Raw genomic sequence first — 53,558 nt, 5'->3', positions numbered from 1 at the left:
CATAGCTCAATACATGGGGGCTACTCGCCCCCAAACCCCTCGGTGTTTTCAGGTATAGATTATTAAGCCTGAAACCCCCTCAGATTTTTGCACTTCTATTGAGAACTTGCCATTCCATTAAGTATTTTTTTCGTATGAAAGCCTTGCCGTATCAATTCTTTTTTGTATATTTGTAGCCCCAAAATGAAAGATGGGATATTATTAATCTAAAAAATTAAAGGAATGACAAAAGAAGAATTGATGCATAGAGCTATTGAGCTCTCAAAGAATAGCGTGAAGACGGGTGGCGGACCTTTTGGTGCTGTGATTGCCAAGGACGGTATCATCATCGCTGAGGCTTCCAACAGCGTAACCATCGACCTCGACCCTACTGCACATGCCGAGGTGAACTGTGTGCGCCAGGCTTGTTTCAAGCTGAAGACCTTCAATCTGGAGGGCTGCGAGATTTATACCTCCTGTGAGCCATGCCCGATGTGTCTGGGTGCTATCTATTGGGCACATCTCGACCGTATCTATTATGCCAACGACAGAAAGGATGCAGCCAAGATAGGTTTCGATGATGAGTTTATCTACGAGGAGATAGACCGCAAGATAGAAGACCGCCATAAGCCGATGATTGCCCTGATGCGCGATGAGGCGCTGGGCGCTTTCCGCATGTGGGAGGAAAATACAGAAAAGACAGAGTATTAATGAGATAAGATAAAAAGGGAAGGTTGCACAGAATATGGACAGCAGCCTTCCTTTTTTCGTAGATTCTTCTTGTATTCTATCATGCCGGATAGAGAAAAATGGAGAAAAGGAACAATTTCTCAGATTTTCTTTGTAATTTTGTCGCCAAATTCAGAAAGCCCCTGAATTCTTGATGAAGGAAATTCTCTAATTATTATAACGACAATGGAACAGTCAATAGAAACTCTCTACAAATTAGACGGCAGAGTGCCCGTTGGTAAAGCACTCCCATTTGGTCTTCAGCATGTATTGGCAATGTTTGTCAGCAACATTGCACCAATCATGATTCTTGCCGGTGCGATAGGATTGGACAGTTCGGTGAGCGCCGTGCTTATCCAGAACTGTATGGTCATCGCCGGTATCGGTACCTTGGTGCAGCTTTATCCGGTATGGCGTATCGGTTCCCGTCTGCCTATCGTAATGGGTATCTCCTTCACCTTCCTTTCGCTCGCCATCGCCATTGCCGGTGCTCATGGTATGGGTACCTTGGTAGGCGCAGTTATCATCGGCGGTCTGGTAGAAGGAACACTCGGACTTTTCGCCAAGTACTGGATCAAGCTCATTCCGCCTGTAGTAGCCGCTACCGTGGTAACAGCCATCGGTTTCTCGCTGCTTCCTGTAGGTGCCAACTCTTTTGCGGGTGGTCAGGGTGCTGCTGATTTCGGTAGCATGAACAACTGGGTTGTGGGTTCTGTCACTTTGCTGGCTTGTCTGCTTTGTCAGATTTTCGCCAAGGGTTTCTTGCGTTCTCTCTCTGTATTGGTAGGACTGCTGGTAGGTTATGTTCTGGCTCTGTTTATGGGAATGATAGATTTCAGTGGACTTTCAGGTCTCTCTATCGTAGCTTTGCCAAAGCTTCTTCCATTTACACCTGAGTTTAATATTGGTGCTATTCTCTCAGTTGTAGCTGTATATCTGGTTTCTGCCACAGAGACGATTGGTGATACTTCTGCGCTCTGCAACAGTGCGTTGAAGCGTGATCCTAAAACCAAGGAGATGGGTGCGGCAGTCTGCTGCGATGGTTTCGTAAGTTCGGTTTCCGGTCTTTTCGGTTGTACTCCTATCACTTCTTTCAGTCAGAACGTAGGGTTGGCTGCTATGTCGGGAGTAGTGAACCGCTTTACTATTGCCATGGGTGCCATCATCATGATTATCGGTGGTATCTTCCCAGCTATCGGTTATGTACTTACTACGATTCCTCAGGCTGTATTGGGCGGCTGTACTATCATGATGTTCGGTAGCATCCTCTTTGCCGGTTTCGGCATGATGGCGCGTACCGGCTTCTCTCAGCGCAACATGGTCATCGTGAGTCTTTCTCTCAGCGTAGGTCTCGGATTCACATCTGCAACAGGTATGTTCAATATCTTCCCGGAGATTGTGCGCACCGTTTTCGCAGATAACTGTGTGGCAGTAGTCTTCCTGCTCGCCGTGATTCTGAACCTCGTATTGCCAAAGAATATGGATAAGGCATAAGAATCAAAGATATTTATATATAAAAAAAGTGCAACTCACAAGTAAGAAAGTGAGTTGCACCTTTTTTATTGGTAATTATTAATTGTACATTATCAATTATAAATTAAATCACTGTCCTCCCAGTCTTTCGAAGAAGGTGATGATTTCTTCGAAGGTCTTGAATTCATCACTGCCATATTCTATGGTTGTACCCATGAAACTGTCGCATGGGCGAGGGTCGATGAAGTAGTCGCCGTAGAGCAGGTTCTTCTGGTTGCAGAAGATGATGTGGTTATAGGCTGGGGTAGAGAGATATTCCTCTACCCAGGTCTGCACCTTCGCCATATATTCATGGTCGTTGGTTGGCGCTGGGGCTACGATATATACGTTGTAATGCTCTATCAGCATCTCGTAAGCCTTGTGCATCGAACTGGTTGCCTTCATGTAACTGTCGTGCAGGGCATCGAAGTCGATGTATACGATAGGGCGCTCCTTTCCGTTCTGCTTGTCGTCTATCCAGCGGATTACCGGACAGAGATAGTGGAATGCAACCTTGTCGATAAGTCGGTGCTCGCCATGGAATGGGATGGCTTGCGGATAGTGCTCATGGAAGAGGTCGAAGGTGTGGACCACCGGATCTGCATCGCCGAAGAGACCATATACACGCTCCTGTTCCTCGGGAGTGATATCCTGGAAGCATCGCTCGGTGAAGTCGCGGTATTCCTTGATAAGACCTTTGGTAACCATCAGTTCGTTCACTCCATCCTTTCTCGGGTTCTGGAATTCCTGCTTGCCGGTCATGCTGCTCATCGTATTGCCCATCTCGAAAGCTGGGTTTACGAGGATGCGGTCGAATCCTTTCAGCAGCTCGGTGTACATTCCGCCCATCGAAGTACCGATGATGAGGTCGGGTTGTTCTGTCTCTGCCATCTTCTGCAGCATCTCTATGGCTTCTTCAGGATGTACCGGAATGTCCTCAGCTACGAGAGTGGCGTTAGGCATCAGCTCCTGCAACATCTTCACGGTGCCGCTCTGAGCAGAAGAGAGGAAACCGTGAACATACATGATTTTCTTGCCCGACATGAGGTCGGGGAATTGCTTGATATATGGATTCATAATCTTATAATTTTTATTGGGGGTAACTCCTTAACTTCTTTCACTCCCAGTTATTTTCGCTGCAAAATTACGGTAAATTGCAGACAAAACAAAATTATTGGGCGATAAACTTCCTTGTTTGCGAAAAAAGTAGTAATTTTGCACCCAATAACCATATTAAAGTTCAAGTCATAATGGATTTACTGAAAGAAAGAATAATGCAGGAGGGCCGCTGCTTTCCTGGTGGAATCTTAAAAGTAGATAGCTTCGTAAATCATCAGATGGACCCTATCCTGATGATGGACCTGGCTAAGGAATTCGTGCGCCTTTTCAAGGACATCAAGTACAACAAGATTGTTACTATCGAGGCTTCGGGCATCGCTCCAGCTATCATGGTGGGTTATCTGACCAATCTTCCTGTTGTCTTCATCAAGAAAAAGCAGCCTAAGACCATGGAAGGAATGATTACCTCAGTGGTTCACTCTTTTACCAAGGATCGTGACTATACGGTTTGCGTGAGCAACAGCTACCTGACTCCAGACGATCATGTTATCTTCATCGATGACTTCCTCGCCAACGGTAACGCTTCCAAGGGTGTGATGGACCTTTGCGAGAAGGCTGGCGCCAAGATCGAGGCGATGGGTTTCATCATCGAGAAGGCTTTCCAGCATGGTGGTGACTTCCTGCGCAAGGAGGGAATCCGTTATGAGGCTCTCGCTACTGTAGAGAGCCTGGATGATTGCAAGATTGTCTTGAAGTAAGAGAATCGGCTGAAATCAAGCATCTTTTTTTATCCTATGATATTCATTCAGATATGAAGATAAGATTTTGTTTATTGAACGCCTTGCTTTGTATGGCATTGTCTTCTATGTCAGTGCCTGCAAAGCGAGGCGTTTGGCGTTTGATGACTTTGACTGATGGAACTGAGGTTCGTGTACAGTTAGTGGGCGATGAATTCATGCATTATTATGTTTCGGAAGACGGAACCAAGTATGTCATGGATGCAACAACAGGACAGGGAAATCGATTGGATTCTACTGCGTCCTTGTCTCGCGTGAAGAAAGCGGCAGCCCGTCGTGCAAAGGTTCAATCTCGACAGAAACTTCATCTTCAAAAGGCGAAAGCAAAACAGAATAGTTTCCGAGGAACTAGGAAGGGACTTGTCATTTTAGCCGAATTCTCCGATCGTAAGTTCCAGAGTGGGCATGATCTGACATTGTATAAGCAGATAGTCAATGGCGATAATTACAAGGAAAATGGCTTCCGTGGCAGTGTGAAGGATTATTTCTGTACCCAAAGTATGGGACAGTTCGAACTGAATTTCGACGTGGTTGGTATCTGTCCTCTGCAGAATGCCACTGCTTATTATGGCGCGAATAGTTCTGACGGTGAAGATTTGCGTGCGGGTGCAATGATTGCTGAGGCTTGCCTTTGGGCGAAGCAGCAGGGAGTTGACTTCTCCAAGTATGATTGGGATAATGATGGCGAAGTGGAACAGGTCTTTGTTCTCTATGCCGGTAAAGGCGAAGCCAATGGTGGTGCAGCTTCTACCATTTGGCCTCACATGTATGCTTTGTCATTGTCAGATTATGGCAAAGTGTTGCAGTTTGATGGGCTTAAGGTGGATACTTACGCCTGCAGCTGTGAATTGAATGGTCTGAACAAACTCGATGGAATCGGTACTTTCTGCCATGAATTCTCTCACTGTCTGGATTTGCCCGATCTTTATGACACCAGTTATACCAGATGGTTTGGATTGGGTGAATTTGACCTGATGGATAGTGGCAGTTACAATGGAGACGGAAAATGGCCTGCTGGGTATTCGGCTTATGAGAAAGCAAGCTGTGGTTGGATTACTCTTCATGACTTGACGGATATAGAAGAGGAGACAAAGGTGGCTGATGTCATGGCGATGAGTCTAGGAGGAGATGCTTATATCATCAGAAACAAGGCACATGAAGACGAGTGTTACATCATTGAAAACCGACAGAAGTCAGGATGGGATACAGAACTTCCTGGAGCGGGAGTCATGATTACTCATGTAGATTATGATGCTGATGTCTGGTATTATAATGTACTGAACTCGAATAGTGAATATTATGACGAAGCCAATCAGAAATTTGTGAATGACCATCCTCGTCTTACCATCTTCAGAGCAGGCAAGTCGACCTATTTGGATGGTTCGGCAAGTGATCTCTATCCTTATCTGTCTAATAGTAGTCTTACGGCTACATCCCAACCGGCTTCCACCTTATATAATAAGAATGCTGACGGTTCTAAGTATATGCATCTTGACATCAAGAATATCGCCATTGCAAGTGATGGTTCGGCATCGTTTACGGTGAGTAAGGCAGAGCGCTCTGGCGATCAGAAGCCTGATACACCGGTACAGCCTTCAGGCTCTACTTTATTATATGAATCGTTTGACAAGTGTCATGGTACAGGTGGAAACGATAACCTGTGGAAAGGTAGTATTTCTGGAACTCAAGTGTTGGATGAGGACTTGGATAATGGTGGATGGACCAGTACAGGAACTGTTTACGAAGCCAACGGCTGCGTAAGACTCGGAAAATCTGGAGTTGCCGGAAATATCACCACGCCAACTTTTTCGGTGAAAGGTTCTGCGATACTTTCATTCAAAGCTGCGGCATGGGATGAAAAAAGTGAAGCCACCAAGTTGTATCTGGAGATAACCGATGTGAATAATGGCGCAAGGCAGATGGCGGTTATCCGCAAGTCTGAACTGTCTAAGTATTCAGTACCTCTCAAGAAGGGCGAATGGACTCAGTTGGGGGCTTCTGTTTACGCAACGGGTGAGGTGAAGGTTAGCTTTACTGCCGATAAGGGCCGTTTCTTCCTGGATGAAGTAAAGGTAACAGACAATACTGTGGATGGCATAGCAGGGGTGACGATGCCTCAACTGTCTGACATTGAAGCCTATTATACTCCGGATGGAATCAGATTCTCAAAGCCTCAGCAGGGTGTGAACATTATTCGACAGAAAGATGGGCGGGTAAGGAAAGTGATGATTTATTAGGGTAGAATCTGGTATGGTTATAATGCGTAAGAAATGTGTAGAGGTATTTTGTGCTATTACACTTTTCTTACGCTTTTTTATATAAAATGATGGGATTGTTTGGGTATTTCAATAAAAATATTTAATTTTGCACTCAGTTTATATAGACGAAAGAGAAATTTTATTTTTATATTATTTTAATAACAAAACAAACATGACAAGAAGATTACTATTACTTGTATGTGCGGTGCTGTGTTTAGGCAGCAACGTTCGTATCAGTGCGCAGTCTACATCTTCTACTACACAATCTGCAGAGTCTAACTTTGTAGAGGGCGTTGTGCGTGTCAAACTTCAGCGTGAGATAGCCGACCGTATGATTGCGGCTAAGCTTCCGTTGTCGGTAAAAGGCACCAACAAGAAGTATGTTCAGACTGGCGTGACCCCGCTCGATAGGGTCAATCAGAAAGTAAAGGCAGTCTCCATGACCCGTGTTTTCCCTTATGCCGGTAAGGATGAGGCTAAGCACAAGGCAGCAGGACTGGATCTTTGGTATGATGTCCATTATGAGGCATCAGGTATGAAATTGGCCCAGGCAAGAAACCTGTTCCGTTCTGCTGAAGGCGTATCTTACGCACAGCGTATTCCTCTTTACAAGCCTATTGGCGGTGAGCGTTTTCTGGAGATTTCTCCAGCTGCTGTAGCCAAGGCTGCCAAGGCTGCTTCTACCATGCCTTTCAATGATCCATTGCTCAACGATCAGTGGCATTACAACAACGATGGTCATATCGCAGGAACCAAGGTGGGTGCTGATGCCAATGTGTTCAAGGCTTGGGAAACTGGTGTTACCGGTTCTAAGGATGTTGTGGTTGCTATCATTGATGGTGGCTTCCAGGTAGATCACCCAGACCTGAAGGACAATGTGTGGATCAACACAGCCGAGTTGAACGGTAAGCCTGGTGTTGATGATGATGGTGATGGCTATGTAGATGATATCTACGGCTATAACTTTGTTATCAATTCAAGCGATATCAACGCCCACTCTCATGGTACTCACGTAGCAGGTACCGTAGGTGCCACCAATAACAATGGTATTGGTGTCTGCGGTGTTGCCGGTGGTAGCGACGGTAAGGGTGGTGTCAAGATGATGGTTTGCCAGGTATTTGATAGCCGTGCCAGCAGTTCTGCAGTAGCTGATTTCGGTGCTGCCATTGTTTATGCAGCCGATCGCGGTGCAAGCATTGCCCAGTGTTCTTGGGGTGCCGGTGTTGCTGACGAAGAGGATAAGTCGGTTACCGAAGCTGTTGATTACTTCACCAAGAATGGTGGTGGCGACAAGATGAACGGAGGTCTCTGTATCTTTGCTTCCGGTAACAATGGTGAGGAAGGCAACTATTATCCAGGTTGTCTTGACAAGGTTGTGGCTGTTGGTTCTATGGCTCCTGACGGAAGCGTGGCTTATTATTCCAACCGTGGCAAGTGGGTTGATGTGACAGCCCCTGGTGGTTTGGAAGACAATGGTCAGCAGTATGGCGTATTGAGTACCTTGCCTAACAGTACCTATGGTTACAACGAGGGAACCTCTATGGCGTGTCCTCATGTATCTGGTATTGCAGCCTTGATTCTTTCCAAGTATGGTAATAAGCAGTTCTCTAATGAGACTCTCCGAACATTGCTTACCACTTCTGTAAACGACCTTTATACTCAGAATCCCGAGTACGAGGGCTTGATGGGTTCCGGTTATATTGATGCTTACAAGGCTTTGCAGGGCAAGGAGGGTAGTGTGCCTGAGGCTGTTGCCGACTTCACTGTTACTGCATCTCACGACAATGCTCTCATCGAATGGACGATTCCTGAGACCGAAGAGAAGAGCATCGACCATCATGTGATTTATTATAGCACAGAGGCTTTCTCTGCTACAGACGACTTGAATAAGTTGAGCTCTGCTACTGTAGATACCAAGTTCAAGTATTCTGGCGACAAGATGTCTTATGAGGTAGAAGGCTTGAAGGCTTCTACTAAGTATTATTTTGCAATTGTGGCTTACAACCGTTGGGGTAAGGCTTCTGCCGTTTCTCCCATCAAGGAGGCTACCACCAATTCAGGTCCTAAGGTTCAGGTAGACCAGAAGAACCTTTCTATGACCGTAGATGCCACCAAGGCTTCCACTGCCGAGGCTTCTTTCAATGTAAAGAATGCCGGTGAGGGCGTGCTGAAATATCAGCTTACTACTGCTACGACCCGAGCTACTATGTCTACCAGCGGTCGTGTCAAGAATCCAAACCCAGGTCAGGTCCTGCCTTTCAGCGGTACAGTCAGCCCAACACTTGTGAAGCGCAAAGCTGTGGCTACTTCCAACTATCAGGCAAAGGATTGGCCAGACACTTTGACCTATTCCAACCAGTTGTACAGCTATATCGGTGAAACTGATACCAAGCTGCCAAATGCTTTGGCTCAGTATTTCTATGTAGATAAGGCAACTTATCCTAATGGTTTCAACCTGACAGATCTTCACTTCCAGGGACAGAACGGACAGAATCCTGTGATTGAGATTTACGACGGTTCACGTACTATCTCTACTGCAAGTTTGATTCAGAAGGTTAATTATGATTTCTGGGCATACAACTATCCTATCACCCTGAAAGAGCAGATTCACTTTGCTCCAGGTTCAAGCTTCTGGGTAGTGGCTAAGTTCCCTGCAGGCGCCAAGAACCCATTGGGTACAGGCAAGACTACCAGAACCGATGTTGCCCAGTACAGCTTCTATAGCTCTGATAACGGTACAACCTGGACTCAGTTGAGTGAGGTCCTCAAGGGCACCAGCTTCGAGGCTGTAGCTAATCAGCTCACATGGGCAGTACAGGCCATCAGCAAGAACCCAGACTGGAGTCAGGTACTCAACCCTGAGCCTATCAGCGGTGAGGTTCGTCCTAACGAAAGCCAGAAGGTTACTCTGAAGAATGATGGTCAGAAACTGGTGAATGGTACTTATAAGTTCAATATCCATGTCAAGAGCAATGAGGCTGTTGATTCCAAGCAGCAGGTTGCTTTAGCTATGACCGTGAAGGGCTATAAGCCAGAATTGCACAGTCAGCAGCTGGTTGACTTCGGTGACTTGCTGGTTGGTCAGACCAAGACCATTGATGTAGAGTTGACCAATAGCGGTTATGGTGTGTTCGCTGGTAAATATGGTATGCTCCAGGCTTCACAGAACGAAGTGAAGTCTTCATCCGATCAGTTCAACGTGTCAAAGGGTGCCAAGAATATTGCAGCCCGCTCTACCGGTACGTTGCCTGTGACGTTCGCTCCTACCAAGGAGGGCAACTTCAGCAGTACCATCACCCTGACCGATAAGAATGGTAATCAGCATTCATTCCTGGTTCGTGGTGTCGCTTCAGTTCCTGCCAAGCAGACTGTAACTCCTGATGTTTACGAAGCAGGCGACCTGAAGGTAGGCGGTGAGGATAAGACTGCTACTATCACTATCAAGAACACCGGTAACTATCCTTTGCAGTATGTCTTCCCTAAGTTCTCTTCCGAGAAGATAGTAGGTTCTACTGCCAAGGTACATAAGTTTGGTTATACTACCATCTCTAACGTAGCCGGTGACGAATCATTCAAGTACGAGGCTGCTCCAGAGTTGGCTGATGAGAAGGACATCACCTCGCAGTTTACCAATAATAATTGGCAGTCTGGTCCTATCAAGGTAGGCTTCAAGTTCCCATTCTATGGTAAGGATTATGATGAAATTTACGTATCTTCTTATGGTGGTGTCTCTATGCAGCAGATGGATGGTCGTATCTCTTGTATGGTTCCTACTGGCGATTGTGTACAGGGATTGGGCTATATTTCTGCTTATACCAACTCAGGCTGGATGGACATGGGTGCCAACAGTAAGATTACTTATGGTCATAAGAATGGTAAGTTCTATGTCAAGTTCAAGGATGTGGTGACTCCTGCAACCAATGGTGGTGGCGAAACAACTACTATCAGTTTCCACATGGCTCTTTGCCCTGACGGAAGTGTAGAGGTTTACTACGATGATTATAATCCAGCAGGCGTATTCGGTTCTGGTGGTCATAACTTCGTAGGTGTCAGCGATATTGCTGCTTCCGACCCTTGTATATTTGTTGATGCCAACAAGGTACAGGAGGATAACGATGGTCTGAATGCTCCTTATTATGATATCCAGACAGGCAGCGCCATCAAGATTGTGGCTCCTGCCAAGTCTATGATCAAGAGCCTGTCAAGCACTGATGGCTATGTCGGCAATGGTGAAAGCAAGGAAATCAAGGTAACATTGGCAGCCAACGATGATTTGGTGGCAGGACCTCTGACCAACTATCTCACCGTTATCACCAACGACCCAATCAACCCAAGTGCATCTGTCAAGTTGACTGCCAACATCGTTGGCGACAACCTGAAGGCTGAGGCTGCTCTCGATTCTACCAGCGTAGATTTCGGTAAGGTATTCCGTACTTCAGCCCAGCAGCGCACCGTCTTGTTGAGCAACAACGGTAAGGATGTTCTCAACGTGACAAGCGTATCTGTCAAGAACGGCAAGTTTACTCTCGCAGAAGAAATGAAAGCTGCATTCTCTGTTCCTGCAGGTCAGGGCAAGGATATCGTAGTAACATTGCCTACTGCCGAGAAGGGTACTGTCGAAGATGTTCTCGTTATCACCTATCAGGATGGTACAACCAAGGAAATCCCATTGAAGGCTGAGGTGATTGGTAATCCTACCTGGAAGAGTAATCCCGAGAGCCTGAAGGTTGAAACTCCTTATGGTACCAACGTAGAAAAGACAATCCAGGTAACCAACGAGGGCGATGAGAACCTTACGTTCTCTGCTGAGCCTGCTTCTTGGTATACAGCTTCCGACCTGGAGGCTAACGGTAACTCTACTGTAGACTATGTGTTCAAGTCTAAGCTCGATGGCTTCGATGTACCTTACAATTGGGTAGACATCACCAACGACTATACCGAGCACATGCCTTATGCATACTATATTAATAAGACAGACTTCAAGAAGGTAGAACTTCCATTCGAGTTCCCATTCTATGGCAAGAAGTATAAGAGCATGTATATCTACAATACAGGTTTCGTATCTTTCGATGCTCCGGTAGAGGATTACAAGCAGTTCCCTGAGCCACCAGCCAGTCTGCCAACAACAGAAACCTTCTATACCAACATCATCTGCCCATTCTGGGGTAATCACTCTATGAACACTCCATCTTCTGATGGTGTATATTACAAGGCTAAGGATGATGAGGTCATTGTAAGCTATAAGAATTATGGCAATACGATGATGCTGGGTATGAACTTTGAGGTGATTCTCCGCAAGGACGGTTCCTTCAAGTTCCAGTACCATGTAGATCCTGATGGATTCCAGTTGGGTGTATTCGGACTCTGTGGTATCATGGATCATACCGGTACCCGCGGTATTACTCCTGCTGATATGTATATCACCGACGGCAATACCGTCGAGTTTACACCTTATAAGAACTATGTAGTGGCTCCAGGTGAGCAGGTTGAAATGCCGGTTGAGTTGAAGGCTGACCAGTTGGCTGATACTTACGACTGTGAGTTGAACGTTACCACCAACGATCCTTCTCGTGCAAGCGTTAAGATTCCTGTTACGCTGAATATCACTGGTGAGGCTCAGGCTGAGTTCCCAGAGGTAATCAATGTTGAGCAGCCTGTAGATGAATACGCAATGAATCCTTCATACTATGAATTCTATGTAGTCAACAAGGGAACCAAGGCATTCACTATCACAAACGTTGCTTCTGAGATGTTTGTTGCTGCCGATCCTGATGATCCATGGGCTATGCCAGAGGCTTCACTTGAGGTTTATACTTCAGCAAACAACAGTGGCGGTGACGGCGGTATCGACCCAGGTCCTTTGGCTCTCTCTGATGATGCTACAGCCAAGGCATGGATTCCATACCAGAGCGGCAAGATGGCACCTATCGTAGTAGGAACCGACACCGTGAAGTTCAGAATCACTCCTTATAATGTTTATGAGGTTCATGCTAAGGATTATCCTCTCGTATTCACTGTAGAGGGCTTGGAAAATACCGAGTACAACTCTACCATAAAGTTGAATATCACAGAGGCTCCAGTCATGGCCTTCGACCCAGAGGAGTTGCACATTGAGAATGTGGCTTCTGACTATAAGGGCACTTCTACCGTTAATCTGATGAATGATGGCAAGTATAAGCTTATTTACTCATTGAGTCTCGATCCATCTGGTCGTGATGCAGGCAATGAGTATGAGGACGGCAACGATCCTGCTCCTTCCTATAACGTCATCTCTTATCCTTCTGAGGATGTTGCCAAGAATTTCGTGGCTACCTGTGTAGAGAAGATTTCCGGCAAGAAGGGCATGGTGAAGGCTCTTGGCTTGAAGAAGGTGAAGGACGATCAGAAGTTCATCTACGACTTGCCTTCAGATTATGAGGGCAATGCGCTCTATTATCCGGTACTCAACCCTGTAGCCAATGCTCAGGCTGCCCTGATGGGTACGGGTGCTTCTGCTCTGGATGAGAACTTCTATGCAGCAACTCGCTATGAGGCTCCTGCTGAAGGTTTCAATCTTACTCATCTCTATTTCGTCGGTACTGTAGGCGACTTGGAGAATGTAGACATCGAGGCTTCTGTTATTCTGGGCAATGATGTTACTGCTACCGAGAAGACCATCGGTCATGGCAAGATTCATATTGTCAAGGAAGAACCTCTTGAGGATGGCAGCTACCGGGGTGCTGCACGTATGTTGGAGTTTGACAACCCTATCTACATCAACCCTGCTGATACCTTCTATGTCGTATTGAAGTATCCTGCCGGCTACAAGTCATCAGCCATGATGGCAACCAAGGATGGCGACATGGAGCCCAATCGCTACATGGCACACCTGAAGTCTTTGGGTGGCTGGGTTGACATCGAGGCTCTCTACGACAATGCTTACAGCTATGGTGCCTTCGGTTTCTTCATGACTTGTATCGAGAAGGAGAAGGGTGAGCCATGGATTAAGTTGCTCAACGAGAAGAAGGAAGGCGAGATTGCTCCAGGCAAGGCTATTCCTGTACAGTTTGAGGTGAATGCCAAGAGTGCTTATTTTGCCAAGAACAATAAGGCTACTCTCGTAGTGAAGAGCAATGATCCATACAACAAGCTCTACAACTATCACATCTATCTCAATAAGAATGCTGCTCCTGTCATCACCGCTCCTGAAGGTGAGACTACTGTTCCTGAGGATTCCAAGGCGATGGTTCCTGTAACTGTTGCTGATGCCGAGGGTGAGGCTTTCACTGTAAGCTTGAACGATGCTGACGGTATCGCATCTGTTGAGAGCTATGAGAATGAGGACGGTACCCAGGACGGTATTTCTGAAAGCAATGGTACTTATACTGTTGAGGCTGGCGGCAGCTTGAAGCTCAATGTGGCTCTTGCTCCTGATTATGGTACTGCTGGCAAGCATACCTTCACCGTTAATGCCAAGGACGAGTCTGGCAATGTAAGCTCAGCTGTTGTCAACTATAATGTTGAACATACCAACCGTGCACCTAAGTATGTGGGTCCTGCCGACTTAGCCCTTAAGGGTGGTGAGACATCAGCCCAGTACTACTTTGCTGATTTCTTCGAGGATGCTGATGGCGATGTCATGACCTTCTCTGCTCAGATTGCCGATCCTTCATTGGCTGCTCTCTATCAGTCGGAGAATGGTATCATCATTGCTGCTAAGCAGGTTTCCGGTTCAACCAACATCAATGTTGTGGCTACTGATGCCAATGGTGCTTCTACTACTGGTGTCATAGCCTTGACTGTTGATGCTGCAACAGGTATCAACAATGTTGTGGCTGATGCCTCTAAGGGCGATGTTACTGTAAATGGAGATGCAGAGAACGGTAATTTGAATGTTACTATCGATGCTGATGCCGACAAGGTTGTTCTCTCAGTTTATAGCAATGCCGGTCAGCTGATGGCTCAGAAGACCTTGCAGAATGTTCATGCTGGCGATAAGGCTAGCGTAGCTTTGGGTAAGGTTGCTGCGGGTGTATATCACCTTGTAGCTAATGTAGATGGCAAGACCTCAGCAGTGAAGTTTGTCGCTAAGTAATGTAGATTTCGGTATCTTGCTTCCCGCTTTGGTAAGCATGATACTTATCCATAAAAAAGAGGAATCGTGATAATGATTATTCACGATTCCTCTTTTTCCTTTTTTACGATGTTCTTCTATGATGTTTCTTTTTCACGATGATGTCTTTATTTTACGATGTCTGCTGCATAGATTCCCATCGCCTTATAGCCTGTTGGGTTAGGATGGAGCCAGTCGTTGCTGGCGTATTCCCGCTTCATTCTTCTGTCATCATTCGGGTCTTGCAGGAGCTTGGCAAAGTCGAGAATTCCGTCTACGTTTCTTGCCTGACTGCGAATCCAGTCGTTTACATAGAGTCGGGCAGCTTCGTGGAAGTGGGTATAATATCCTGCGCCCTTGAATGGGGTGATGGTGCCGAGATAAACTTTCATCTTCCGGGCTTTCGCCTTCTTCACCATTCCCTGTATGCTCTCAATAATCTGGCGTGCCACCGTTTCGCTGTTTCCGCTTCTGGCTGCACCGATGTCGTTGATGCCTTCAAAGATAATCACCTTCTTCACGCCGTTCTGCATCAGGATATCCCGGTCGAAGCGCTCCTTGGCGAGGGCACCGAAGCCACCCGGAACGGTTATGCGGTTGTTGCCGATGCCCAGGTTCAGCACACCCTGATTGGTTATCTTATGCTTCAGCTGCAGCATCTCCGACATCACGTCGGGCCATCGGTTCTGAGCATTGTCGGTAGAGCATTTGCCGTCGGTGATGGAATTTCCGAGGATGGCGATGGCACTCATGTTGTTGCTCATCGTATAGACATCGATGCCGCTGATGTTGTACCAATGGTTCTCTCTGAAAGCCTTCTCAAAGTTGGAGTGGGCATTGGTTACTCCCTTCATGATGTAGGAGGTGGTGCGGGAACCCATGTGAACGGTCGGCACTTCGGGAGCCGAGGTATAATTGATGGTGATGGCTACACGCTCCAGATTTCTGAGATTGAACTTCAGGGCATCGCTCACAATCTGCTTGCCGGCAGGGATGACGGTCTTGTAGCTGTTGCCGAACTTGAAGTATTGTGCCGTCTTGGCATCGATGGCGAAGGAATCCTTGGCATGGGCGATGTAGATGGAGCGGATTTCCACGGGTTGCATCGAATAGATGTTGCTCAACTTGAGGCGAATTACGTCACCTCCTATGCTAACCTTTACCACCTGGCGTACCGAACGGTTAGTCATGCAATTGTTATAGGGCATAAATGATCTGACTACAGTTTGCGGAGCTGTGGCCCAGGTGCCTACCCAGTTCTGTGCGGAAGAAACAGTTGATATGGCACAGAATACCATTAATAAAACTAATAATCTTTTCATCATAGATGCAAAGTTAGCCACAAAAACCAACAAAAGCAAGAAATTTAAAAACTTTTTTCATAAAACTTTGGAGAATGTGAAGAAAAGTTGTATCTTTGCCTAAATTTCTAACTAAAATAATAGTCTATGCAACCAACAAAAAGTTTTGCGATTCCATTGTCGTTCATTGGAATCATGTTTTTCTCTTTGGGCTTTGCCCTGGGTATTAATTCCTTGCTGGTGCCCGTATTGCAGGGTTCGCTGGGTATTTCCAACGCTGCCTCTTATCTCATCATCGCAGCCACCTTCATTCCGTTCCTTATTTTCGGTTATCCTGCCGGACTCACCATCAAGGCTATCGGTTATAAGAAGACGATGTCACTGTCGTTTGTCATCTTCGCAGCAGCATTCTATCTCTTCATCCTTTCTGCCGATGAGAAGAGTTTTCCTCTGTTCCTGCTTGCATCTTTTGTAAGTGGTGCTGCCAATGCCTATCTTCAGGCATCTGTCAACCCTTACATCACCATCCTGGGTCCATTGGATAGTGCAGCCAAGCGCATCAGTATGATGGGTATCTGCAACAAGCTGGCGTGGCCAATCCCATCTATGTTCATCGTATGGCTGTTGGGCAAGGATGTGCATCTCATCGGAATCGAGGATTTGTCCAAGCCATTCTGGATCATCATCGGAGCCTTCCTGGCTTTGGGTGTTCTGGCATTCCTGGCTCCATTACCAGAGGTGAAGGCTGCCGGAGAGGATGATTCTGAGGAAGAGGAGTCTGCTGCCTGCACTTATGCTGCAACCAAGACCTCTGTCTTCCAGTTCACTCACTTGCTTTTGGGTTGTCTGGCGCTGTTCCTGTATGTAGGTGTTGAGACGGTTTCTCTCGGAACATTGGTAGATTATGCCAATTCCCTGGGTTTGCCTGGTGCTGCTAACTATGCCTGGATAGCTCCTATCGGTATTGTTATCGGTTATATCTGCGGTATCATTCTGATTCCTAAGTACATCAGTCAGGCAGTAGCCTTGAAGCTCTGTTCGTTCCTGGCAATTGCCGGAGCTTTACTGGTGGTTCTTACCCCAGCCGAGATTTCCATCTATTTCATCTCATTGATGGCATTGGGTTGTTCTCTGATGTGGCCTGCTCTCTGGCCATTGGCAATGGCAGATCTGGGTAAGTTTACCAAGGCAGGTTCTTCATTGCTCATCATGGCGATGTTTGGTGGAGCCGTTCTTCCTACGCTCTATGGCAGTCTGAAGGATGCAGTAGGTGCTCAGCAGGCATATTGGCTCTGTCTCCCTTGCTTCCTCTACATTTTGTATTACAGCATTCACGGCTACAAAATCCGTTCATAGTATTGTTTCTTATCAGCTGAGATTATAAAATAAGGTGTATCCTCTGTAGCCTTTGATGATGAAAGGCTAGGGGATACACCTTATTATATTATAGTCCTTTAATTTCCTGCTCTGTCAAACCAGTAATTAAAGCTATCTGTTCTATGCTCAATCCATTAGCCAGCATTTTGCGGGCAATGTTATTTTTTTCTTTGGTTCTTCCTTCTTCCATACCTTCCAATCTTGCATTTCCCAAAACATCATTTTGAATCATGATGGCATTGATGTGCTCATCGTATGCATAACGTTCTGCATCCGACATGGAATAGTATTTCAGTTTCTCACGAGCTTCCTGCAGACCTGGTGCCTGGGTGTCTGGAGAGATGACTCCATTTTTCAGGTATTCAACCCATTCTTCCAATGGTGATTTAGCCACCTTATTGAATTCATTAACTCGAACCAGAATATAGGTTGGGAATATCTCTGAAGGCGATTTTCTTACTATCGTATCTTTCTCCTTGGTACTGATGATCAGGTGGTCTTGGCTATGCAAGCCCACGAAATTGTTCTGTCCCACATAGATGTAGTCTGATCCCTTGCCCAGATCAAAGTACAGAATGCTGATTGAATATACCTTCTTCACCTCTTTGTAGGTATTTCCCAGATTGATATGCTCTGTAATAGCTTTGGCTACTCCATAGAGCACACGCTCCAGATAATATAGCTCACTTGTGTTCTGTATCTCGACGATAATGATTTCTCCCTTGTTATTTTTCGCCTTGATAACAACCCTGTTGAACTTATCATCAGCCTGCTGCTGATTACCTTCACTTTCCAGAATATCAACAATCTTGATAGGTTCATTCAGAAACACAGTCAGGAAGCCCTCAAGCACCCCAAAGTTCGCCTTCTGGCGAAGCAAACGCTTGATAGCCCAGTCAAAACGTATGTATCTATCTCTTAGCTCTGTCATATTTGCCTCCTTATTTTTATGATTTAACTTTCTTCTGCAAAGATTATGCCAGCGAGAGCAATGTAAGCTTGCTTACAAATTGCCGAGCGCAGCTAATCTTCTGCAAAGATACGCTTTTCTTCTGAAAGATGCAAGGATTTTCTGGAAAATGTTTGAAAGTGAGAGAGATAACAAAAAAGCAAAGAAAAAAGGCTTTTTTGTTGTCACTATCAAAATATTTATGTACTTTTGCAAAAACAAAAAAACCGGGGTCATCACCAGCATCGAATAATCTGGGAGAGGGCCTTACCGGGACTGCGCTGCAAAGATAAGAATAAAAATGGAATATACCAAAGATTTTTTCGAAAAAGTAGCCTCATTCCAGTTATTGCCTGGTTATGGCACGATATTGCCCTCTACTGGGGCAATTTTGCGCCATTGCCGGGCACAAAATAATACGTCGGGAGGAAAATTTCGGCAGGACTATCATCGTGATTTGGTATAGGGGGTGCAGCTTGAGCTGTTTTGCCCGTAAAAATCCTACTCTCGATTTCACTCTTCACTCTTCACCAAATCGCTTGAAACACCGATAAACACTGGGGGTGCGAGTGGTGAAGAGTGAGCTCAACTCTTCACCACTCTTCACCGCTCTTCACCTGATGCAAGAGGATAAACGCTGAGCCGCTTACTTATCACGAGGCTCGGTCATCATTGATGACCAGCGCTGGTCTTCAATGATGGCTGAAGCAGGGAGCATGGAATGATCTCGGAGCCTCAAAAAAATACAGGGTGAAGAGAGGTGAAGAGTGGTGAAGAGTGCATAGCCACTCTTCACCCGTGCAAACCTCTTATATACAGTAGGTTATGTCGTATTTGTGAAGAGTGAAGAGTATTTTTGAAAGTAGCTCTCTATTCATCAAACAACAACTACGAGGTAAGCAACCACTTCCATACTGGTATCACTTCAATCTTCAAGTCATCCAGTTCTATCGTCTCCTCTTCATCCATCGTGATAACAAAAAGTCTACTTCCTGGATACCTCTTCTGATAAGCATTCAAAGCCCCCAATTCCCGCTCACGAGTAGCAGCATCCTTGATACTATACGACACTTGGAAAGCACATTGATGCTCAAAGAGACAAAAGTCTACCTCCACATTATCATGATAATAGAAGAGATCTTCCCCATACTTCTCATGCAGGTGAATGGCTACCAGATTCTCCAAGAGAGATGTTTCTGGATCAAAGAGGAATAGACTCAGAAAACCATTATCTATAAAGTAATACTTCTGGTTCGACATTCTATCTTGTAATTTTGCGTAAATGTTTTCTATGGAGAAGGCCAGGCAAGTGTCCTTGATATATCTCAGATAGTCCACTATCGTCTCTTGCTTTACCTTTCCAGCCACAGTAGAAACCAGATTAGCCAGTCTGTTATAAGACTGTGGCTGCTTTACGCTCTCAGAAAGTTTACGTATCAAAGTCTTCATCGCCAGAGGGTTACGGATTCCGTATCTGGTAATTAAATCTCCAAAGTAAATCTTGCTGTATAGATTGCCCAACCACTCTCGCTTAAACTGATTATCAACAATCACCAATTCTGGCAAACCGCCAATATGAAAATACTCCAGAAAAGCCCTCTTGAGGTCAGAATTTTGCAGATACTCCCACTGCGCAGGCAAGGAGATATGCTGGGCTGTCAAGTATTCCTGAAAGGAGAAAGGAAAAACGGGTTGCACCATATATCTGCCACCAAGCGTAGTAGAAATCTCGCTACTCAGCATCTTGGCGTTGCTACCAGTGATATATACTCTATATTTCTGGTCAGCAAGTCTGCGTGCAAATTTCTCCCACCCATCAATGATTTGTATCTCGTCGAGCATGAAGATAGGCTGATGCCCATACATCTCCTCGTAAGCCTGCTTGATGGCATCCAGGTCGGAAAGCTGGAGATTTTCCAATCGGTCGTCCTCAAAATTGAAGTAAAGGATTTCCTCTGGCAAATGTCCCTGAGCTATCATCTCTTGGGCACGCTGATATAGCAAGTAAGACTTACCGGCTCTTCTTAGTCCTACCAGCACATAGTTAGAATGAGATTCGAAGCTGATGTTTCTTTTCACCATCTCCACATTCTGAATCATCCTTTGGTTCTCCGCTATCAGCAGTTTTGCTATTCTCTTGTCCATATCTTCCGTTTTATGTTAATCTGGGTGCAAAGTTACAACATTTTCCTTTATAAAGGAAGAAAAGTCGTAAGATATTTCCTTTATAGAGGAAACTTTTCCCAAAAAACTTTCCTCTATAAAGGAAACTTTCTTTAAACTCCTTCGGAAAATGTGAGAATTTGCCGAAAACTCCTTCGAAAAATGTGATTTTTCATACGTAATCCTTTGATTATGAGTCTCTTTTGCAAAAGAGGCTAAAAAGCACCAAAATGGACTCTCCGTACCAGCCTCTTGCCATACGAGCGTAATGCAGAGGCTAAAACGCTCAATATTCCTCTTTATATGCTTTTTGTTCTCGGTAAGGAACTGGAGGTAGAAAACTAGAATCTGGAATGGGCGACAGTTTTTGTAAAACTGTCGCCTTTTTCTTTTAAATATGAGAAAAAAGTGACGGGAAACAGGGCAATTATAACAAAATGTTGGGAGAATGGTGTTTTTTTTGGAAAAAAGTTTGGTGGTTTCATGGATAATGCTTAATTTTGCACCCGATTTGAAATATTATTTAAAATTAAGTAATTTTTTAATCGAAGGTTACACTTTGCAAGAAGTAAGACGAAAAGAAATGTAGAGAGAAAGAAATAACAAACATAATATATTTATTTAAAAGAGAGAGATATGGAACAAAGACTTATGACAGTAGCCGCAGCCCTCGTCGTTAGTACGAGCATGGCGTTTGCGCAAAGTCAAATCTCCGGTAAGGTTACCTCTTCTGAGGATGGAAGCCCTGTAATCGGCGCTTCTGTCAAGATCGTAGGTACTAAGACCGGTACAGTTACCGATATTGATGGTAACTTCTCATTGAATGCTCCTGCTGGTGCCAAGCTGGAAGTAACATACCTCGGTATGTTGCCACAGACAGTAAAGGCAGGTCAGAAGATGAAGATCGTATTGGAAGCGGATAACAAGACTCTTGATGAGGTGGTTGTAACAGCAATGGGTATTTCTCGTGATAAGAAAGCCTTGGGTTACGCTTCTCAGAAACTGGGTGCTGAAGATTTGAACATAGCAGGTACCAGCTCTTTGGCTAGTGCTATGCAGGGTAAGTTGACCGGTGTTGATATCCGTCAGTCTTCTGGCGCTCCTGGTGCATCTTCTCAGATTGTAATCCGTGGTGCCCGCTCATTCTCAGGCGATAACACTCCTCTTTACGTGGTAGATGGTATGCCTATCGCTTCTTCTGCAGACTATGATACTGGTGCTTCTGTAACTGGTGCAGATAAGGCAAACCGTTCTATTGATATCAACCCTGATGACATCGAGAGCATCGATGTGTTGAAGGGTCAGGCAGCTTCTGCCCTCTATGGTATCCGTGCATCTAATGGTGTCATCATCATTACCACCAAGCGTGGTAAGGCAAATGGTGGCCGCCCTCAGATTACATTCTCTACCGACTTGAGTGCTCAGACTGTCAGCAAGAAGTTCGAGCGTCAGGATATTTATGCCCAGGGTAATAGTATTAATGCCTATAACGCATCATCTTCAATGACTTGGGGTCCTAAGATTGCTGATTTGGCAAACGATGCTACTTATGGTGGCAATACCGACAATGCTTATACTCAGAAGTATGGCAAGCACGAGGGTATGTACTACAACCCTAAGTATGCAGCTGCAGGTCTTGACGGTTGGGCTACTCCACAGATTTATGACAATGTAGGTGATTTCTTCAATACAGGTTTCACCCAGAACTCTAACCTGGGTATTTCACAGAAGAATGGCAATATGGCTTATTCTTTCGGAATTGGTGATACATATCAGAAAGGTATCATCCCTTCTACTGGTATGATGCGTACTACCGCACGTGGTGCTGTTGATTTCGAAATCAGCAAGCAGTGGAAGACTGGTTTCTCTGCCAACTACAGCTCTACCAAGATTACATCTGCTCCAGGAGCCAACAGCGGTATTATGAATGTGGTATATTCTGCTCCTTCTGAGTACAATCTGAAGGGCACTCCTACCCATGCGCCAAACGACCCTACAAGTCAGATCTTGTTCCGTTCTACCTCATTCAACAACCCATATTGGTGGAAGGACAACAATGAATTCAGCCAGCGCACCAACCGTGTGTTCGGTAATACCTATCTTGAGTATCGTCCTAACTTCGGCTGGGATACAGAGCGTTACAACCTGGTAGTCCGTGAGCAGGCTGGTCTTGATGTTTATACCACTAACAATAGTGATGTATACGAGAAGGGATCTGCACAGAATGCTGGTGGTGAGATTGAAAACTATGGTATTCAGCACAATATCTTCAACAACCTCTTCACAGCCAACTTCACAGCTAAGTTGGGTGCCAACAACGAGTGGGATTTCGGTGCATTGCTCGGTTCTGAGTTCAACCACGACTATCAGCGTGTTTGGGATTACGATGGAACCAACTTCCTGTTCTATGGTCAGCCTACTATGACCAATACCACTGTTAAGCCAGTGACACAGGAATATAAGGCTCAGGAGCGTACCGTAGGTTTCTTCGGTCAGTTGTCTTTGAGCTATGCCAATCAGGTTTATCTGACTGTGACAGGTCGTAACGATATCGTTTCTACCATGCCACGCAACAACCGCAGCTTCTTCTATCCATCAGTATCACTCGGTTGGATTTTCACAGAGCTTCCAGCATTGAAGAATAATCACGTCCTCTCTTATGGTAAGCTCCGTGCTTCATTCGCTCAGGTTGGCCAGGCAGGTCACTACTATAGCAACTACTATTATGTGCCAAGTTACGGTAGTGGCATGTATGGTATCACTCCTATCAGTTATGCTATCAACGGCGTAAGTTCTTATGTGCCATACTACGTGAAGTATGACCCTAATCTGAAGCCACAGAACACCGTGAACTGGGAGTTTGGTGCAGACTTGAACTTCTTCGACAATCGTGTTCGCTTGGAATATACAGCCAGCTATCAGGATATCAAGGATCAGATTTTCGATGTTCCTACAGCCGGTTCTACAGGTTATCAGTACCTCCGTACCAATGCCGGTGAGATGACCACATGGTCTCATGAGTTTGCCATCAATGCAAGCATCATCCAGACCAGAGATTGGGATTTGGATCTTGGCGTAAACTTCACCAAGCTGACCAACAAGGTTAAGTCTTTGGCTGATGGCGTAGAGAGTATCATGCTGGGTGGTTTCGTTGAGCCACAGGTACGTGCTCAGGCAGGTTATACCTATCCAAATATCTATGGTGTAGCATTCCAGCGCGATGAGCAGGGACGCCTCTTGCTTCAGGATGGTCTTCCTGTCGGTACTGCCGGTAGCCAGAACCTGGGTGAGTGTACACCTGATTTCAATATGGGCTTCAACCTGAAGGCTCGCTGGAAGCGCTTGTCTTTGAGCGCAACCATGGATTGGCAGCAGGGTGGCAAGATGTATAACGGTACACTCTTGACATTGAACTACTTCGGTGCAACCAAGGAGTCTATCCCATACCACGAGGGTACTATGGTAGCTGAGGGTATTGATATTGCAACAGGTGAACCAAACAAGGTTGAGGTAAGCAAGCAGGATTACTGGATGGCTTACAATGACGTGACAGAGGCAGGTATCTACGACCGTAGCTTCCTGAAGCTCCGCGATGTAACTTTGAGCTACCAGCTTCCTAAGTTTGCTGGCATCGACATCTCTGTATATGGTTTCGCACGCAATGTGCTTCTCTGGTCTAAGATGAAGGATCTGGATCCAGAGTCTTCTCAGGGTAATGGTAACATGAGTGGTACTTTCGAGCGTTTCTCAGTGCCAAATACTTCAAGCTTCGGTGGTGGTTTCAAGATTACATTCTAATCGGCTGACCCACCTAGGAATCATTTAAAGTATCAATATTAATAAAGGATAAAACAATGATGAATTTTAAGAATATATTTGGCATCTTGGCTATCTCTGCAGTTTCTATGATGACTGCATCTTGCTCTGAGGATACCATGGACAGAATCAACACAGACGAGGCTCACCCTGGTGCAAGCGTCGTTTCTGCTAAGTTCCAGCTCACTGATGCCATCGTTTCTAGTGTTTTCACTACCAACACGGGTAACTTCGCCTGGTATGTTGCCTCATATACTGAGCAAATCCTGGGTACAGGTAACAACCAGCTTAAAAATGCAGAGCTCCGCAGCATCAACGAGATTGCTGCAGCTTCTACTTTCGATAATGAGTGGAACGGTACTTATCTTAACCTCAACAACATTCAGCAGATGATTGCCAAGTGTGAAGAGGGTGGCAATAGCGCCGGACAACTTGATATCAAGGCTATGGGTCAGATTCTGGCAGCTTACGATTGGGGAATCATGACCGACTTGTTTGGTAACATTCCTTGCTCTGAAGCTTTCAAGGTATCTGCTCCTAAGCTCGATTCTCAGGAAGATGTCTACAAGCACATCCTGGAATTGCTGGATGCTGCCAAGGGTAATCTGGATCAGGCTATTGCTGGCAAGATGAAGAATGCGGGTGCCTACGATGTCCTGTTCAATGGCAACTTGACTCAGTGGCGTGGACTTGCTCATGCCTTGAAGGCCCGCTATCTCTTGCATGAGGCTGGTCGTGCTGCCGACAAGAATGCACAGTATGCTCAGATTCTGGAAGAGGCTAATGCAGCTGTAGCTGATGGCTTCGATGGTGCCAACCTGAATATCTTCGATGGCAACAACCAGATTGATGCATGGTCTGCTTACTGGTATAGCCGTGAGTATAGTGCTTCATCCAAGACTGTTGATGACTTGATGGTAGCTCGTCAGGACCCACGTGAGGCTATCTATAATTATAATGGTGCAGACTGGTATGGTGCTCCTAGTGAGTTGGGCCTGATGACTCCTGGTGACAAAGAAGCAGCCGGTGCAACCAGCGCAACAAATTTCCCTCTCTGGTTCTTGAATGGTATCAGCGAGGTGAAGATTCCTAGCCATTTGATGAGCAAGTCAGAACTTTACTTTATCATCGCAGAGGTGAAGGCTCGCTTGGGTCAGGATGCCAAGGCTGACTTCGAGACTGCAGTCAAGGCTTCTTTTGATGACTATGCTACTGTAGGTGCTACAGAGTTCAGTGCTGAGGATGTTGCTGCTTATCTTGCTGGCGAGACTGCTGCTAAGTTTGCTGCAAATCCATTGAGCGAGATTCTGGTTCAGAAGTATATCGCCCAGACTCGTGATGAGCAGTTGGAGACCTTCAACGATATCCGCCGTTGCAACTATCTTGATGGCAGCTATCCTGTAGCCATGACCAACCCTAACAATACTCAGGCAGGTCAGAACCGTTTCCCACTTCGTTTGCCTTATGGTTCAAGCGATGTTCTTTCAAACCCTAACGTGAAGGAAGCTTTCGGTTCAGGCAACGATGCCGGTAAGTATATCTTTACCGAAAATGTATGGTGGGCTGGTGGTAACCGTTAATCGGAGACTTACAAGTATCACATAAAATAAATTAAGGTGTATCCTTTTATTGCCATCTGGCAGTAGGGGGGTACACCTTTTTTATTTCTATTATACTGGTTTTATTTCTATTATACTGGGCAACTCATCCTGTTATTTTCAACAAGGAGCTGGAGGTAGAAAGCTACAATCCATAACGGACGACAGTTTTTATATGAACCGTTGCCTGTTTCTTTGCATATTATAAGAAAAAGTGCATAAAAATCGGATATTTATAACAAAATGTAGCATTAAGTGCAACTTTTTCTGAAAAAAGTTTGGTGGTTTCCTAAATAATGCTTAAATTTGCACCCGATTAAAAATATTCTTTAAAATTAAGTAAGTTTTAGACTTACAGGCTCTTATATAATATAAGGTATAAAGAGCGATTCCCCCTCCACCTCGGGGCAAGAGGTGGGATGCAAATGATAGGCCAAAGTCTCTGAGGGACGGCTGGTCATTTAATTCATTAAAATGTAGAGAGAAAGAAATAACAAACATTATATATTCATTTAAACGAGGGAGATTTATGGAAAAAAGACTCATGACAGTAGTTGCAGGTCTTGCTCTCAGTACGAGCATGGCTTTTGCACAAAGTCAAATCTCTGGTAAAGTTACTGCTTCTGAAGATGGTAGCCCTATTATCGGTGCTTCTATCAAGGTTGTAGGAACTAATACCGGTACAGTTACCGACATTGACGGTAACTTCATGCTCACTTTACAGAAGCCTAATGCTGAGTTGGAGATTTCATACATTGGTATGGTTTCCAAGAGATTGAAGGCATCTGCAAAGATGAACGTCTTGTTGGACTCTGAAAGTCAGTCACTCGAGCAGGTTATCATCACCGGTTATGGTGCTGCTAAGAAGCTGGGTTCTGTTGTTGGTGCTATTTCCAACGTTGGTGAGAAGAAGTTGCAGACTATCGTGACCCCTAACTTTACCGATGCGCTTGCTGGTCAGGTTTCAGGTTTGTCTGTATTGACTTCTGCTGGTGACCCTTCACAGTCGGCTTCTATCCGTCTGCGTGGTGTCAACTCTATCAACTCATCTAACCAGCCATTGTTCATTCTCGATGGCTCACCTATTTCTTCAAGCTTCTTCAGCACATTGAACCCTTCTGATATTGCTAATATCACCGTATTGAAGGATGCTGCTTCTACAGCTATCTATGGTTCTCGTGCTGCTAACGGTGTTATCGTTATCACCAGCAAGCAGGGTAAGTACAACGAGTCTGTTCAGATGACAGTAAAGGCTCAGTATGGTATTTCTACTCCAACTGCTGATGGTACTACTATGATGAATTCAGAGCAGTACATCCAGTTCCGTGACTTGATCGGTCAGCCTGTTAGCGACAATATCAGAAACCTGGTAAGCAAGTATGGTATCAGCACCAACTGGCGTGATGAGTTGTTGAGCAGCTCAGCTCCAACATCTGATATCAATGCTACATTGCAGGGTGGTGGTCAGACTATGAACTACTATCTCTCTTTCAACCACCACGAGCAGGATGGTTTGATTGAGCAGTCAAACATGCGCCGTTCTACATTGGCAGCTCGTATCAATGCACGTCTTAACAAGTTCTTCAAGGTTGGTTACAGCTCTAACTTTGGTGTGCAGGATTATGCTGTAAACTCTGCATGGAATGATGATAGCGGAATCTATCTGAATAACCCATTGGTTGCTGCCCGTATGGCTTTGCCTTACGATGCTCCTTATTACTATTCTTTCGATGATAACGGTAATATGATCAAGGGCGACAGAGCAGCTAAGCTCCTCTATAGTGGTATCACTATGCCTTGGTGGGGTATCTCTAAGAGTGATGTTTCACGTAAGCGTGTTACATTGAATATGTCTCTTAATGAGCAGCTTACTCCAATCGAGGGCTTGACATTTACAGCTGTTCAGTCTTTGTTCGGTTATGACTATACATTGGATGGTAGAAACTTGCCTTATGATAAGGTTACTACTCCAATGGGACAGACTATTGCTGCAAGATCTGGTAGCGTACAGACAAACTTCTCTCGCTATTATGCTTATACCCTCACACATACTGCTGAGTATCGCAAGAACTTCGGCAACCACTATCTCAATGTATTGGTAGGTGAGGAAACACGTCTCGAGAAGTCAAAAGGTTTTGGCGCATACTCACAAGGTCAGACTGATGAGCGCCGCCTGTTGCTTACTGCTGGTACAACAATGAACCCTGCTTCACAGTCTGATAGTCGTGAGAAGGTTGTTGCCAACTCTATCTTCGGTAATGTAGAGTACAACTACCTGGAGAAGTATTATGTTTATGGTTCTCTCCGTCGTGATGGTAGCTCTAAGTTCGCTCCAGATCACCGTTGGGGTACATTCTGGTCAGCTGGTTTGAAGTGGGATGCTAAGAAGGAAAACTTCCTCAAGAACGTTTCTTGGTTGGATGCCCTCTCTCTGAGCGCTAACTACGGTACAACCGGTAACGACTCTGGTGCTGGTGCTTACGACTATTATGGTTTGTTCGGTAACGGTTCTAACTATAATGGTGAGGGTTCTATCACAATCTCACAGGCAAGTAACTATACCTTGACTTGGGAGACTGTAAGCAAGTTTAACCTTGGCTTGAACATCGGCTTGTTCGATCGTTTGAATCTCGAGGCTAACTACTACATCAACAAGACTTCTGATATGTTGATGGACATTCCTTACTCAATGACTACTGGTTTTGAGTCTGGTGCTGGTAACATCGGTGCCATGACCAACAAGGGTTTTGAGTTGTCTGCTAACTTGGATCTTATCAAGACTAAGGATATCCGCTGGACTCTTTCTGCTAACGTAGGTTACAACAAGAATGAGATTACTGAGTTGTTCGCTGGTCGCGATGAGTATGTAATTGCCAATACAGGTTTGAAGCTCCAGGTAGGTCACCCTTACGGTGAGTTCTACAGCGTTCGCTATGCTGGTGTTGATCCTCGTACTGGTGAGCCAATGTACTACGACAAGAACGGTAATGTTACTAAGAATTATAATGAGGAAGAGAACTCTGTATTCTTGGGTAAGAACCGCTATGCACCATGGATCGGTGGTTTCGGTACCAACTTCACATGGAAGGGTCTCAGCATTATCGCTGACTTCGCATGGCAGTCTGGTAAGTACATGACCGTAAATGATAACTACTTTATCATGAATGCTAACCAGGGTACTTCTTTCAACCAGAGCGTAGAGATGTTGAACATCTGGACACATCCTGGTCAGATTACTGATATCCCAGCTTACGGCTATGATATCCAGTTCGATGACCACTTGTTGAGCGATGCATCATTCTTGCGTATGAAGACTCTTACTGTCCAGTATGAGTTGCCTAAGAAGTGGATGGCTGCAACACGTTGCCTCAAGGGTGCTAAGGTATTCGGTATCGCACGTAACCTCTTTACCATTACAGACTTCAAGGGATATGACCCAGAGCCAGATATCAACTTGGTTCAGTTCAACTATCCTAACACCCGTCAGTTTGTTATTGGTGCAGAGTTAACATTCTAAACTTAACAAAAAAAGAAAAAAAATATGAAGAAGATATATTTTTCATTGATGCTTATTGGTGCATTGACTTTCTCATCTTGCTCCATGGACGAGGCTCCTTTCGGCCAGTTGGATGACAAGACTGCTATTCAGAAAGCAGCAGACCTTCGCCAATTCCGCAATCAGCTTTATAGCAACATGCGCTCAGTAACATCTGGCGCTTGGCTTTACCGCTCTGACATCCAGATGGACGAGTTCCACGGATTGATCAACAACGGTAACCGTGAGGGTGTTTATTCTAACGGTACTTTCACATCTGCCGATAACGACCTCAAGGGTATGTGGCAGAGCGCATATAATGTTATCGCTAAGTGTAACTCTGTTATAGAGAATGCAGCTAAGTTGTCTGCTGATGCAACTTTTGCTGATGCTGACAAGACAGATTTCGTACGCTACGATGCAGAGGCTCATTTCGTACGTGCCTATATGTATTTCTGGTTGGCAGAGCACTACTGCCAGACCTATACAAAGGCAGAGCCATCAAAGGCAGCTTCTGGTCTTCCTTTGACCACAACTTATAATCCAACTGGTGATATCGCTACCTATCCAAGCCGTAGCACACTGGATGAGACTTATCAGTTGATCGAGGATGATATCAACGTAGCATTGACAGGTCTTCAGAAGTATGAGGCTTCAGGTGCTGCAGATGTAAAGGATATGGTTGCTGCGAATGCAGCTTATGTTTCTTCTTATGCTGTACAGGCATTCAAGGCTCGCGTTGCCCTTGTAAAGGGTGACTGGAAGACTGCTGCTGACAATGCTGAGGCTGTTATCAACTCTGGCAAGTTCCCATTGACAGAGATTGCAGACTATGCTAAGATGTGGACAGATGATGAGGGTACTGAGGTAATCTTCCGCCCTACGATGACCCCTACTGAGTTGGGTGGCTCTAATGGTGCAGAATACATCAACTCTTCAGAGACTGGTGCTGACTATATCCCAACATTCGCAGTATTGAATCTCTATGGTGAGGGTGATGTCCGTTTCAATACTTTCTTCAAGGTATATCAGAAGCTTGATGTAGAGGGTACAAATTATCAGGCATACGTATTGAATAAGTTCCCTGGTAACGCAGCACTCCGTACTGGTACAACCAACAACATCATGAACATGAGCAAGGTGTTCCGTTCTTCAGAGATGTATCTGATTGCTGCTGAGGCTGAGGCTCGTCAGGGCAGTACAGAAAATGCCAACAAGTACTTGAAGGCATTCCTGGCTAAGCGTATCGAGGGCTATGAGCCAAACGATTACTCAGCTAACACCATCTTGTCTGTTATCCTGAACGAGCGCCAGAAGGAGTTCATCGGTGAGGGTATGCGTATGATGGATGTTCGTCGTCTTGGCAAGGGTTTTGCACGTTATGCTACACATGATGAGAATCCTGATCTCGACGGTATCGTTGTGAAGATGGGCCAGTCTCTCTCTTATGCAGCTGATGATCATCGTTTCTTGTGGCCTATTCCAAAGACCGAGATGGATTCAAACCCTAACTTGGCAGGTCAGCAGAACCCAGGTTATTAATCTAGTTGTATCACAATAAAGAATAGAAAATATGAAATATATAAAATTGTTCATGTTGATGGCTGCAGTAACCTTCTTCGCAGCCTGCTCTAGCGACGATGATTCATGGAACTCTGCTTCTGATGTTACTGTTGGAATGGCGCAAACTGAAATGACAGTAAATGAGGGTAAGGGTCTCTTTAACGTTCCAATCGAAGTGAAGGGCGAGACCAACGGTAATGTCTTCGTTACTGTTGAGCTTAAGGAAGTTGGTGCTAATCCTGCAAAGGAAGATGTTAACTATTATGTTACTGATAAGACTATCAACATCTCTGATGGTGTAGGCAACGTAGAAATCGAGACTGTAGACGATGATGATATCAACGATCCTCGTACTTTCCAGGTTACCATCGTAGATGCAAAGGGTGCTAAGATTTCTGAGAATGCAAGCACAACCATCACCTTGAAGGATAATGATTCTGAGTTCTACAGCAAACTTCAGGGTAAATGGACTTTGAGCGGTGTTGACAGAAGTGGTAAACCTATTTCTTGGAATGTGACTATTTCTGGTGCTTCTGATGAGAGTGAGGCTGACTTCAATAAGAAACTTTATGTAAGCGGATTTAATGGCGAGTCAACCTGTGTAGCAGAGCTTTCATACTATTTTGACAAGGAAACAAAGAAGGGTCGTGTAGTATTTGAAGATATGGGTCAATATGCTTTGGGTGCTTATAACTTTGGTGGAGAACTCGGTCCTTGTTACGTACTTCCATTCAATTACAAGGATGGTAAGTTGACAGAAGATCCAATTGAGGGTACATGGTCTGCTGATATGAAGACTGTTACCTTTGAGGAGGGTATGATGGCAGGAATCCTTTACACTTATCCTGATGTGAAACCTACAGGTCGAGCATTCTTCTTTGTTGGTAATATGAAGCTGACACGATAAGCCTTATGGCTTAATCAATGATAAAAATAGGAGAGAATGACGGTTTCAATAGAAACCGCCTCTCTCCTTTTTTCTTTTAAATCGTTTTTCTTATTTTATAAGAATCATCTGACAATCAATCATTAATTAGCTCGTTATGAAAAGAAAACTAATTTCATTCATTATTTTAGCTTTGGCCACAGTTTCTCTTTATGCCATTCCTGCCAAGCCTGGTATCTGGAAGACGCTGAAACTAGCCAATGGTCAAACAATCGAAGTACAGCTTCGGGGCGATGAGTTTATGAAGTTCTGGCAAGATAAGGATGGCAAGAACTATACGATGACCGAAAAGGGGCTGGTTACAGCCAATATGGAGAATCTTGTACAGCGCAGCAAGGAACTCAGAGCCAGTAATCAGGGACCTTATCTTACGAGAGGTGGCTTGGTTAAGACCAATGCCCGTACCAATGCCCGCCAGAAAGTATCCTATATAGGAAAGAAACGCTGCCTCATTATCCTGGTTCAGTTTTCCAACAAGAAGTTCTCGATGGCTGATCCTAAGGCATTCTATAACAGAGTAGCCAACGAAGAAGGCTTCAGCGAAGGAAACTTCCGTGGTAGTGTCAAGGACTATTTTCACGCACAGAGCAACGGTCAGTTCGACCTGACCTTTGATATTGCTGGTCCTTATACCCTTGCCAATTATGAGGTTTATGGTGAAAACTCAAAGGATGGTGGCGACAAGAATCCGCAAGGCATGGTAGCAGCAGCCTGCCAGAATGCCGTGAATGATGGTTGGAATCTCGCTCCTTACGATTGGGATGATGACGGAGAAGTAGATCTTGTATTTGTCCTATATGCAGGTCGTGGTGAAGCTACAGGTGGAGATGCCAATACGATATGGCCGCATAAATACAATTTGCCAATGCCTACTGCGTATGGAGACAAAAAGGTTTATACCTATGCATGCAGTAATGAGTTGGCTTCTGATACTAGAATAGATGGTATCGGAACCATCTGCCATGAATTCTCCCATTGCTTAGGTTTCCCTGATGCTTATGATACGCAGTATAAAGGCTTTTATGGCATGGGAACCTGGGATTTGATGTGCTCTGGCAGCTACAATGGCAACAGCTATTGTCCTGCCGGATATTCAGCTTACGAGAAGTATGCTGCCGGCTGGATAGAACCAGTTGAATTAACCGAGAATGTTGAAGTGACCGGTATGGCTACAGTAGCCAAGGGAGGTAATGCCTATAAATTCACAAACCCTGGTTTCAGTGATGAGTATTACATCATCGAAAACCGCCAGCAGGAAGGCTGGGATGCGGGTCTGGCAGCTTCGGGTATCATCATCAATCATATCAACTATGATGAAAAGATATGGGAAATCAATATGCCGAATACCAATGATCCAGAATATAACCAATTTGAGCATATTACATTCATTCCTGCTGATAACAGCAAGAAAGAAAATGATGAAAAGGGCGACGCCTGGCCTTATAATGGGGTCAATGCCTTAGGTAGCAAGACTACTCCTGCCGCAACCACTCAGCATGAAAATACGGATGGTAAGAAACTGATGAATATCTCTATCAGCGATATCGCCATGGCGGAAGATAAGACGGCTTCTTTCAAATTCATCAACTATAATGTAGCCTCTTCACAGGATGGATACATCTTCCACGAGTCCTTTGACAAGTGTCAGGGTACGGGTGGCAATGACGGCAGTTTCGTACCACCAATGTTGAGTCATGACTTTGCTACAGGAACCTTTGCACCTGATGTTGAGGGATGGACCTGCAATTATCAGAAGGGTGGAAACCAGTGTGGTCGTTTCGGTACGACTTCGGCTGCTAATGTCACCCTCACATCTCCAGAGTTCGAGTTGAATGGTGAGGCAAAGCTTACCTTTAAATGTGCTCCTATTGGTAAGGCTGATGTTACGCTCAATTTGTCAGCAGAGAATGCAGAATTGGATATCCAGAGCATTCCTATGAAGAATGGTCAATGGAACGAAGCTGTTGTGACAGTAAAGTCAAAGGGCAAGACAAAGCTCACCTTTACTTCTTCCAAGGCATTCTTCCTGGATGAAGTTTATCTGCAATCTACTACCACGGGTATCGGTCAGCTGATAACAGATGCCAAATCTTCTTCTCCATATACCTATGTATATAATGCCGAAGGTCAGCTGGTATGCAAGATGAAGACCTCTGAGTTCCAGAAGAACAATATTCCTGGCAATGGCTTGTTTATCCTGAAGTGTGGAAACAATACCATGAAGATTGTAAAGTAAGCTATCGGACATATATCTCTCATATATATAATAAGGTGTATCCTTCTTGCCTCATACATCGGGCAAGCGAGGATACACCTTATTCTTTTTATCTCCTTCACCCTCAAACATTTTTCAATAATTCCTTGCTTCTTTCAGAAGAAAAGCGTATCTTTGCAAAAAAAGGATTACCTGTAAATGCGTGGGGGCTCGAATAGATGCCCCTACTTAAAATTTATGGCACATGTGCCACTTTTTTAAAGTAGAAGCCTATTCTAATATGTTTCGTTGCAAAAGAAAATCAAACAAGCTTATGAACAAGATGCCTGCTTCATTGTGATGAGAAACAATATTGTCCTTTACTATGATTATCTTCTGGAAGTTATCTGAGATATGTTTTAGTGATGCTGATTTTTGTTCTATCTTTTCCTTATCAGGAAGAGCAAGGGCAGACTGGATGTAATAACGCTTAGAGCCATTGTTGACTACAAAATCTACTTCCAATTGCTTGCGTATCATTCCTTGTTGCGGCGTTCGGGTACGAGTTTCTACCATACCAACATCCACAAGATAGCCACGGCATCGTAATTCATTGTATATCACATTTTCCATGAGATGGGTTTCTTCTATTTGACGGAAATCCAGAAGGCTATTGCGCAGTCCTAAGTCTACGAAATAGTATTTAGACAATGTACCGATGTACTTTTTCCCCTTAATGTCATACCGCATCGCTTTCTCTATCAGGAAGGCTTCTTGCAAGAATCCTAAGTAATTGTCGATTGTTAACGGAGACAGGTCTGCATTGCTTACGCTCTTGAAAGTGTTGCTCAATTTATTCGGATTGCATGGTGAGCCTACCGATGATGCCATTACTTTAACAAGAGAGTCGAACTCCAAGTTTTTCTTGACATTATTTCTGTCTATCAAGTCTTTTAGATACACCGTAGTATAGAGATTACGCAGATAACTCACCTTCTTTTGCTGGGTATCCAAAGACAAGATTAAAGGCAAACTGCCATACGTAATATAATCTCGCCATGCATCTTCTTTGTTGCCATCGTAAGCCGATACATATTCTGAAAAAGACAGAGGGTAAATACGTATTTCATCACCTCTTCCTCTGAACTCTGTGGCAATGTCGGAAGATAGAAACTTAGAATAGCTTCCTGTTACGTAGACATCCACATTGTCTATATGAAGAAGACTGTTCAAGGCTCCAACAAAGTTGTTTACCATTTGAACTTCATCCAATAGGACATAATGAATTTCAGAATCTTTGATGTTACCTTTAATATAGTGTAGCAGTTTCTTGGGGTCACAGTATTCATCGTTCAGTATATCATCCAAAGCCAGAGATATAATATGATCTGGAGAAATGCCATCTGCCAGGAGATGATCTCTAAACAACTTGAATAGAAGATATGATTTGCCACATCTTCTGATACCTGTAACTATCTTTATCAAGCCATTTTGTTTGCTTGATATGAGTTGGTTGAGATAATATTCGCGCTTAATTTCCTTCATGCTACTTAAAAATTCTGGCACATGTGCCACTTTTTTTAAGTGCAAAGATATGCGAAAGTAGAGTTCTAACCAAAAATTTTTAGATTTATTATACTAATAAGATGTATCCCCCTAGCCTTTCATCATCGAAGGCTAAAGAGTATACACCTTATTTTATATAAATACGATATACTCTTTCTAGAATTTCTTGGAATACTCACTTTCTGTTAATGCCGTTTCGGAAACAGTAAACGAAGTGGTACTGCTATTATTGAAGAAATTACCCTCGTAACGGGTTAACTTACCCTTTACCAGATGCACATTGTCAAAATTGCACTCCTTGATGACCTTGCCATTCTTGTCCTTAGCCTGCGACTTTACATGAAGATTCTCTACATCATCAGCCTTCAAAAGCGTATAGACCGTGAAGAATAAATGATTGTACTGGTACTTCTTGGCATCAAATACTCTTTCGTAATGGATAGGAGCCTCTGTCTTGCATGTGCCGGTAGCAGGATTGAATACCACACCGCAATCTCCGGAAATCTCTATGGATTCGCCGGCTACATTTAATGGAGTTTTAATAGAGCTCCTGAGAACGAAGGCACTCACGCCCCGTGACAATGTGGCATCAAAATTCTGGTTGCTTACTTGAGGACTGACCGTAATATCCTTATAGGCATAAACCATATCGGTGACCTGATCATTCGGAAATCTGACTTCGGTAGCCGACTTGATGGAAATACGATTATCCAAAGGCATAGGGGTGACTGCGGCTACAGCAACCATGTGGTAAGTGCCTTCAGGAACATCGAAGGTTACCTTGCCGAAATTATCGCCCAGACTGTCTTGTCTTACGACATAGCCTGAATCATTCTCGGAATCAATAGGTATCAATGCTACCTCCAGTTCTGAAAACCTGTGGCAGGTTGCCAAGGTCGTTTTGTTATCAGCACGGGTGGAATGCATACGTGCCGATGAGACATCTGAGGCAGAAGAGATATCTTCTATCGTTTTCTCGAAGAAGCTAATGCTTACCTCATGGTTAGTTACCTGTGATGATTCGTTCATCACGTTTTCCTTGGAACAACTACATAAAAGTAGTATAGCGGAGACCAGCATCAGGCCTATGCTTTTACTCTTGTTCATCTTCTTCTTTTCGTTTGAGTCAGATGCCGGAACCCCCGGTATTATCGGCTAGTACGCATTTGAATGATACAAGCAAATGGCTTTTGTACTAACGTTGCACAAAAATAGTGAAAATATGAATCCGTTGTACTTTTATTGACTTATTTCTTTGTTTTCTTAACAATTTATAACGAAAGAGGGCGATACACCACTGAGAATGCATCGCCAGAGAGAATATTGGCAATGTCGCCATCACTTTCTACTACGAGGGTAGGGGCGATGAGTGACTTCAGAATGGGTTGCTGTTACCATTGTCAGAACCATCGGAGTCGATGATGACACCATCAATAACGAAGATAGGTTGGGAAGTGGCATTCAAAGAGTTGGTACCGCGGATGCGCATGATACCATAACCTACGACGACAACTTCGTTCAGAGCCTGGGCATCTGATTCCAAAGTTACATCAATAGGACCATTGCCAACTTTAATTTCTTTATCCTTGTAGCCAAGATAAGAAATCTGTAAAGTTGCACCTTTAGGAGCCTTCAATACGAAGTTACCATCTAGGTCGGCGACGGTAGCTGAGTTTGGTTGCCCCTTAACACGAACTGTCGCTCCAATTACTGGACCATCGTCTGCGACTACTGTACCTTTTACATTACCGTTTTGAGCCACTGCAGTCTGATATGGGAATGCAACGAATATAAACTGCAAAGACAGGTACTTTAAAGCATTACCTGCATGTTTCATGATTAATTGGTTTTTATGATTTAATTGGTTTAAAACTCGTTCGTTGGTTTATATACGAATTTTGTTTTTATTGATTTTCTGCTGCAAAGATATGCCCTTTTTCGTAAAGTGCAGTATTTGTATCTTGCGTGTTTTTAAATGTTTCATGTACGATAAAACCGACATATTAGGGCAAAAAAAAGGGGATACGCAGCAGCAAATCCCCTTTATACCTTATTATATATAGACGTTTTAGTATTCGTATAGCTTGATGTGGAGTATTTTATTGTCGCCACATGAGATGCGGGCATGGCGTCCCTGGTGGTCCTGATCGCCATTATCACGGCGGATAAACTGTAATTTACCGTTTTTGTCTACTTCAACCTGGTCAACATATCCGATACCGATACGCTTGCCTTTGAAAGTAGCGGTTTGTTTCTTTGTTTCGGTTCCACCGTTGTCAACAAATCCGTCCTCACCGAGTTTCTTTTCTTCAGCTTGCGCTTTTTCTGTCTTACTTTGGAAAACTACGACGATACCATTACCAGCTATGATGTATTCGTTCTTGGCTAGTTTCACGATTAAGCCACCGCCTTCTGGCCATTTACTCCCATCTGTAGCGCGAGGATCCCATGGTAGCGTGAAGAAATGGCGGCAGGTCATGGTAATATCTCCATCTTCAATGATGCGCTCTTTATCTTCCTGGTCGAAGAGTAATCCCCAGTTTTTACCCTTTCCCTGATGCTGGAGCAGGAGAGGGGAGAGCTGATTGATAACCTTGTATGAACGTCTGAGACTGTTCTTTACCTTGAAGTTAGCTTCATCGAGAGCAAACGGACTGAAACTGATGGCATCTGTTTCGCCGAAGGTATAATATGCCTTTACGCCGCTATTGATATCGCATTTCACTTCTGGAGTGAAGAAAGGATTGTCGACACGCTTGTATTTCTCTACCCATCCCTTATAACCGGTATCATAGATATCTGGTGCAAAAATATCGATACTTGGTGCACCACATTTCCAGATGTCAATCAGATGGGCAAGTGGGCCGGCAGAAGGGTATTCGCCTGGTTTTCTGCCACGGCTGTTCATTGCTGCATTTACATACATCGGAATATTGTAGATGGCTTTGCCGGCTGAGGCTAGCTGCTCTACATACTTGGCATAATAATATGCTTGGAATTTCTCGTCAGCATAACGGTCTGTTCCGAAAACTTCTGCCCATGTACCTTTCTTCTTGAGCTTGAGTGCCTTGAGCAATGAAGCAGGAACGGGTTGTCTGTAAGCTTTTTCGGCAAGAGGAGAATGATCGCGGGCAGATTCGAGCATGCCGATTTCGTTTTCTACCTGCATCATGATGACGGTATTCTCTTGACTGTCTACAGCTTTGATGTGTTTCATCAGTTCGCAGAATGCTCGCTTGTCTGCTTGAAGCAGGTTATCGCTGAAGGCTGTGCATATCTCTAATGGCTTACCGTTCTCTGTGAGTGAACGAGGGAAACGCTTGGTGTTTTCCTTTACCCATAGTGGAGCATAGCAGCTCATGGAGTTCTTCCAGGCACCGAACCATAGGAAGACAATCTTCAAGTCATGCTTACGGGCAGTTGTGATGACGCTGTCTACGAGTGCAAAATCATATTTGCCCTCATTAGGTTCTACAAATTCCCAATATGCAGGAACGAAGACGGAGTTGACTCCGCTATTCTTCATCTGTTTCAATGCTTTCCTGATGTCGGCAGGACTCGTTGCGGCAGAGTTGCTTAACTCACCAGCCAGGAGAAGCATCGGCTTGTCATTGACAACAAGCTGGGTTGCAGAGCCTTGCTTCTGCAGTTTCACTCCTGCTTGTATATTGATGCAGCATAATAATGCTAGAAAAGATAATACGATCTTATTCATAAATCTTCATTTTAGAGAATGTCTGAAAATACTTGAGACAGGTATTGCGCCATTCCTTGGCGTTTTCCAACTGCACATTGAGCAATGAATCGGTATGTTGCCATTCCTGTTCATGACCCTTCATATACTGTTTGGCTGAGGTGTGCCAGAAGTCGCGATATACTTCAACCATCGCTACACCCATGTTGTACTTCATGCAAAGTTCCTGCCAGAGGGTGCTTCCTGATTTCATCTTGTAATTCCAAGGCACATGATGGAACCATAGGAGATATTCTTCTGGGCAAGTCTCTATGTTGTTATACAGACTGCGATATGGTTCCGGATACTGACCAACGGCATCTGTACCTTTGGATGAGCGGTCGAAACCTACACCCTGAGCATCTGCCTTGTGATAGTATACTGGGCACCATTCCAGAGGATAACTTGCAATGAAACCATCAGGTTCCGGACCGTAGTGGTGATCGAACTTGAAGATATGATGTAAGCCCAATGGCATCATATAGTTGACGCAAGCTTCACGTGAGGTCATCATCATCATCTCTACAGGTTTGGTGAACTTCTCGTTCTGATTTTCGTAGGTCTGTACGAGCCATTCGTGAGCAATCTCCTCGGCTGTAAGTGAAGGATTCCATGCCAATCTGCCGAAAGCATACCAGTTTGCCTGTGAGAAAGGATGACCACACCAGTTGGCATCATCACCGATATTGGCTACACCTGAGATTCCAACCAGTTTGTTTGGATTGACAAAATCAAAGAATTCCTTCCACATTGGGGCGAGATAGGTGAGGTGCTTAGACTGACCAAGATATTCCTGGGTAATCTGAAGTTCTGCTATCTGTGGAGTCTGTTTGATGTTGTCGAAGATAGGAGCGTATGGCTCACGAGGCTGGAAGTCGAGCGGGCCGTTCTTTGACTGTAGGATTACGTTGTCACGGAACTTGCCATCCATACCTTTGAATTCGCTGACAGCTTGTTTTACACGGTCTTCTCCCTTATGGTTGGCACCATAAACAAAGCTTCGCCACATGATGATGCCTCCGTATGGTTTGACGGCATCGGCAAGCATATTGGCTCCATCGGCATGGGTGCGGTGGTAATCGCCAGGACCAGGCTGTCCTTCAGAATTGGCTTTTACCAGGAATCCGCCAAAGTCAGGGATGGTAGCATATATTTCCTTTGCTTTTTTCTTCCACCACTGCTGAACCTTCTTATCCAGTGGGTCGGCAGTCTTGGTATAGCCCAATGCCATAGGAGAAGCAAAGTTGATGCTGAGATAAACTCGGATTCCGTATGGACGCAGGATGTTGGCGATGACCTTCACCTTATTAATGTATTCAGCAGTCATCATTTTTGGTGATGCATTTACATTGTTCAGTACGCTTCCGTTGATTCCGAGCGATGCGTTGGCACGGGCATAGGTGATGAGACGGTCGTGAAGACTCTTGCTGATGCTGCCACCCTTGCCGTTTTTGCCGAGTTTGATTTCTTCCCATTTGAAGATGCTCTTGCCGGCATAGCCACGTTCGATGCTGCCATCGAGATTATCCCAATGGTTGAGAATGCGGAGACCCACTTGTGGTTTCTCTGTTTCATCTATAGCTTTACTGAAGTTCTGTTGATTGCCGCTACCTGTGTTGTAGGCATCGGTGTTCTGAAGTCGAATCAGCTCGTAGGCACCGTAGAGCAAACCGATAGGATTGCTGGCGGTGATAGTTGCTTCGTACTGAATGTTGTCGCCTTGCTGTGCAGGACGGGCGTAGATGTTATAGCCCTCGCCAAGATTCAGAGCTTTGTCTATCTTGAGCTCAACATTCTTGCCACGCCAGTTGTTTTCCAACTCCTGCTTGGCAATCTTGGCTGTTGCATCATCAGGCAACTGTGAGATGACTTGGCATGAGTTAGCATACTGCTTTCCGAGCCATAACTGTGAACCGTCACTCTGTGCAGAAACATGGAGTGATGTAAGTACCGTAATTAATAAAATAAGGTATTTCTTCATATCTTTGCAGATCGTTAGTTTGTATTGTTATTGTTTCTGCTGCAAAGATACGAAAAAATACCTTATTCTCTTCTATTTGTTGTTTATTTCTTATTTCTCTTTGTTTCAGCATATTCACTTGGTGACATGCCATAGTGTTTCTTGAACACTGTAGAGAAATGGGTCTGGTTGTTGAATCCCACAGAGTAAGCTACTTGCGTGATATTAATCTGTCCTTCTTCGATAAGACGTGCAGCTTGCTCCAATCGTAAGTTACGGATGAATTCACCAGCAGAGACGCCTGCTATTTCTTTCAGCTTACGGTGCAGTTGGGCACGGCTGATGCCTACATCCTCTGTCAGTTTTTCAACGTTGAGGTCTGGGTCGGCCAGGTGCTCGTTCATATATTTCATCACTCTCTCAATGAGAGCATCGTTGTTGCCCTTCACCTGTATCTGCTCTATCTTAGCTTTCTGTCCCTGTGCGCCGCTGTATTTGCCACGGATGCGTCGGACATTGTCTACCAGGTTGTCGATGAGAATATGAAGTTCTTCCATATTGAAAGGCTTCGCCAGGAAGGCATCAGCACCCTTACGCAATCCCTCTAGTCGGTTTTCTACTTCGCTCTTGGAGGTGAGCAGGATGACTGGAATATCGCTTACGTTAGTGTTACTCTTTATCTTCTTGAGCATGGTAACACCATCCATTTCCGGCATCATCACATCGCTTATCACGAGATCATATTTGCTGGTGAGCAACATCTTGAGACCCTCCTTTCCGTTGCAGGCATGTTCAAATCGATACCAGTCGCTCAGTTCGGTCTTGATATAATGTGCAATCTCTGCATCGTCATCTACTATCAGGATATTGAAATTGCGGTTGGCTTGCGTTCTTTTACCGGTGGATTCGGCAGTTTTTGTGCCATCCTCCTGCAGGATCTCCTCTGGCTTGAGGTGTTCCTTGCCCAATGGAATGTTTACCTCGAAGCAGGAACCCTTGATTCCATCGGTGCGATTATAGGCTCTGATAGTTCCTCCATGCATCTTGACGAGGGCTCTGCAGAGGTTCAGACCAATTCCGGTTCCCTCGATATGAATGTCGCTGTTGTTATTGCCTTGATAGAAACGGTCGAAGAGGCGGTCAGTCTTTTCTTCCTTCAGTCCGATACCTGTATCTTCAACCTTGATGATGGCACTCTTCTCATTCTTTCCTATGATAATCGTAATATCACCGCCATCCGAGGTATACTTCATGGCGTTGGAGAGTAAGTTGGAAATAACCTTGTCAAAGTTGATGCGGTCTATCCATACTTGCAGGTTGCCTTCCTCGTTTAGGGTCTCGTCCTCCTTCAGGCTAAGAGTGATGCTACGTTCCTGGGCATTGAAGTTGTAGAGAGATACTATGCCACGCAGGAACTCCTTAAGGTTGGTCTTCTGGCAATGCAGGTGCATCTGGTTCTTGTCTATCTTGCGCTCGTCAAGAATCTGATTGACCAGGAGCAGAAGTCGCTTGGCATTGCGGTCTATCATGTCGATATCCTGTTTGCTCTCTGCGTCTTCTAGTCTATTCTTCAACTTGTTGAGAGGTCCCATAATCAGGGTCAACGGTGAACGGATGTCGTGAGTGGCATTGATGAGGAACTGCATCTTGGTTTCCTCTAAGTCTGCTTTGCGACGGCGTTCGTAAGTATAGAATACGTAAAAAACAGCACTCACGATGGCCAGGAAATAGAGAAGATAGGCCTCTGGTGATGCATACCAAGGGTTACACACCTTGATGTTGATGACAGTTGGCTTCTTCGAATATTGACCATTGCTGGTGGCTCTTACTTCCAGCTTGTAATTGCCAGGCTTCAACTTGTTGAAGGATACGGCATTAGTTCCCTCGTTGGTGCTGCTCCAGTTGCCGCCATTGATGCGATATTGGAAACTGATATTGTCAGTGTTCTTATAGTTGAGCAGAGAGAACTCCAATGTGAATGAGTTTTCTGAGTATGGTATCTTGAAGTTGTCGCTGAGACAATTGGTTGCCTTTCCGGCTTTGATGAAGTTGGTAAGGTATACGTTACCCATCTCCATCTTGTTGGCTCTCACTACGTTAGGATAGAAAGTGGTGATGCCGTCGCTTGTGCCGAAGGCTACCATGTCATCGGATGTATGCATCATGGAACCTAAAACATATTCACGTGTGGTGAGTCCGTTGCCATTGATGTGTCCGATGAATCGTTTGGCGTTTGTGTCATATTGCCAGATTCCCATGGTTGTGCTAACCCAATAGTCGCCCTTGTGGTCTCTTACGATACCACATGTCTGCTTGCCTGTTAATGCTTCAGCGTGAGGGAAGTCTACCACCTTGTTCTTTTTGCGGTCGAAGAGATAGAGTCCTTTTTCAGTACCCATCATGATGTCTCCGTCCTTTCCTTCGCAAATGCCATTTATCTGCTTGTCTTTTAGGATATTGTGCCATCCGAAATCCTTGAAGCTGAGTGTCTGCGTGTTGAGGCAGGATACACCGTTGGCTGTACCAATCCATAGATGTCCGGTGTGGTCAAGAGCCATACTGCGAACCCAGTCGTTGCAGAGGTAACCTTTTTTACCTCGGGTACTCATATTGAGGATCTTTACGTTACCGGTTTCCACATTATATATATATAGTCCCTTACTGTAGACCGAAATGTAGAGGTTTCCCTGGTTGTCATCAGTCATACAATAGATGCCGGCACTGGTAAAGCTGATTTTCTGCTGGTAAGCTCCAGTATATGGATTATAGCTGTAGAGTGCACTACTATTGCTGATCCAATAGCTGCCACGCTTGTCTTTGTAGATGATACAGGTTCCGGCTGGTGATTGAGGATGAGCGATAATCTTTCCTGAAGCATCAAAGCAGAAGACGCCACTGTTTTGTACGGTACACCATGTTTCTCCTCTATCGCCTGGCGCAATAGAGGATACACTACTACCTATTATATAGTTTTGTGCTGAGAAACTCCATGAGTTGAAAGCCTGTTGGCGTTGGTTGATGAGATAGAGTCCCTTTTTATAGCATCCTATCCAGAGGTTGTTGTCCTTGTCTTCGATGATGTCATTGACGAAGGCGGTGGATAGATCGAAGTTACTGTTGCTGCTTTCCAGTTGCTCCACCCGGTTGCTTCCTTTCCTGATCAGCAATGCTCCATGCTCAGAGGTACTGATATAGAGATTTCCCTCATGGTCGAAGGTTGCATTATTGATGGTTACGTTATTGGCGTAGGTGCCAAAGTCGTAGCCGGCATCTGCTATTCTGCCCGTCTTATAGTCATAATAGATGATGCCATACATACATACAATGAGCAGGGTTTGTGGACGATGCTGTATGAAAGCCACTGGCGCTCCGTATGGCGATTTGAAGTCTTTGCGGTTCACCTTTCCCTTGTTTTCGATGAATCGGGTAAAGGTGGATAGGTGACTACTCTGCCATAGATAGTGGTGCTGGTCTTCATAGATATGGGTAAAGAATACGTCGAAGTCGCGCTCTGCGTATTGTCTTTCCTGCTTAATCAGGAACTGCTTATCTGCTGCTTTGTCAGAAGCTGCTTTCTTTACGGAATAAAGTCCGTAGCCGGCAGTTCCCAACAGAATATCACCACAGTGATTTTCTACGATAGAGTAGATGCGTGGCTTTCTGCCATCAGGAAAATTGAGACGAGTGAAGTCATTCGTCTCATAATTATAGCGCATCAGTCCCTTGGCACTACCTATCCACAGGTCACCTTTCTTATCAACAAGGAGATCTGAAATGATATTGTCTGTGATGGATGTCGTATCCTTCTCGTCGTGCAGATAGTTGGTGAATCTGTAGCCGTCAAACTTGCTCAGTCCATATTCCGTACCTACCCAAATGTATCCGTACTTATCTTGTACGACACAATTGATGAGCGAACTGGACAGTTTGCCAGATGTGAATAATTCGCCACCATCAGCCCATAGCATGAGTGAGGCGAGGAGTGCGATAAGTGCCGCAAGGCATTTCCTGGTATACTTCATATTTTTGGTCGTTTACTTGTTCTTGTTTGGTTATTGTTGCTGCAAAAGTAGTAAAAAACTGCGAAAGCAACAAATAAAAATGCGATAATATGTTTCGTTTCCTTTTGTTTCTTTGTCTTTTATGCTTTTATTTTGTCTATGAAACAAATAGAAACGTTCTGGTAACTAGATATTAAAGAGCTTTCAATAGTTTTTTGTACATTTGCATCGTGAATAGCGAATTGTGACTAACAAAAATGTAAAACAATGACTAAACAAACAATAAAGATTTTATTGTTGGCTCTCTTGCTGGCAGGAAGTAGTAGCTTGGCTTTCGCACAGAAAGTGTGGAAGGGTTCTTGGGCGACTGCTGTTGAATGGACTGGTAAAGGAGATATGCCTAAGGAAAGCTTGAGCAACCGTTCTTGTCGACAGATAGTTCATGTTTCCTTTGGCGGAGAGGAACTCAGAGTGAAGCTCAGCAATGAGCAGAGCAAGGAACCGGTGGAAATCAAATCGGTGTATATTGCAGATACTGATGTTCCAAGCAATTGGGGAATTCTGACCAAGACGGTGAAGTATCTTAAATTCAATGGCAAGAAGAATGTAACCATTGCTCCAGGCAAGGCTATCTTCTCAGATGATTTGAAATATGCCTTGAAGAGTGGACAGCGCCTTACGATTACCATCGACTATGGCAAGCAGACTCCAGTGAATGCAACATCCCATCGTGGTTCACGTACTACCTCTTATATAGTAAGTAATGTAAAGGGCAAGGCGGTGAAACCTGCAGATGCAGCTTTCGATAAGCAGGAAAAGGCTGACCACTGGTACAATCTTTCTGCCATTGATGTGAAGACCGATAAGGCTACCCCAGTGGTGGCTATCCTCGGAAACTCTATTACCGATGGCCGTGGAAGTACTACTAACCATCAGAACCGCTGGACCGATTTCCTCTCGGATGCTCTGAATGCAGAGAAGCCATACGGCGTATTGAATCTCGGTATCGGCGGCAACTGTGTAGTGCAAGGTGGATTGAGCGAACCAGCTATGAAACGTTTCGACCGTGATATCCTGGGACAGACAGGTGTAGATAAACTCATCATCTTCGAGGGAACCAACGATATCGGTTGCTGCGGTGGAAATTATGAGCATGTAACAGATACCCTGATTGCCTGCTACAAGGTGCTGATAGCGAAAGCCAAGGCAAAGGGAATCAAGGTGTATGGCGGAACCATCACCCCAACCAAGGGCAACGGATGGTATTCTTTCTGGCATGAGGCTATGCGACAGACCGTGAACGAATGGATCAGAAAAAGTGGTGCCTTCGACGAGGTCATCGATTTCGATGAGCTGACCCGCGATCCGAAAGACCCTCAGCGTCTGAAGGCTGAGTATTCTGACGACTGGCTGCATCTCAATCCGAAGGGATATGAGGCAATGGGCAAGTTTGCCGCAGAGAAATTGAAGTAAATATATTATATGCATCTTTTATGTTATATATATAATAAGGTGTAAACTTAATGACTGAATAAAATATGGAACAGACAACTGTATCACAGGAATCTAAGGGATTCTACAAACTGAATTGGCTACAACGCATCGGATTCGGATCTGGCGACTTGGCACAAAACCTCATCTACCAGACCATCTGTATGTATTTGTTGTTCTTCTACACCGACATCTACGGACTCAATCCGGGTGTGGCTGCTACCATGTTCCTGGTGGTTCGCCTGGTCGATGTACTTTGGGACCCATTGGTGGGAACTTATGTAGATAAGCATAATCCACGTTGGGGTAAGTATCGTTCATATCTCGTCCTGGCGGGTTTGCCACTCACCGTACTTGCCATCCTCTGTTTCTGGAATGGTATGGAAGGACAGACAGAAACCATCAAGCTCATCTATGCTTACGTAACATACGTAGGCTTGTCAATGCTCTATACATTGATTAATGTGCCTTACGGAGCCTTGAACTCTTCGCTGACTCGCGATACAGATGAGATAACCATTCTCACCTCTGTACGTATGTTCATGGCAAATGTGGGTGGACTCTGTGTATCGGCAGGTGTTCCAATCCTGGTAGCCATGCTCGCAGCAGCCAAGGATCTCCCTATCGAAATGGCGCTCTTCATGGGTTTGGGTTCTCTGCCATCCTTCATCTTTATGCCGCTGGTGCCTGCCATCAAGAAAAAGGTAGGCAAGAAGAATATGTTCTACATCTTCCTTACTGTGGCTATCGTGGGTATGGCGATGCTTTATTTCATCAGCAAGATGGGACCAGTAAAGGATTATATCACGCTGGTTTATATTGCACAGTTCATCAAGTCAACAGGTGTTATCGTAGCTACAGGTTATATGTGGGCTTTGATTCCTGAGGTTATTTCCTATGCTGAATATACCAGTGGCAAGCGTATTGCCGGTATTGTCAATGCCCTGACCGGTATCTTCTACAAGGCTGGTATGGCTTTGGGTGGTGTTGTTCCTGGTGCAGTCCTTGCATGGACCGGTTATCAGGCTGCGGCAGCTCAAGAGAGCAACTCGCTTCCTATCGATGGTAATGCCTGGTTTGTTGCCATGCTGATCTATGCTCTGGTAGGTTTCGCCCTTCTGGTATTCTGCTTTACCCAGACCAAGGAGCGTGTGGTAATGGACGAGAAGGAAACCAAGAACGTTAAGGTGAGCGACCTGTGGACAGAATTTTTCCATAACCGTCCTCTCCGTATCGTGGCTCTCTTCTTTATCACCGCCTTCGCCATGATGTCGGTTGGTAATGCTGCCGGTGCTTACTTCATGAATGATTTGGAGCAGCAGAGTGCGCTGGCACAGGAGGGTATCCGCTGGCTGGTATGCGTGATTCCTGCCATCCTGCTGGGTTTGGCGATGTTCATCATCTCTAAATATGAGTTGACAGATGAGGTCATCGACGATATCAACAAGAAGATTGAAGCTCGTCATCAGGAAGAAAAATAAGATACTGAATTTTAGCATATTAGGAAGTTAAAGGAGTTAAGGAGTTAGGACGTATGTCTCGCTGCTTAAAAACTGCGCCAAAAAGACTATTGTCTTAACTCCTCAGCGACCGTAGGGAGCGATAACTCCTTAACTTCTTTAACTTCTGAACTTGCGAAACTTGAATAAAATAATAAGTGTACAATGAAAAGAATATCGACTTTTGCCTTGGGCTTGATGCTTGCTTCTGCAGCTTTTGCCCAGAAAAGTAATAACGCTCAAATCCCAACATTCCAGGAAACTATGGGCAAATATTTCCTGGTTGGTGCAGCGGTTAATACTTCTCTGACTGACGGACAAGACCCGGCAGGTGAGGAAGTAGTGAAGAAACAGTTTAACCAGGTGGTAGCCGAGAATTGTATGAAGGGTGAGAAGAATCATCCGGAGGTGAATCGCTTTGATTTCACCGATGGCGATAAACTCGCTGACTGGGCAGAGAAGAACGGCAAGACCTTGATAGGTCATTGTCTGGTTTGGCATTCTCAGCCACCTAAGTGGATGTTTACCGATGCTAAGGGTAATCTGGTAAGCCGTGAAGTGCTCATCGGCAGAATGTATAACCACATCATGACCGTGGTTACTCATTATAAAGGTAGAGTAAAGGGCTGGGACGTAGTGAACGAGGCATTCGAGGATGATGGCTCTTACCGCAAGTCTTTGTATTATAAGATTATCGGTCCGGAGTTCATCGAGTTGGCTTTCCGCTTTGCGCATGAGGCTGATCCTAACGTAGAGCTTTACTACAATGATTATTCTACTTCGAAGCCAGCCAAGCGAGAGGCTATCTGCAAGCTGGTTCGCGATTTGAAGGCGAAGGGTCTCCGCATCGATGCAGTAGGTATGCAGAGCCACAATGGTTTTGATTATCCTGACTATGCTGAGTATGAGAAGAGCATCGAGGCTTTTGCTGGTGAAGGCGTAAAGGTGATGCTGACTGAGCTGGATATGAACATGCTTCCTAATCCGGAAGGATTCGGCGGTGCGGAAATCAGCCAGAAGTTTGAACTTCAGAAGAAGTACAATCCATACGTGAAGGGTCTTGACAAGAAGGCGCAGAAGCTCTTCAACCAGCGTTATCTCGATCTCTTCAAGATTGTAGAGCGTCACAAGGATGTCATCAGTCGTGTTACCTTCTGGGGTGTCAACGATGGTCACTCTTGGTTGAATGGCTGGCCTATCCCAGGCAGAACCAACTATCCGCTGCTCATCGACCGCAACAACGAGGTGAAGCCAGTGGTGAAGGAAATCGTCAATCTCTTTAAATAAGATCTCTTCAAATAGAATCTCTTAAGATAATATTATCAATCTCTTTAAATATAAGATAACAATGAAAGCAAGATATTTGTTCCCAAAGGATTATATGGCAGATCCATCTGCCAATGTGTTTAACGGTCGCCTGTATGTTTACCCATCTCATGACTGGGATAGCGGTGAAAGCTTCGACGATGATGGCGGTCACTTCCAGATGAAAGACTATCATGTTCTCTCTATGGACGATGTGATGGAAGGTGAGGTAACCGATCATGGTGTGATTCTCGATGTAAAGGATGTGCCATGGGCTGAGAAGCAGATGTGGGACAACGATGTAGTGGAGAAGGATGGCAAGTACTATCTCATCTTCTCTGCCAAGGATTATAATGGCGTGTTCCATCTCGGTGTGGCTGTGGCTGATAAGCCTGAAGGTCCTTTCGTTCCGAATGCCGACCCTATCCGCAAGTCATACAGCATCGACCCTTGTGTGTTCAAGGATGATGACGGCAAGATTTACTGCTACTTCGGTGGTATCTGGGGCGGTCAGCTTCAGTGGTACAAGGACAACAAGGCACTGAAGGATGAGCATCTTCCAGAAGGCAAGGAGAATCCGTTGCCATCTCGTGTAGCTATGATGACAGATGATGTACAGCAGTTTGCTGAAATGCCAAAGCCTGTTGTCATTGTTGACGAGGAGGGTAAGGTATTGCCAGCCGATGATCCTCATCGCTTCTTCGAGGCTAGCTGGATGCACAAGTATAAGGGCAAGTATTACTTCAGCTACTCTACCGGTGATACCCATTATCTCTGCTATGCAGTAGGTGATAATCCTTATGGACCGTTCACTTACAAGGGCGTCATCCTGGAGCCTGTAGTAGGTTGGACAACCCATCATAGCATCTGTGAGTACAAGGGACAGTGGTATCTGTTCCATCACGACTGCGTGCCATCAAATGATACAACCTGGCTTCGCAGCGTAAAGGTGGCTCCTCTCTTCTATGATGAGGAGGGTAACATCTTGCCGGTAAAATAGAATTGATTTTTAGGTTTTAATAGTTTGATGAATAGTTGATACATGAGTTAGTGTTAGTTAGAAACGGGCAGCATCTTCGTGACGAAGGTGCTGCTTTTTTATTTTTTCTTATAACTTTTTGTTTCTTCTTGTAAATTGTTTCTTATCTAATGTTATTTTTAAGTTATTTCTTTCGTTTTGTTATAGATTTCTAAGTTTTTTGTTTACCTTTGTGCCCGTAAACCATTGAAAAGAATGAATTATGTTGAAATTACTGTTAAGGTTATGGTGGCTGCAACAGCGCCGTAACTTCCGCAAGAGAGACGCCTTTGTGGCTTGCTACATCATCTTCCTGTATGTGGTGGTGGGCTTCAGCTTCTTCCAGGGCTTCACCGAGAGTGGAGGAGAACTGAAGGGAGAAGATATGCCGGCATTATTGGGTGCGGGCATCGTAATCGGTATGCTGATTCCTGACATCATCATGAAGATGGTGATGAAGCGGGATATTACGGCAATGGATGATTATGTGAAGTCGCGCCCTGTGCCTGAGAAAATCTGGAACAAGTTCCTGCTCACTACCAATCTCGTGAGCTTCTGGAACTATGTGCTTCCGGTGCTTACGCTTCCGGTGTTCATCTATCTTCTGCCGGCAGCTGAGGCTGTAGCCAGCTTTTTCCTGTTCCTGGAGTTCTCTTTCATCAACGGCATCTACATCACCTGTTACCGCAAGGCTACGGAGTGGATTCTGAAATGGCCTTTGATATTGGGATGGATGGGAATGTTTGCCGTGCTGATAGGATATATGTTTGTGGCTTCCTTCTTCCCGGTATATATGGGATGGATAGGTCTCTTCTTCCTTGCAGGAGCGGTATTCACCGGACTTACCGCCTATCTCTATCACGAAAAGATTTATAACGAGCAGAAACAGAAGGTTTCCAGGTTCCGTGGATTCAGCCATGTCAACCTCTTCAGTCTGCAATATATCGGCACATTGAGAGCAAAGCGTGTCCGTACGATGGTGATTATGATTACCGCCATCTTCCTTTTCGATGCCTATCTCTTCGCCCTGATGCCTTTAGAGCCGGGACAGGAAATGGGGGACAAGGTGGCTATGACTACCCTCTATGTGGCAGGTGCCATCCTGCTGCCATCGGTGGTATTGTCGCAATGGACCTTTGGTATTGAGGCAAACTTCTTCCATGGTTTGATGACCAAGCCGGTAAAGGTGAAGCAGATGCTGCAGAATTGCTTCTATTATTATATGGTAGTGAGTGCTGTCGCCTTGTTGCTCACCCTTCCGTTCCTTTTCCTGCAGGCAGGAATCGGAATCCAGGTGCTTATCAGCGGTTTCTGTCTGGCAGTATTCATCAATCTCTTCAATCTGCCTACAGCACTCTTCTCTTCCCGTCTGGAGATATTCCAGACTTCCATGTTCAGCATGCAGGGAGCGAATCTGAAGATTAATCTTTATGCCATCGCCTTCCTCTTCCCGCTGGCAGGTGTCTGTGCCATCTATCATTTCTTCGGTGAGACGGCATGGTTTATCACCTGCGTAGCGCTGGCAGTCATCAGCATCGCCATCCATAAATGGTTCATCGCCAAGATTGCTGCCATCTTCGAGAAGAACAAGTACAAGCGCATGGAGAAGTTCATGAGTTAAGTGAAGAGTGAAGAACGAAGAGTGAAGAAACAACGTTCGGCGGCCGAAGGGAAAGCCAATTCAATAGCTTTACTAATCATAAAGTTCAAAATTCAAAGTAATCATAAAGTTCAATGTTCAAAGCTCAAAGTTCAAAGTAACAATTAAGTTCAAAGTAATATGATCAAGATTCAGAATCTCAAAAAGATATATAATGGCAATACCGTACTCGATATTGATAATCTGGGTGTTGCAAATGGCGAGTTGATAGGACTCGTAGGTAATAATGGTGCGGGCAAGACCACCTTGCTCCGCCTGATTCTCGACCTGATTCAGGCGGATGATGGTTTCGTGGAAAGCAATGGACAGAAGGTGAACGAGAGTGAAACCTGGAAGGAATATACCGGCAGTTACATCGACGGCAGATTCCTCATCGACTTCCTCACCCCTGAGGAATACTTCGATTTCATCGCTGATGTCTATAATATCGACGATGAAACCCTGCAGGAGCGACTGGCGCAGTTTGAGGGCTTTATGCACGATGAAATCATGGGAACCAAGAAGTATCTCCGTGATTTCTCTCAGGGCAACCGACAGAAGATTGGCATCATTGGAGCGATGATCATCAATCCGAAGGTTCTTCTCCTGGATGAGCCATTCAACTATCTCGACCCATCTTCTCAGATGACTATCGCCCACATGATTCAGCGCATCTGCAAGGAGCAGGGCACCACGGTCATCATCTCCAGCCATAACCTCAACTTCGTTGCCGACATCTCCTCTCGTATCCTGCTGCTGGAGAAAGGCAAGCTGGTGAAGGATCTTCCGAATGCTGATGGCGCTGCCATCGCCGAACTCAACGAGTACTTCGGTATTCAGGCGGAATAAGAACACGATATTACATAGATAAATCTCCCTCTCTGAATCGCCAGCGAAGCAACAGAATTGCTTCCTGGCGATTCTTTTTTTAAAAACCCAGTTTATTTACTCAGCCAGTAAAGTATGGAGCATCAACGAATGAGCCTTATTTAAATTCGAAAGAAGGCTTATTCCACTTTTTGCCTGGTAATGGCACAAAGTTGCCCTTAACTGGGGCAATATAGTGCCATTGCCAGGCATAAAATAATACGTCGGGAGATAAATTTCAATAGGACTGTTACTACGATTCGGCAGAAGCTTTCTGGTTGCAGGTGGAGTCGGTTTGCGTGAGAAAAACCCTACTCTCGATTTCACTCTTCACTCTTCACAGATTCCCCTGAAACCCCGATAAACACTGGGGTTGTGAGAGGTGAAGAGTGCTTGTTCACTCTTCACCACTCTTCACCTTATTGCAAAGCTCGGCCATCATTGATGACAGAAACTAGTCATAATAGATGATTGGGGCTGGTCATAATAGATGACCGAACCGGCAAGTTCTCAATAGAAGTGCAAAAATCTGAGGGGGTTTCAGGCTTAATAATCTATACCTGAAAACACCGAGGGGTTTGGGGGCGAGTAGCCCCCATGTATTGAGCTAT

General features: G+C 44.9%; 28 protein-coding genes. 18 read left to right on the top strand and 10 right to left on the bottom strand.

Annotated elements, in window-relative coordinates:
• Positions 1-222: 222 nt before the first annotated feature.
• Together ACTQ53_RS10750 and ACTQ53_RS10745 are read left to right on the top strand one after the other, a co-directional pair.
• Positions 223-690 carry a nucleoside deaminase gene (locus ACTQ53_RS10750; RefSeq protein ID WP_089544843.1) on the top strand — a complete coding sequence of 156 codons (468 nt, stop codon included), beginning with the start codon at positions 223-225 and terminating at the stop codon, positions 688-690.
• Positions 691-894: 204 nt separating this feature from the next.
• On the top strand, positions 895-2,202 hold the full coding sequence (locus ACTQ53_RS10745) for a nucleobase:cation symporter-2 family protein (protein ID WP_441199587.1): 1,308 nt from the start codon (positions 895-897) through the stop codon (positions 2,200-2,202).
• A 108-nt stretch (positions 2,203-2,310) separates the two neighbouring features.
• Here ACTQ53_RS10745 and ACTQ53_RS10740 read toward each other — a convergent pair whose 3' ends face one another.
• Positions 2,311-3,300 carry a YqiA/YcfP family alpha/beta fold hydrolase gene (locus tag ACTQ53_RS10740; RefSeq protein WP_295346385.1) on the bottom strand — a complete coding sequence of 330 codons (990 nt, stop codon included), beginning with the start codon at positions 3,298-3,300 and terminating at the stop codon, positions 2,311-2,313.
• A 170-nt stretch (positions 3,301-3,470) separates the two neighbouring features.
• Here ACTQ53_RS10740 and xpt point away from each other — a divergent pair, with 170 nt between their 5' ends.
• From xpt to ACTQ53_RS10725, 3 genes are all read left to right on the top strand, one after another.
• A complete protein-coding gene (gene xpt, locus ACTQ53_RS10735; RefSeq protein WP_441933013.1) occupies positions 3,471-4,037 on the top strand; it encodes a xanthine phosphoribosyltransferase in 567 nt (188 codons plus the stop codon).
• A 53-nt stretch (positions 4,038-4,090) separates the two neighbouring features.
• On the top strand, positions 4,091-6,313 hold the full coding sequence (locus ACTQ53_RS10730) for a M6 family metalloprotease domain-containing protein (protein ID WP_441933012.1): 2,223 nt from the start codon (positions 4,091-4,093) through the stop codon (positions 6,311-6,313).
• Positions 6,314-6,506: 193 nt separating this feature from the next.
• Positions 6,507-14,408, top strand: a complete 7,902-nt coding sequence (locus ACTQ53_RS10725; protein ID WP_441933011.1) for a S8 family serine peptidase — start codon at positions 6,507-6,509, stop codon at positions 14,406-14,408.
• Positions 14,409-14,554: 146 nt separating this feature from the next.
• On the opposite strand, the gene ACTQ53_RS10720 is transcribed toward ACTQ53_RS10725, so the two are convergent.
• Positions 14,555-15,748 carry an SGNH/GDSL hydrolase family protein gene (locus tag ACTQ53_RS10720; RefSeq protein ID WP_441933014.1) on the bottom strand — a complete coding sequence of 398 codons (1,194 nt, stop codon included), beginning with the start codon at positions 15,746-15,748 and terminating at the stop codon, positions 14,555-14,557.
• 126 nt (positions 15,749-15,874) lie between these two features.
• Between ACTQ53_RS10720 and gluP the strand changes: the two genes are divergently transcribed.
• On the top strand, positions 15,875-17,083 hold the full coding sequence (gluP, locus tag ACTQ53_RS10715) for a glucose/galactose MFS transporter (RefSeq protein ID WP_294968829.1): 1,209 nt from the start codon (positions 15,875-15,877) through the stop codon (positions 17,081-17,083).
• Positions 17,084-17,171: 88 nt separating this feature from the next.
• Here the strand turns inward: gluP and ACTQ53_RS10710 are convergent, their stop codons facing one another.
• Positions 17,172-18,035 (bottom strand): Rpn family recombination-promoting nuclease/putative transposase, encoded by an 864-nt coding sequence (locus ACTQ53_RS10710; RefSeq protein WP_441933010.1) that lies wholly within the window; start codon positions 18,033-18,035, stop codon positions 17,172-17,174.
• Between the two features lie 906 nt (positions 18,036-18,941).
• Positions 18,942-20,198, bottom strand: a complete 1,257-nt coding sequence (locus ACTQ53_RS10705; protein WP_441933009.1) for an ATP-binding protein — start codon at positions 20,196-20,198, stop codon at positions 18,942-18,944.
• Between the two features lie 654 nt (positions 20,199-20,852).
• Between ACTQ53_RS10705 and ACTQ53_RS10700 the strand changes: the two genes are divergently transcribed.
• The 6 genes from ACTQ53_RS10700 (at position 20,853) to ACTQ53_RS10675 (ending at position 33,910) form a co-directional block, all read left to right on the top strand.
• Positions 20,853-24,014, top strand: coding sequence for a SusC/RagA family TonB-linked outer membrane protein (locus ACTQ53_RS10700; protein ID WP_441933008.1), 3,162 nt, complete (start codon positions 20,853-20,855; stop codon positions 24,012-24,014).
• Between the two features lie 56 nt (positions 24,015-24,070).
• The gene (locus ACTQ53_RS10695; RefSeq protein WP_441933007.1) at positions 24,071-25,612 is read left to right on the top strand and encodes a SusD/RagB family nutrient-binding outer membrane lipoprotein; all 1,542 of its coding nucleotides are present in this window, start codon (positions 24,071-24,073) and stop codon (positions 25,610-25,612) included.
• 547 nt (positions 25,613-26,159) lie between these two features.
• Complete coding sequence (locus ACTQ53_RS10690; RefSeq protein ID WP_349225309.1) at positions 26,160-29,147, top strand: SusC/RagA family TonB-linked outer membrane protein; 2,988 nt, start codon at positions 26,160-26,162, stop codon at positions 29,145-29,147.
• A gap of 24 nt (positions 29,148-29,171) precedes the next feature.
• Entirely contained in the window at positions 29,172-30,707 is a 1,536-nt protein-coding gene (locus ACTQ53_RS10685; RefSeq protein ID WP_441199789.1) for a RagB/SusD family nutrient uptake outer membrane protein, read from the top strand.
• Between the two features lie 31 nt (positions 30,708-30,738).
• Positions 30,739-31,635, top strand: a complete 897-nt coding sequence (locus tag ACTQ53_RS10680) for a Calx-beta domain-containing protein (RefSeq protein WP_349225310.1) — start codon at positions 30,739-30,741, stop codon at positions 31,633-31,635.
• Positions 31,636-31,771: 136 nt separating this feature from the next.
• Positions 31,772-33,910: a M6 family metalloprotease domain-containing protein gene (locus ACTQ53_RS10675; RefSeq protein WP_441933006.1), complete on the top strand. Its 2,139-nt coding sequence runs from the start codon at positions 31,772-31,774 to the stop codon at positions 33,908-33,910.
• A 249-nt stretch (positions 33,911-34,159) separates the two neighbouring features.
• Here the strand turns inward: ACTQ53_RS10675 and ACTQ53_RS10670 are convergent, their stop codons facing one another.
• The 6 genes from ACTQ53_RS10670 to ACTQ53_RS10645 all read right to left on the bottom strand — a co-directional run bounded on the left by ACTQ53_RS10670 (position 34,160) and on the right by ACTQ53_RS10645 (position 45,149).
• On the bottom strand, positions 34,160-35,413 hold the full coding sequence (locus tag ACTQ53_RS10670) for an ATP-binding protein (RefSeq protein ID WP_441933005.1): 1,254 nt from the start codon (positions 35,411-35,413) through the stop codon (positions 34,160-34,162).
• Between the two features lie 177 nt (positions 35,414-35,590).
• A complete protein-coding gene (locus ACTQ53_RS10665) occupies positions 35,591-36,541 on the bottom strand; it encodes a FimB/Mfa2 family fimbrial subunit (RefSeq protein ID WP_441933004.1) in 951 nt (316 codons plus the stop codon).
• A gap of 268 nt (positions 36,542-36,809) precedes the next feature.
• Positions 36,810-37,271, bottom strand: coding sequence for a carboxypeptidase-like regulatory domain-containing protein (locus ACTQ53_RS10660; RefSeq protein WP_441933003.1), 462 nt, complete (start codon positions 37,269-37,271; stop codon positions 36,810-36,812).
• 231 nt (positions 37,272-37,502) lie between these two features.
• Positions 37,503-39,149, bottom strand: a complete 1,647-nt coding sequence (locus ACTQ53_RS10655) for a GH35 family beta-galactosidase (RefSeq protein WP_441933002.1) — start codon at positions 39,147-39,149, stop codon at positions 37,503-37,505.
• Positions 39,142-41,148 carry an alpha-glucuronidase gene (locus ACTQ53_RS10650; protein ID WP_441933001.1) on the bottom strand — a complete coding sequence of 669 codons (2,007 nt, stop codon included), beginning with the start codon at positions 41,146-41,148 and terminating at the stop codon, positions 39,142-39,144. Before ACTQ53_RS10650 ends, ACTQ53_RS10655 begins: the two co-directional genes overlap by 8 nt.
• 83 nt (positions 41,149-41,231) lie before the next feature.
• Positions 41,232-45,149 (bottom strand): two-component regulator propeller domain-containing protein, encoded by a 3,918-nt coding sequence (locus tag ACTQ53_RS10645; RefSeq protein WP_441933000.1) that lies wholly within the window; start codon positions 45,147-45,149, stop codon positions 41,232-41,234.
• A gap of 246 nt (positions 45,150-45,395) precedes the next feature.
• On the opposite strand from ACTQ53_RS10645, the gene ACTQ53_RS10640 reads away from it, so the two are divergent.
• The 6 genes from ACTQ53_RS10640 (at position 45,396) to ACTQ53_RS10615 (ending at position 52,929) form a co-directional block, all read left to right on the top strand.
• Positions 45,396-46,601 carry an SGNH/GDSL hydrolase family protein gene (locus ACTQ53_RS10640; protein ID WP_441932999.1) on the top strand — a complete coding sequence of 402 codons (1,206 nt, stop codon included), beginning with the start codon at positions 45,396-45,398 and terminating at the stop codon, positions 46,599-46,601.
• Between the two features lie 65 nt (positions 46,602-46,666).
• Positions 46,667-48,100 carry an MFS transporter gene (locus tag ACTQ53_RS10635; RefSeq protein WP_294967336.1) on the top strand — a complete coding sequence of 478 codons (1,434 nt, stop codon included), beginning with the start codon at positions 46,667-46,669 and terminating at the stop codon, positions 48,098-48,100.
• Positions 48,101-48,283: 183 nt separating this feature from the next.
• Positions 48,284-49,405 (top strand): endo-1,4-beta-xylanase, encoded by a 1,122-nt coding sequence (locus tag ACTQ53_RS10630; RefSeq protein WP_441932998.1) that lies wholly within the window; start codon positions 48,284-48,286, stop codon positions 49,403-49,405.
• A 61-nt stretch (positions 49,406-49,466) separates the two neighbouring features.
• A complete protein-coding gene (locus tag ACTQ53_RS10625; RefSeq protein ID WP_089544108.1) occupies positions 49,467-50,423 on the top strand; it encodes a glycoside hydrolase family 43 protein in 957 nt (318 codons plus the stop codon).
• A 241-nt stretch (positions 50,424-50,664) separates the two neighbouring features.
• Complete coding sequence (locus ACTQ53_RS10620; RefSeq protein ID WP_441932997.1) at positions 50,665-52,062, top strand: DUF5687 family protein; 1,398 nt, start codon at positions 50,665-50,667, stop codon at positions 52,060-52,062.
• 159 nt (positions 52,063-52,221) lie between these two features.
• Positions 52,222-52,929, top strand: a complete 708-nt coding sequence (locus tag ACTQ53_RS10615) for an ABC transporter ATP-binding protein (protein WP_295347538.1) — start codon at positions 52,222-52,224, stop codon at positions 52,927-52,929.
• Positions 52,930-53,558 lie beyond the last annotated feature (629 nt).

Origin of the sequence: Prevotella sp. Sow4_E9_plate, assembly GCF_052116205.1 — a bacterium.
In the GTDB taxonomy this organism is placed as follows: domain Bacteria; phylum Bacteroidota; class Bacteroidia; order Bacteroidales; family Bacteroidaceae; genus Prevotella.
The sequence above is the reverse complement of the archived record's forward strand: the minus strand, read 5'-3'. Positions and strand labels throughout refer to the sequence as shown.

Bases quoted from the DNA above. Each gene is read 5' to 3' on its own strand.
- ACTQ53_RS10620 (WP_441932997.1), top strand. From the start codon at position 50,665: ATGTTGAAATTACTGTTAAGGTTATGGTGGCTGCAACAGCGCCGTAAC.
- ACTQ53_RS10690 (WP_349225309.1), top strand. From the start codon at position 26,160: ATGGAAAAAAGACTCATGACAGTAGTTGCAGGTCTTGCTCTCAGTACG.
- ACTQ53_RS10695 (WP_441933007.1), top strand. From the start codon at position 24,071: ATGATGAATTTTAAGAATATATTTGGCATCTTGGCTATCTCTGCAGTT.
- ACTQ53_RS10720 (WP_441933014.1), bottom strand. From the start codon at position 15,748: ATGAAAAGATTATTAGTTTTATTAATGGTATTCTGTGCCATATCAACT.
- ACTQ53_RS10635 (WP_294967336.1), top strand. From the start codon at position 46,667: ATGGAACAGACAACTGTATCACAGGAATCTAAGGGATTCTACAAACTG.
- gluP (WP_294968829.1), top strand. From the start codon at position 15,875: ATGCAACCAACAAAAAGTTTTGCGATTCCATTGTCGTTCATTGGAATC.
- ACTQ53_RS10745 (WP_441199587.1), top strand. From the start codon at position 895: ATGGAACAGTCAATAGAAACTCTCTACAAATTAGACGGCAGAGTGCCC.
- ACTQ53_RS10705 (WP_441933009.1), bottom strand. From the start codon at position 20,198: ATGGACAAGAGAATAGCAAAACTGCTGATAGCGGAGAACCAAAGGATG.
- ACTQ53_RS10645 (WP_441933000.1), bottom strand. From the start codon at position 45,149: ATGAAGTATACCAGGAAATGCCTTGCGGCACTTATCGCACTCCTCGCC.
- ACTQ53_RS10710 (WP_441933010.1), bottom strand. From the start codon at position 18,035: ATGACAGAGCTAAGAGATAGATACATACGTTTTGACTGGGCTATCAAG.
- ACTQ53_RS10700 (WP_441933008.1), top strand. From the start codon at position 20,853: ATGGAACAAAGACTTATGACAGTAGCCGCAGCCCTCGTCGTTAGTACG.
- ACTQ53_RS10640 (WP_441932999.1), top strand. From the start codon at position 45,396: ATGACTAAACAAACAATAAAGATTTTATTGTTGGCTCTCTTGCTGGCA.
- ACTQ53_RS10730 (WP_441933012.1), top strand. From the start codon at position 4,091: ATGAAGATAAGATTTTGTTTATTGAACGCCTTGCTTTGTATGGCATTG.
- ACTQ53_RS10675 (WP_441933006.1), top strand. From the start codon at position 31,772: ATGAAAAGAAAACTAATTTCATTCATTATTTTAGCTTTGGCCACAGTT.
- ACTQ53_RS10650 (WP_441933001.1), bottom strand. From the start codon at position 41,148: ATGAAGAAATACCTTATTTTATTAATTACGGTACTTACATCACTCCAT.
- ACTQ53_RS10625 (WP_089544108.1), top strand. From the start codon at position 49,467: ATGAAAGCAAGATATTTGTTCCCAAAGGATTATATGGCAGATCCATCT.
- ACTQ53_RS10655 (WP_441933002.1), bottom strand. From the start codon at position 39,149: ATGAATAAGATCGTATTATCTTTTCTAGCATTATTATGCTGCATCAAT.
- ACTQ53_RS10670 (WP_441933005.1), bottom strand. From the start codon at position 35,413: ATGAAGGAAATTAAGCGCGAATATTATCTCAACCAACTCATATCAAGC.
- ACTQ53_RS10660 (WP_441933003.1), bottom strand. From the start codon at position 37,271: ATGAAACATGCAGGTAATGCTTTAAAGTACCTGTCTTTGCAGTTTATA.
- ACTQ53_RS10685 (WP_441199789.1), top strand. From the start codon at position 29,172: ATGAAGAAGATATATTTTTCATTGATGCTTATTGGTGCATTGACTTTC.
- ACTQ53_RS10750 (WP_089544843.1), top strand. From the start codon at position 223: ATGACAAAAGAAGAATTGATGCATAGAGCTATTGAGCTCTCAAAGAAT.
- ACTQ53_RS10615 (WP_295347538.1), top strand. From the start codon at position 52,222: ATGATCAAGATTCAGAATCTCAAAAAGATATATAATGGCAATACCGTA.
- ACTQ53_RS10630 (WP_441932998.1), top strand. From the start codon at position 48,284: ATGAAAAGAATATCGACTTTTGCCTTGGGCTTGATGCTTGCTTCTGCA.
- ACTQ53_RS10665 (WP_441933004.1), bottom strand. From the start codon at position 36,541: ATGAACAAGAGTAAAAGCATAGGCCTGATGCTGGTCTCCGCTATACTA.
- xpt (WP_441933013.1), top strand. From the start codon at position 3,471: ATGGATTTACTGAAAGAAAGAATAATGCAGGAGGGCCGCTGCTTTCCT.
- ACTQ53_RS10725 (WP_441933011.1), top strand. From the start codon at position 6,507: ATGACAAGAAGATTACTATTACTTGTATGTGCGGTGCTGTGTTTAGGC.
- ACTQ53_RS10680 (WP_349225310.1), top strand. From the start codon at position 30,739: ATGAAATATATAAAATTGTTCATGTTGATGGCTGCAGTAACCTTCTTC.